Annotated in this window: 69 protein-coding genes and 1 tRNA gene (1 of these 70 running past the window's edge); 41 read left to right on the forward strand and 29 right to left on the reverse strand. The window is 58.7% G+C overall.

The window, feature by feature from the left end; all coding sequences use genetic code 11:
- The 4 genes from GCN74_RS03200 to map form a co-directional block, all read right to left on the reverse strand.
- Window positions 1-250, reverse strand: partial view of a flagellar brake protein gene (locus tag GCN74_RS03200; RefSeq protein WP_152255326.1) — the 5' portion only. 515 nt of this gene lie to the left of the window's left edge; only the first 250 of its 765 coding nucleotides appear in the window; it begins with the start codon at window positions 248-250; the stop codon falls past the left edge of the window.
- A gap of 152 nt (window positions 251-402) precedes the next feature.
- On the reverse strand, window positions 403-1,152 hold the full coding sequence (locus GCN74_RS03205; protein ID WP_152255327.1) for a pseudouridine synthase: 750 nt from the start codon (window positions 1,150-1,152) through the stop codon (window positions 403-405).
- 41 nt (window positions 1,153-1,193) lie between these two features.
- Complete coding sequence (locus GCN74_RS03210) at window positions 1,194-3,761, reverse strand: [protein-PII] uridylyltransferase (protein ID WP_152255328.1); 2,568 nt, start codon at window positions 3,759-3,761, stop codon at window positions 1,194-1,196.
- 34 nt (window positions 3,762-3,795) lie between these two features.
- Window positions 3,796-4,608, reverse strand: coding sequence for a type I methionyl aminopeptidase (gene map, locus GCN74_RS03215; protein ID WP_035826955.1), 813 nt, complete (start codon window positions 4,606-4,608; stop codon window positions 3,796-3,798).
- A 402-nt stretch (window positions 4,609-5,010) separates the two neighbouring features.
- On the opposite strand from map, the gene rpsB reads away from it, so the two are divergent.
- From rpsB to GCN74_RS03300, 17 genes are all read left to right on the forward strand, one after another.
- The gene (gene rpsB / locus GCN74_RS03220) at window positions 5,011-5,763 is read left to right on the forward strand and encodes a 30S ribosomal protein S2 (protein ID WP_086145236.1); all 753 of its coding nucleotides are present in this window, start codon (window positions 5,011-5,013) and stop codon (window positions 5,761-5,763) included.
- A 159-nt stretch (window positions 5,764-5,922) separates the two neighbouring features.
- Window positions 5,923-6,834 (forward strand): translation elongation factor Ts, encoded by a 912-nt coding sequence (gene tsf / locus GCN74_RS03225; RefSeq protein WP_086145235.1) that lies wholly within the window; start codon window positions 5,923-5,925, stop codon window positions 6,832-6,834.
- A 147-nt stretch (window positions 6,835-6,981) separates the two neighbouring features.
- Complete coding sequence (pyrH, locus tag GCN74_RS03230; protein ID WP_092715775.1) at window positions 6,982-7,698, forward strand: UMP kinase; 717 nt, start codon at window positions 6,982-6,984, stop codon at window positions 7,696-7,698.
- Window positions 7,699-7,883: 185 nt separating this feature from the next.
- A complete protein-coding gene (gene frr / locus GCN74_RS03235; RefSeq protein ID WP_092802600.1) occupies window positions 7,884-8,444 on the forward strand; it encodes a ribosome recycling factor in 561 nt (186 codons plus the stop codon).
- Window positions 8,445-8,543: 99 nt separating this feature from the next.
- Complete coding sequence (uppS, locus tag GCN74_RS03240; RefSeq protein ID WP_152255329.1) at window positions 8,544-9,311, forward strand: polyprenyl diphosphate synthase; 768 nt, start codon at window positions 8,544-8,546, stop codon at window positions 9,309-9,311.
- A complete protein-coding gene (locus GCN74_RS03245; protein ID WP_152255330.1) occupies window positions 9,311-10,144 on the forward strand; it encodes a phosphatidate cytidylyltransferase in 834 nt (277 codons plus the stop codon). Before uppS ends, GCN74_RS03245 begins: the two co-directional genes overlap by 1 nt.
- 8 nt (window positions 10,145-10,152) lie before the next feature.
- Window positions 10,153-11,337, forward strand: a complete 1,185-nt coding sequence (gene ispC, locus GCN74_RS03250) for a 1-deoxy-D-xylulose-5-phosphate reductoisomerase (RefSeq protein WP_152255331.1) — start codon at window positions 10,153-10,155, stop codon at window positions 11,335-11,337.
- Window positions 11,334-12,695 carry an RIP metalloprotease RseP gene (gene rseP, locus GCN74_RS03255; protein WP_152255332.1) on the forward strand — a complete coding sequence of 454 codons (1,362 nt, stop codon included), beginning with the start codon at window positions 11,334-11,336 and terminating at the stop codon, window positions 12,693-12,695. The genes ispC and rseP overlap by 4 nt, the downstream gene beginning before the upstream one ends.
- A gap of 83 nt (window positions 12,696-12,778) precedes the next feature.
- Entirely contained in the window at window positions 12,779-15,115 is a 2,337-nt protein-coding gene (bamA, locus tag GCN74_RS03260) for an outer membrane protein assembly factor BamA (RefSeq protein WP_152255333.1), read from the forward strand.
- A 51-nt stretch (window positions 15,116-15,166) separates the two neighbouring features.
- Window positions 15,167-15,685, forward strand: coding sequence for an OmpH family outer membrane protein (locus tag GCN74_RS03265; protein WP_071324020.1), 519 nt, complete (start codon window positions 15,167-15,169; stop codon window positions 15,683-15,685).
- 70 nt (window positions 15,686-15,755) lie between these two features.
- The gene (lpxD, locus tag GCN74_RS03270; protein ID WP_152255334.1) at window positions 15,756-16,811 is read left to right on the forward strand and encodes a UDP-3-O-(3-hydroxymyristoyl)glucosamine N-acyltransferase; all 1,056 of its coding nucleotides are present in this window, start codon (window positions 15,756-15,758) and stop codon (window positions 16,809-16,811) included.
- Window positions 16,808-17,302 carry a 3-hydroxyacyl-ACP dehydratase FabZ gene (gene fabZ / locus GCN74_RS03275; protein WP_152255335.1) on the forward strand — a complete coding sequence of 165 codons (495 nt, stop codon included), beginning with the start codon at window positions 16,808-16,810 and terminating at the stop codon, window positions 17,300-17,302. Before lpxD ends, fabZ begins: the two co-directional genes overlap by 4 nt.
- A complete protein-coding gene (gene lpxA / locus GCN74_RS03280) occupies window positions 17,302-18,093 on the forward strand; it encodes an acyl-ACP--UDP-N-acetylglucosamine O-acyltransferase (RefSeq protein WP_152255336.1) in 792 nt (263 codons plus the stop codon). Before fabZ ends, lpxA begins: the two co-directional genes overlap by 1 nt.
- Complete coding sequence (gene lpxB / locus GCN74_RS03285; RefSeq protein WP_152255337.1) at window positions 18,077-19,252, forward strand: lipid-A-disaccharide synthase; 1,176 nt, start codon at window positions 18,077-18,079, stop codon at window positions 19,250-19,252. The genes lpxA and lpxB overlap by 17 nt, the downstream gene beginning before the upstream one ends.
- Window positions 19,253-19,296: 44 nt before the next feature.
- Window positions 19,297-19,935 (forward strand): ribonuclease HII, encoded by a 639-nt coding sequence (gene rnhB, locus GCN74_RS03290; protein ID WP_152255338.1) that lies wholly within the window; start codon window positions 19,297-19,299, stop codon window positions 19,933-19,935.
- On the forward strand, window positions 19,932-20,717 hold the full coding sequence (locus tag GCN74_RS03295) for a TrmH family RNA methyltransferase (RefSeq protein ID WP_152255339.1): 786 nt from the start codon (window positions 19,932-19,934) through the stop codon (window positions 20,715-20,717). Before rnhB ends, GCN74_RS03295 begins: the two co-directional genes overlap by 4 nt.
- Before the next feature lie 22 nt (window positions 20,718-20,739).
- On the forward strand, window positions 20,740-21,954 hold the full coding sequence (locus GCN74_RS03300; RefSeq protein WP_152255340.1) for an aminotransferase class V-fold PLP-dependent enzyme: 1,215 nt from the start codon (window positions 20,740-20,742) through the stop codon (window positions 21,952-21,954).
- A gap of 112 nt (window positions 21,955-22,066) precedes the next feature.
- Here the strand turns inward: GCN74_RS03300 and GCN74_RS03305 are convergent, their stop codons facing one another.
- Window positions 22,067-22,915: a pyruvate, water dikinase regulatory protein gene (locus GCN74_RS03305; protein ID WP_152255341.1), complete on the reverse strand. Its 849-nt coding sequence runs from the start codon at window positions 22,913-22,915 to the stop codon at window positions 22,067-22,069.
- Between the two features lie 152 nt (window positions 22,916-23,067).
- Here GCN74_RS03305 and ppsA point away from each other — a divergent pair, with 152 nt between their 5' ends.
- From ppsA to GCN74_RS03330, 5 genes are all read left to right on the forward strand, one after another.
- The gene (ppsA, locus tag GCN74_RS03310) at window positions 23,068-25,500 is read left to right on the forward strand and encodes a phosphoenolpyruvate synthase (protein WP_152255342.1); all 2,433 of its coding nucleotides are present in this window, start codon (window positions 23,068-23,070) and stop codon (window positions 25,498-25,500) included.
- Between the two features lie 166 nt (window positions 25,501-25,666).
- Window positions 25,667-26,164, forward strand: coding sequence for a Dps family protein (locus tag GCN74_RS03315; protein WP_152255343.1), 498 nt, complete (start codon window positions 25,667-25,669; stop codon window positions 26,162-26,164).
- A 177-nt stretch (window positions 26,165-26,341) separates the two neighbouring features.
- Window positions 26,342-26,758, forward strand: coding sequence for an NfeD family protein (locus GCN74_RS03320; RefSeq protein ID WP_152255344.1), 417 nt, complete (start codon window positions 26,342-26,344; stop codon window positions 26,756-26,758).
- 15 nt (window positions 26,759-26,773) lie between these two features.
- A complete protein-coding gene (locus GCN74_RS03325) occupies window positions 26,774-27,718 on the forward strand; it encodes an SPFH domain-containing protein (RefSeq protein ID WP_034752220.1) in 945 nt (314 codons plus the stop codon).
- Window positions 27,719-28,365: 647 nt separating this feature from the next.
- Window positions 28,366-28,674: an H-NS family nucleoid-associated regulatory protein gene (locus tag GCN74_RS03330; protein WP_010397665.1), complete on the forward strand. Its 309-nt coding sequence runs from the start codon at window positions 28,366-28,368 to the stop codon at window positions 28,672-28,674.
- A 321-nt stretch (window positions 28,675-28,995) separates the two neighbouring features.
- Here the strand turns inward: GCN74_RS03330 and smpB are convergent, their stop codons facing one another.
- A complete protein-coding gene (gene smpB / locus GCN74_RS03335) occupies window positions 28,996-29,445 on the reverse strand; it encodes an SsrA-binding protein SmpB (RefSeq protein ID WP_034784131.1) in 450 nt (149 codons plus the stop codon).
- Between the two features lie 93 nt (window positions 29,446-29,538).
- On the opposite strand from smpB, the gene GCN74_RS03340 reads away from it, so the two are divergent.
- Together GCN74_RS03340 and GCN74_RS03345 are read left to right on the forward strand one after the other, a co-directional pair.
- The gene (locus GCN74_RS03340; RefSeq protein WP_034752216.1) at window positions 29,539-29,970 is read left to right on the forward strand and encodes a type II toxin-antitoxin system RatA family toxin; all 432 of its coding nucleotides are present in this window, start codon (window positions 29,539-29,541) and stop codon (window positions 29,968-29,970) included.
- Entirely contained in the window at window positions 29,963-30,259 is a 297-nt protein-coding gene (locus GCN74_RS03345; RefSeq protein ID WP_152255345.1) for an RnfH family protein, read from the forward strand. The genes GCN74_RS03340 and GCN74_RS03345 overlap by 8 nt, the downstream gene beginning before the upstream one ends.
- A 183-nt stretch (window positions 30,260-30,442) precedes the next feature.
- On the opposite strand, the gene GCN74_RS03350 is transcribed toward GCN74_RS03345, so the two are convergent.
- From GCN74_RS03350 to GCN74_RS03390, 9 genes are read right to left on the reverse strand one after another with little or no spacing between them, the layout of a single operon-like run.
- Entirely contained in the window at window positions 30,443-31,552 is a 1,110-nt protein-coding gene (locus GCN74_RS03350) for an Arm DNA-binding domain-containing protein (protein ID WP_264372869.1), read from the reverse strand.
- A 5-nt stretch (window positions 31,553-31,557) separates the two neighbouring features.
- Window positions 31,558-31,893: a hypothetical protein gene (locus GCN74_RS29155; protein ID WP_226938847.1), complete on the reverse strand. Its 336-nt coding sequence runs from the start codon at window positions 31,891-31,893 to the stop codon at window positions 31,558-31,560.
- Window positions 31,890-32,546, reverse strand: coding sequence for a hypothetical protein (locus GCN74_RS03360; protein ID WP_152255347.1), 657 nt, complete (start codon window positions 32,544-32,546; stop codon window positions 31,890-31,892). Before GCN74_RS03360 ends, GCN74_RS29155 begins: the two co-directional genes overlap by 4 nt.
- Window positions 32,543-33,157: a hypothetical protein gene (locus tag GCN74_RS03365; RefSeq protein WP_152255348.1), complete on the reverse strand. Its 615-nt coding sequence runs from the start codon at window positions 33,155-33,157 to the stop codon at window positions 32,543-32,545. Before GCN74_RS03365 ends, GCN74_RS03360 begins: the two co-directional genes overlap by 4 nt.
- The gene (locus GCN74_RS03370; RefSeq protein ID WP_152255349.1) at window positions 33,154-33,396 is read right to left on the reverse strand and encodes a hypothetical protein; all 243 of its coding nucleotides are present in this window, start codon (window positions 33,394-33,396) and stop codon (window positions 33,154-33,156) included. The genes GCN74_RS03365 and GCN74_RS03370 overlap by 4 nt, the downstream gene beginning before the upstream one ends.
- Window positions 33,393-33,719: a hypothetical protein gene (locus GCN74_RS03375; RefSeq protein WP_152255350.1), complete on the reverse strand. Its 327-nt coding sequence runs from the start codon at window positions 33,717-33,719 to the stop codon at window positions 33,393-33,395. Before GCN74_RS03375 ends, GCN74_RS03370 begins: the two co-directional genes overlap by 4 nt.
- Window positions 33,679-34,242, reverse strand: coding sequence for a hypothetical protein (locus GCN74_RS03380; RefSeq protein ID WP_152255351.1), 564 nt, complete (start codon window positions 34,240-34,242; stop codon window positions 33,679-33,681). Before GCN74_RS03380 ends, GCN74_RS03375 begins: the two co-directional genes overlap by 41 nt.
- Window positions 34,239-34,670 carry a hypothetical protein gene (locus tag GCN74_RS03385; protein ID WP_152255352.1) on the reverse strand — a complete coding sequence of 144 codons (432 nt, stop codon included), beginning with the start codon at window positions 34,668-34,670 and terminating at the stop codon, window positions 34,239-34,241. The genes GCN74_RS03380 and GCN74_RS03385 overlap by 4 nt, the downstream gene beginning before the upstream one ends.
- Window positions 34,667-35,302 (reverse strand): hypothetical protein, encoded by a 636-nt coding sequence (locus tag GCN74_RS03390; protein ID WP_152255353.1) that lies wholly within the window; start codon window positions 35,300-35,302, stop codon window positions 34,667-34,669. The genes GCN74_RS03385 and GCN74_RS03390 overlap by 4 nt, the downstream gene beginning before the upstream one ends.
- Before the next feature lie 42 nt (window positions 35,303-35,344).
- On the opposite strand from GCN74_RS03390, the gene GCN74_RS03395 reads away from it, so the two are divergent.
- Entirely contained in the window at window positions 35,345-35,659 is a 315-nt protein-coding gene (locus GCN74_RS03395) for a hypothetical protein (protein WP_152255354.1), read from the forward strand.
- Between the two features lie 10 nt (window positions 35,660-35,669).
- Here the strand turns inward: GCN74_RS03395 and GCN74_RS28640 are convergent, their stop codons facing one another.
- From GCN74_RS28640 to GCN74_RS03425, 7 genes are all read right to left on the reverse strand, one after another.
- Complete coding sequence (locus tag GCN74_RS28640) at window positions 35,670-35,831, reverse strand: hypothetical protein (protein ID WP_193316945.1); 162 nt, start codon at window positions 35,829-35,831, stop codon at window positions 35,670-35,672.
- Window positions 35,828-36,406, reverse strand: coding sequence for a DNA translocase FtsK (locus GCN74_RS29640; protein WP_319633445.1), 579 nt, complete (start codon window positions 36,404-36,406; stop codon window positions 35,828-35,830). Before GCN74_RS29640 ends, GCN74_RS28640 begins: the two co-directional genes overlap by 4 nt.
- 614 nt (window positions 36,407-37,020) lie before the next feature.
- Window positions 37,021-37,299 (reverse strand): hypothetical protein, encoded by a 279-nt coding sequence (locus GCN74_RS03405; protein WP_152255355.1) that lies wholly within the window; start codon window positions 37,297-37,299, stop codon window positions 37,021-37,023.
- 68 nt (window positions 37,300-37,367) lie between these two features.
- Window positions 37,368-38,930, reverse strand: a complete 1,563-nt coding sequence (locus tag GCN74_RS03410; protein ID WP_152255356.1) for an ATP-binding protein — start codon at window positions 38,928-38,930, stop codon at window positions 37,368-37,370.
- A 148-nt stretch (window positions 38,931-39,078) separates the two neighbouring features.
- Window positions 39,079-39,561, reverse strand: coding sequence for a hypothetical protein (locus GCN74_RS03415; RefSeq protein ID WP_152255357.1), 483 nt, complete (start codon window positions 39,559-39,561; stop codon window positions 39,079-39,081).
- Between the two features lie 4 nt (window positions 39,562-39,565).
- The gene (locus tag GCN74_RS03420) at window positions 39,566-39,868 is read right to left on the reverse strand and encodes a hypothetical protein (protein WP_152255358.1); all 303 of its coding nucleotides are present in this window, start codon (window positions 39,866-39,868) and stop codon (window positions 39,566-39,568) included.
- Complete coding sequence (locus GCN74_RS03425) at window positions 39,865-40,650, reverse strand: helix-turn-helix transcriptional regulator (RefSeq protein ID WP_152255359.1); 786 nt, start codon at window positions 40,648-40,650, stop codon at window positions 39,865-39,867. Before GCN74_RS03425 ends, GCN74_RS03420 begins: the two co-directional genes overlap by 4 nt.
- 83 nt (window positions 40,651-40,733) lie before the next feature.
- Here GCN74_RS03425 and GCN74_RS03430 point away from each other — a divergent pair, with 83 nt between their 5' ends.
- From GCN74_RS03430 to GCN74_RS29175, 5 genes are all read left to right on the forward strand, one after another.
- Window positions 40,734-41,057 carry a helix-turn-helix domain-containing protein gene (locus GCN74_RS03430; protein WP_152255360.1) on the forward strand — a complete coding sequence of 108 codons (324 nt, stop codon included), beginning with the start codon at window positions 40,734-40,736 and terminating at the stop codon, window positions 41,055-41,057.
- Window positions 41,054-41,188 carry a hypothetical protein gene (locus GCN74_RS29500; protein ID WP_264372870.1) on the forward strand — a complete coding sequence of 45 codons (135 nt, stop codon included), beginning with the start codon at window positions 41,054-41,056 and terminating at the stop codon, window positions 41,186-41,188. Before GCN74_RS03430 ends, GCN74_RS29500 begins: the two co-directional genes overlap by 4 nt.
- Entirely contained in the window at window positions 41,185-41,442 is a 258-nt protein-coding gene (locus tag GCN74_RS03435) for a hypothetical protein (protein ID WP_152255361.1), read from the forward strand. Before GCN74_RS29500 ends, GCN74_RS03435 begins: the two co-directional genes overlap by 4 nt.
- A gap of 434 nt (window positions 41,443-41,876) precedes the next feature.
- Complete coding sequence (locus GCN74_RS29705) at window positions 41,877-42,287, forward strand: hypothetical protein (protein ID WP_413541518.1); 411 nt, start codon at window positions 41,877-41,879, stop codon at window positions 42,285-42,287.
- On the forward strand, window positions 42,269-42,610 hold the full coding sequence (locus GCN74_RS29175) for a DNA cytosine methyltransferase (RefSeq protein WP_413541519.1): 342 nt from the start codon (window positions 42,269-42,271) through the stop codon (window positions 42,608-42,610). The genes GCN74_RS29705 and GCN74_RS29175 overlap by 19 nt, the downstream gene beginning before the upstream one ends.
- Before the next feature lie 2 nt (window positions 42,611-42,612).
- On the opposite strand, the gene GCN74_RS03450 is transcribed toward GCN74_RS29175, so the two are convergent.
- Window positions 42,613-43,284 (reverse strand): hypothetical protein, encoded by a 672-nt coding sequence (locus tag GCN74_RS03450; RefSeq protein WP_152255362.1) that lies wholly within the window; start codon window positions 43,282-43,284, stop codon window positions 42,613-42,615.
- Between the two features lie 14 nt (window positions 43,285-43,298).
- Here GCN74_RS03450 and GCN74_RS03455 point away from each other — a divergent pair, with 14 nt between their 5' ends.
- A complete protein-coding gene (locus GCN74_RS03455) occupies window positions 43,299-43,724 on the forward strand; it encodes a hypothetical protein (protein ID WP_152255363.1) in 426 nt (141 codons plus the stop codon).
- A gap of 147 nt (window positions 43,725-43,871) precedes the next feature.
- On the opposite strand, the gene GCN74_RS03460 is transcribed toward GCN74_RS03455, so the two are convergent.
- Window positions 43,872-44,555 carry a hypothetical protein gene (locus GCN74_RS03460; RefSeq protein WP_152255364.1) on the reverse strand — a complete coding sequence of 228 codons (684 nt, stop codon included), beginning with the start codon at window positions 44,553-44,555 and terminating at the stop codon, window positions 43,872-43,874.
- A gap of 62 nt (window positions 44,556-44,617) precedes the next feature.
- Here GCN74_RS03460 and GCN74_RS28645 point away from each other — a divergent pair, with 62 nt between their 5' ends.
- The 3 genes from GCN74_RS28645 (at window position 44,618) to GCN74_RS03470 (ending at window position 45,683) form a co-directional block, all read left to right on the forward strand.
- Complete coding sequence (locus GCN74_RS28645; RefSeq protein ID WP_193316946.1) at window positions 44,618-44,785, forward strand: hypothetical protein; 168 nt, start codon at window positions 44,618-44,620, stop codon at window positions 44,783-44,785.
- Window positions 44,775-45,032 carry a hypothetical protein gene (locus tag GCN74_RS03465; protein ID WP_152255365.1) on the forward strand — a complete coding sequence of 86 codons (258 nt, stop codon included), beginning with the start codon at window positions 44,775-44,777 and terminating at the stop codon, window positions 45,030-45,032. The genes GCN74_RS28645 and GCN74_RS03465 overlap by 11 nt, the downstream gene beginning before the upstream one ends.
- A gap of 303 nt (window positions 45,033-45,335) precedes the next feature.
- A complete protein-coding gene (locus tag GCN74_RS03470) occupies window positions 45,336-45,683 on the forward strand; it encodes a DUF1064 domain-containing protein (RefSeq protein WP_226938848.1) in 348 nt (115 codons plus the stop codon).
- A gap of 127 nt (window positions 45,684-45,810) precedes the next feature.
- Here the strand turns inward: GCN74_RS03470 and GCN74_RS03475 are convergent, their stop codons facing one another.
- The gene (locus GCN74_RS03475; RefSeq protein ID WP_152255366.1) at window positions 45,811-46,056 is read right to left on the reverse strand and encodes a hypothetical protein; all 246 of its coding nucleotides are present in this window, start codon (window positions 46,054-46,056) and stop codon (window positions 45,811-45,813) included.
- Window positions 46,057-46,068: 12 nt separating this feature from the next.
- Entirely contained in the window at window positions 46,069-46,542 is a 474-nt protein-coding gene (locus tag GCN74_RS03480; RefSeq protein WP_152255367.1) for a hypothetical protein, read from the reverse strand.
- A gap of 452 nt (window positions 46,543-46,994) precedes the next feature.
- Here GCN74_RS03480 and GCN74_RS03485 point away from each other — a divergent pair, with 452 nt between their 5' ends.
- Window positions 46,995-47,537, forward strand: a complete 543-nt coding sequence (locus GCN74_RS03485; RefSeq protein WP_152255368.1) for a hypothetical protein — start codon at window positions 46,995-46,997, stop codon at window positions 47,535-47,537.
- A 240-nt stretch (window positions 47,538-47,777) separates the two neighbouring features.
- Here GCN74_RS03485 and GCN74_RS03490 read toward each other — a convergent pair whose 3' ends face one another.
- A complete protein-coding gene (locus GCN74_RS03490) occupies window positions 47,778-48,113 on the reverse strand; it encodes a hypothetical protein (protein WP_152255369.1) in 336 nt (111 codons plus the stop codon).
- A gap of 168 nt (window positions 48,114-48,281) precedes the next feature.
- Between GCN74_RS03490 and GCN74_RS03495 the strand changes: the two genes are divergently transcribed.
- Window positions 48,282-48,354 (forward strand) — tRNA-Gly (locus tag GCN74_RS03495).
- A 9-nt stretch (window positions 48,355-48,363) separates the two neighbouring features.
- Here the strand turns inward: GCN74_RS03495 and GCN74_RS03500 are convergent.
- A complete protein-coding gene (locus tag GCN74_RS03500; protein ID WP_152255370.1) occupies window positions 48,364-48,639 on the reverse strand; it encodes a hypothetical protein in 276 nt (91 codons plus the stop codon).
- Window positions 48,640-48,831: 192 nt separating this feature from the next.
- Between GCN74_RS03500 and GCN74_RS28650 the strand changes: the two genes are divergently transcribed.
- The 5 genes from GCN74_RS28650 (at window position 48,832) to GCN74_RS03520 (ending at window position 50,902) form a co-directional block, all read left to right on the forward strand.
- Window positions 48,832-48,978 carry a hypothetical protein gene (locus tag GCN74_RS28650; protein ID WP_193316947.1) on the forward strand — a complete coding sequence of 49 codons (147 nt, stop codon included), beginning with the start codon at window positions 48,832-48,834 and terminating at the stop codon, window positions 48,976-48,978.
- Window positions 48,975-49,280, forward strand: a complete 306-nt coding sequence (locus tag GCN74_RS03505; RefSeq protein WP_152255371.1) for a hypothetical protein — start codon at window positions 48,975-48,977, stop codon at window positions 49,278-49,280. Before GCN74_RS28650 ends, GCN74_RS03505 begins: the two co-directional genes overlap by 4 nt.
- A 142-nt stretch (window positions 49,281-49,422) precedes the next feature.
- Window positions 49,423-49,671, forward strand: a complete 249-nt coding sequence (locus tag GCN74_RS03510) for a hypothetical protein (RefSeq protein WP_152255372.1) — start codon at window positions 49,423-49,425, stop codon at window positions 49,669-49,671.
- Window positions 49,672-50,029: 358 nt separating this feature from the next.
- On the forward strand, window positions 50,030-50,584 hold the full coding sequence (locus GCN74_RS03515) for a putative metallopeptidase (RefSeq protein WP_413541520.1): 555 nt from the start codon (window positions 50,030-50,032) through the stop codon (window positions 50,582-50,584).
- A gap of 30 nt (window positions 50,585-50,614) precedes the next feature.
- Window positions 50,615-50,902: a DUF2280 domain-containing protein gene (locus tag GCN74_RS03520; RefSeq protein WP_152255373.1), complete on the forward strand. Its 288-nt coding sequence runs from the start codon at window positions 50,615-50,617 to the stop codon at window positions 50,900-50,902.
- A gap of 6 nt (window positions 50,903-50,908) precedes the next feature.
- On the opposite strand, the gene GCN74_RS03525 is transcribed toward GCN74_RS03520, so the two are convergent.
- Window positions 50,909-51,405 (reverse strand): IS5 family transposase (locus tag GCN74_RS03525; RefSeq protein ID WP_152255374.1); only part of this gene is annotated, 497 nt, incomplete at its 5' end.

Genomic DNA, 51,405 nt, shown 5'->3' on the forward strand with positions numbered 1-51,405 from the left:
CTTCATTGAGTTCCAGCACGAATTGCGGCAAGTCGTCATCGACGGACAGGATGCGCGCCATGATGACGTCTTCGCCGCCCGTCGGGTAGATGGAAATGGCGTCGCCGTTATCAGCCAGGCTGCACAGGGTTTCGCCGATATCCCACGGGTCGCTCATGTGGTGCGGCTTGGTGCCGGGCGCCATCGGCTCGGCCACGTCGGCCAGGCTGGGCGCGCCCTTGCGCAGGGGATTGGGGATGGGATCGTTCACGACAGCGTATCTCTTTTGTTCTAATGGGGAATAGTGTATAGGTTTAAGGCAATATTTACTAAGTAAATCACAATAATTGATTTTATATCACTATATTCCTGTTGCTTATATAGCCTGGCATGCCATGCAGCATGCCGCCTTGATGCCGTCGCTTAAAACTGTTCGTCCGCGCTCAGGTAGCGCCACTGGCCCGTCGGCAAGTCGCCCAGCTTGACCTTGCCGATGCGCACGCGTTTCAGGCCCAGCACTTTCAGGCCCACGGCTTCGCACATGCGGCGGATCTGGCGTTTCTTGCCTTCGCGCAGGGTAAAGCTCAGCTGGTCCTCATTTTGCCAGCGCACCTTGGCCGGCAGCAGCGGCTTGCCGTCAAGCCACAGGCCGTGGTTGAGCTTTTTCAGATCGCTGTCGGGCAGGGTGCCGCCCTTGGTGTAGCTGACGCGCACCAGGTATTCCTTGTCGATATCGGTATCGTGGCCGATCAGCTGCTTGGCCACGCGCCCGTCCTGCGTCAGGACCAGCAAGCCCACGGAATCGATGTCCAGGCGGCCGGCGGCCACCAGGCTGCGCAGCTGCGTGGGGTGGAACTGTTCCGGGCTGCGGTCTTCCGCCCAGCGGTTTTCCGCCTTGATCAGGGCCACGGCGGGCGTGTAGCCGTCTTCGGCCTGGCCGCTGACATAGCCGACGGGTTTGTTGATCAGCACGGTGACGCGCTTCGATTGCTCGGCGGCCGCCTGGCGTTCCACGGTGACGCGCTGGCTCGGGTAGACTTTGCTGCCCAGCTCGGACACCACCTTGCCATCCACGCGGACCCAGCCGCGCGCGATCCATTCATCGGCTTCGCGGCGCGAGCACAGGCCCAGTTCGGACATGCGTTTGGACAAGCGTAATAATTCTTCGGTCATGTTGTTTCAGTTTCAGTAAGGGTAGGCGCTGCGCGGAAAGCTTACACTTTCAGCGCATCGAGTAAATCGGTTTCCAGCAATATCTGGTTGCGGGCATTGTTGAGCGCGGGACCGTCGACGAGGAACACGTCTTCGACCCGCTCGCCCAGGGTCATGATCTTGGCCGTGTGCAGGTTGACGCGGTACTTGGTCAGCACATTGGCGATCGCATACAGCAGGCCCGTGCGGTCGTTGGCGGCCACCGACAGCAGGTAGTACTGGCCTTTTTCGTCGGGCCGCAAGTCCACCGTCGGCTGGAAGGGGAAGGTGCGCGACAGGCGCGACAGCCGTCCCTTGCCCGGCGGCGGCAGCGGCGTTTGCGACTGCAGCAGCTCGCCCAGTTCATGCTCGATCAGGCTGATGATGTCGCGGTAGCTCTTGGCGAAGTTCTGCTCCGTGACGAGGAAGGTGTCGAGCGCATAGCCGTTCTTGGTCGTGTGGATCTTCGCGTCGAGGATGCTGAAGTTCTTGCGGTCGAAATAGCTGCAGATGCGCGCAAACAGGTCGGGCTGGTCGGGAATGTACACAGCCACCTGCAAGCCTTCGCCGATGGGCGCCAGCCGGCATTTTACCACCGGCAACTTGCTGTCGAGCTTGTCGTACAGCGAGCGCGTCTGCCAGGCGATGTCGGAGGCGTCGTGGCGCAGGAAATACGCCACGTCCAGCTGCTGCCACAGCTTCAGGTGCGCGTCCGGCGGCAAGCCGTACAGGCGCAGGGTGGCCAGCGCTTCCTGCTGGCGGTTCTTCAGTTCGCGGTCGGCCGTGTGCGGCTCGCCGCCCAGCACGCGCAGGGTAATCTTGTACAGGTCTTCCAGCAGCTTGCCCTTCCAGGCATTCCACACCTTCGGGCTGGTGCCGCGGATGTCGGCCACCGTCAGCAGGTACAAACCCGTCAGGTGGCGCTCGTCCTTGACCACCTTGGCAAAGGCGGCGATGACGTCGGGATCGGACAGGTCCTGCTTCTGTGCCACCTGCGACATGGTCAGGTGATTTTCCACCAGGAAAGCCACCAGTTCCGTGTCCTCGGCGCACAAGCCGTGGTCCTGGCAGAACTGGGTGGCGTCGGCCACGCCCAGCTTGGAATGGTCGCCGCCGCGGCCCTTGGCGATGTCGTGGAACAGGGCCGCCACGTACAGCAGCCACGACTGCGAGAAATCGGCCATCAGCTGGCTGCAGAACGGGTATTCGTGCGCATGTTCGCTCATGGTGAAGCGGCGCATGTTGCGCACCACCATCAAAATATGCTGGTCGACCGTGTACACGTGGAACAGGTCGTGCTGCATCTGGCCCACGATGCGGCGGAAATTCGGCAGGTAGCGCCCCAGGATGCTCATCTCGTTCATGCGCCGCAGTGCGTGGATGATGCCGACCGGGGCTTGCATGATGCGCAGGAAGAGGGCGCGGTTGACGGGATCCTGGCGGAAGGCGGCGTCGATCTTGAAGCGCGCGTGCCACAGGGCCCGCGTGGCGCGCGAGGTCATGCCTTTCAGGGCGGGGCGCTCCGTCATCAGCACGAAGACTTCCAGCATGGCCGATGGGTATTGCTCAAACGTATCATCGGCGCTGATGTCGATCAGGCTGTTGACTTCATTGAAGCGTTCATTGATGGGCAGGGCCACGTCGTCCTGCGGAAACAGGCGCGCTTCGATGTTTTGCAGCAGAATGGTGTTGAGCTGGGTCACCGTCTTGGCGGCCCAGTAGTAGCGCTGCATGAGGAATTCGCTGGCGCGGCGCATGTGCGGCCCGCTGCCCGTGGCCTGCAAGCCCAGCGATTCGGCGATGGCCGTCTGCACGTCGAACACGAGGCGGTCTTCGCGCCGGCCCGCATGCAGGTGCAGGCGCACGCGGATATCCTTGAAGGCGCGCTCCTTTTCCATCAGCTGGCGCGCTTCCGTCAGGGTGATCAGGCCGCCCGTGGCCAGGGTGCGCCAGGAATTGGCCAGGCCGGCCGCCTTGGCCACCCACAGGATCACCTGCAGGTCGCGCAGGCCGCCCGGGCTTTCCTTGCAATTCGGTTCCAGGCTGAAGGCCGTGTCTTCGTATTTGGCGTGGCGCTGGCGCATTTCCGCCGTTTTCGCCTGGAAGAATGCCTGCGGATCCATGGCCGCGTCATAGCGCTGTTGCAGTTGCGCGAACAGCTCGGCATTGCCGCACACGAGGCGCGCTTCGAGCAAGCTCGTTTGCACGGTGATGTCGGCCTTCGATTCGACCAGGCATTCGTCCACCGTGCGGATGCTGTGGCCGATTTCCAGGCCCAGGTCCCACAGCAGCTGCACCAGTTCCTCGAGTTTTTCCTGCGTCGCCGCATCGGGCGCCTGCTGCAGCAGGATCAGCAGGTCGACATCGGAATAGGGGAACAGTTCTCCGCGGCCATAGCCGCCCACGCCCACGAGGGCGGTGCCGGGCGGCAAACCCGCCTCCTGCCATGCGCGCGCCAGCACGCCGTCGACGCTGTGGCGCAGGCTGCGCAACAGTTTTTCAGGCTTGCCGTCGGCCTGGAAGGCCCCGATGACGACCTGGCGGTCGGCTTTCAGTTGCTGTTTCAGCTGTTCCCGAACTTGCTTTTTCATCTGGGCCCTGGGTGGCGGTGCGTGCGGTGGAGTATCAGGCTTTGTTCAGGATCAGGGCAGGCGGTGGCGGCATGCCGGGCGAGACGGTCAGCACTTCATAGCCCGTTTCCGTCACCAGCACCGTGTGTTCCCATTGCGCCGACAGGCTGCGGTCCTTGGTTTTGATGGTCCAGCCATCGTTCATTTCGCGGATTTCGCGGCGGCCCGAATTGATCATCGGTTCCACGGTGAAAATCATGCCCGCTTCCAGGCGTTCCAGGGTGCCAGGCTTGCCGTAATGCAACACTTGCGGTTCTTCATGGAAGACCTTGCCGATGCCGTGGCCGCAGAATTCGCGCACCACGCTGTAGCCGGCTTTTTCCGCATGCTGCTGGATGGCGTGGCCGATATCGCCCAGGTGGGCACCGGGCTTGATCTGGTCTATGCCCAGCCACATGCATTCATAGGTGATTTCCGACAGGCGCTTGGCCAGGATGGTCGGCGTGCCGACGAGGAACATGCGGCTGTTGTCGCCGTGGTAGCCATCCTTGATGACGGTGATGTCGAGGTTGACGGAGTCGCCGCTTTTCAAGACCTTGTCACCGGGAATGCCGTGGCAGATGACGTCGTTGACGGAAGTGCAGATGGCCTTCGGGTACGGCGTGTAGCCGGGCGGGCAATAGTTCAGCGGGGCAGGGATGGTGCCCTGCACGTTGACCATGTATTCGTGGCACAGGCGGTCCAGTTCGCCAGTCGTGACCCCCACCTTGACGAAGGGGGTGATGTAGTCGAGTACTTCGGCGCCGAGCTTGCCGGCAACGCGCATGCCTTCGATGTCGGCGGCGGTATTGATACGGATGGTGGACATGGTGTAATTCGCAATCTGCAAGAATTCGGGTGAAAAGCACAGACGATTCCTGCGCGAGGGAGGAAAAGTCTGCAAATATGTCGAAATTATAAACGAGGCGCCCTGAATCTGCCGCCTCCTTCCTATGGGCGGGCCGGGTTTTGTGGGGTAAATAGCGATCGGCAAGCCGCGCCGCCACGCCTTGCACCAAGCTGGTGCAAGGGCTGTTTCTGCAGGGCAGGCGATTTGTCGCGCGGACTTGATGCGGCGGTCATTTCGGTGTAGAATCCCGGGTTGCTTGAATTCTCTTTTGAGCAATGCAGTAAAACAGTGTCTTTAATTTTATATAAACACGCGAATCCGGTCGACAAGGGTGCCTGTATGGTGACTGATCGGATTCCAGACCCAACCCTGGAGTTAATAATGTCCGTAACAATGCGCGAAATGCTGGAAGCCGGTGTCCACTTTGGTCACCAAACCCGTTTTTGGAATCCAAAAATGGCACCGTTCATCTTCGGCCATCGCAACAAGATCCACATCATCAACCTGGAAAAAACCATGGCGATGTACCAGGACGCAATGAAGCACGTGCGTCAGCTGGCTGCAAACCGTGGCACCATCCTGATGGTTGGCACCAAGCGTCAAGCTCGCGAAATCATCGCTGCTGAAGCACAACGCGCTGGCGTGCCTTTCGTTGATCAACGTTGGTTGGGCGGTATGCTGACCAACTTCAAAACGATCAAAACCTCGATCAAGCGCCTGAAGGACATGGAAGCGATGGTCGAAGACGGTTCGATCGAGAAGCTGTCGAAAAAAGAAGCGCTGATGTTCTCCCGCGAAATGATCAAGCTGCAAAAATCGATCGGCGGCATCAAGGACATGGGCGGCGTTCCTGACGCAATCTTCGTTGTGGACGTCGGCTACCACAAAGGTGCGATCACCGAAGCAGCTAAACTGGGTATTCCGGTCATCGGCGTTGTCGATACCAACCACTCCCCGGAAGGCGTGAACTTCGTGATCCCAGGTAACGATGACTCCTCGAAAGCCATCATGTTGTACGCTCGCGGTGTTGCTGACGCAATCATCGAAGGCCGTGCAGCTGCCGGTAACGAAGTTGTTGAAATGGTTAAAGCAGCCGCTGGCGACGAATTCGTCGAAGTAAACGAACAGGCTTAATGGCCAGGCTGTCGCAAGATAGCCGTTTGTAAGCACAGCAGTAAGGGAAAAGGGGTGGCAGCAGCTCCCCCTTTTTTTTAACAAAAAAAACGATAGTGACCGCTGGCGAGGCATGCATGCCCGGCCGCGACTATCGACTCACCGAATCAGGAGAAACACATGGCAGCGATTACAGCAGCGATGGTAGGCGAATTGCGCGGCAAAACCGACGCACCAATGATGGAATGCAAAAAAGCACTGACCGAAGCCGATGGCGACATGGCTCGTGCGGAAGAGATCCTGCGCGTCAAGCTGGGCGGCAAGGCATCGAAAGCATCGGCACGCATCACCGCTGAAGGCGTCGTGGCAACCTACATCGCCAATGGCGTAGGCGCCCTGGTCGAAGTGAACTCGGAAACCGACTTTGTTGCGAAAAACGACGATTTCCTGGCACTGGCCAACAACGCTGCCCGTCTGGTAGCAGAACACAACCCGGCTGACGTGGCTGCCCTGCTGGCCCTGCCACTCGATGGCAAGACCCTGGAAGACGTGCGCGCTGCCCTGATCGGCAAAATCGGCGAAAACATGACCATCCGCCGCTTCCAGCGTTTCGAAACCAGCGCCAAGCTGGCTTCGTACCTGCACGGTTCGCGCATTGGCGTGATCGTCGAATTCGACGGCGCCGATGAGCAAGTGGGCAAAGACGTGGCCATGCACATCGCTGCAATGAAGCCGGTTTCGTTGTCGTCCGAGCAAGTTCCTGCGGAACTGATCGAAAAAGAGCGTTCGGTTGCACAACTGAAAGCCGAAGAAGACGCAGCCAAAGCGGCCGCCGAAGGCAAGCCAGCGCAATCGCCGGAAATCCTGGCCAAGCGCCTGGAAGGTTCCGTACAGAAGTACCTGAAAGAAGTGTCCCTGCTGAACCAGGCTTTCGTGAAAAACGACAAGCTGTCGGTTGAGCAAATGCTGAAGGCGGCTAACACCAGCGTCAAAGGTTTCGCCATGTACGTAGTGGGCGAGGGCATCGAGAAGAAGCAAGACGACTTCGCAGCAGAAGTCGCAGCACAGATGGCTGCCTCCCAGGGAGCGTAAGTAAAGCGGGCCGAGAGGCCCGTTTTTTTGGCCCGCCCGCACCTGTCGTGCCGGGCGGCGGCATGGGCAGCCCCGCGCGCCTATCCGGCGCTGCAAGGCGCTGCGCCATGTCATACTCGAATAACCTCATTTATGGAGCCCCAGCTCATGTCAAAACCAGCCTACAAGCGCGTCCTCCTCAAGTTGTCCGGCGAAGCCCTGATGGGCGATGATCCCTACGGCATCAACCGCGCCACGATCGAGCGCATGGTGGCCGATGTGGCCGAGGTGGCGAAGTTGGGTGTGGAACTGGCAATCGTGATTGGCGGCGGCAATATCTTCCGCGGCGTCGCGCCTGGCGCGCAAGGCATGGACCGTGCCACCGCCGACTACATGGGCATGCTTGCCACCGTGATGAACGCACTGGCCCTGGCCGATGCCATGCGCCACGTGGGCATCACCGCGCGCGTCATGTCGGCCATCGGCATCGAACAAGTCGTCGAGCCGTACGTCCGTCCGAAAGCCCTGCAATACCTGGAAGAAGGTAAGGTTGTGGTTTTCGCCGCCGGCACGGGCAACCCGTTCTTCACCACCGACACGGCAGCTGCCCTGCGCGGTTCCGAGATCAGCGCCGAGATCGTCCTGAAGGCCACCAAGGTCGACGGCGTCTACACGGCCGATCCGAAGAAGGATCCGAACGCCACCCTGTTCAACACGATTACGTTCGACGACGCCATCGCCAAGCACCTGCAAGTGATGGATGCCACCGCATTCGCCCTGTGCCGCGACCAGAAACTGCCGATCAAGGTGTTTTCGATCACCAAGCCGGGCGCGCTGATGCGCGTCATCATGGGCGAGGATGAAGGCACGCTGGTCCACGTATAGAAATAAGGAGCACCGAGAAACCATCCATGGCTGCGTTGCAGCGCCTGATCCACGTTATGTACTATTCGTAGCGTCTTCGGTTCTGCGCCTTGCCCTGAACGGTTTTCGGCACTCCCGACTGCGCGGGTTTGTTGGCTGAATCCGGCAAAGTAGAATATTCATTGTTATCAAGATTGGAGAGCAGCATGTCCTTAGCTGACGTTAAAAAGAACGCCCAGGAACGTATGACGAAATCGCTGGAAACACTGCGGGCCGACCTGGCCAAAGTGCGTACCGGCCGCGCCCATACGGGTATCCTGGACCACGTGATGGTCGACTACTACGGCTCGCCGACGGCGCTGACCCAGGTGGCCAACGTGACCCTGATCGATGCGCGCACCATCGGTGTGCAGCCATACGAAAAGAAAATGGCTTCGACCGTCGAAAAAGCCATCCGCGACGCCGACCTGGGCTTGAACCCATCGGCACAGGGCGACCTGATCCGCGTCCCGACGCCGCCGCTGACGGAAGAGCGCCGCAAGGAAATGGTCAAGCTGGTCAAGAGCGAAGCGGAAGACGCGAAGATTGCCGTGCGTAACATTCGCCGCGATGCAAACGAGTCGCTGAAGAAACTGGTCAAGGAAAAAGCCTGCTCCGAGGACGATGAGCGCCGCTCGTCGGAGGAAGTGCAGAAACTGACGGACAAGTTTATCGCCGACATAGACAAGATGGTGGTCGACAAAGAAAAAGAAGTGCTGACGGTCTAGTTTTCAGTTCTTTTGACGCTGCCCGGGAAAGCATGGCTTTTCCGGGCAGTGCTATTTGGCGCATAATAGTTATCTTTTATTTTTGGTATTCGTGTTTTCATGATCTATTCGAGTTCGACAACGGCAGTACCCGAGGTGGGCACGGTGCCGCGCCATGTGGCAATCATTATGGATGGCAATGGTCGCTGGGCAACCAAGCGCTTCCTGCCCCGCGTGGCTGGCCACGTCAAGGGCGCCGACGCCGTGCGCGGCGTCGTCGAGACCTGTCTCGAGCGGGGCGTCGAGTACCTGACCCTGTTTGCCTTCAGCTCGGAAAACTGGCGCCGCCCGGAAGAAGAGGTGTCGATGCTGATGCGCCTGTTCGTCACCATGCTGGAACGCGAAGTGGTCAAGATGCATGCCAACGACATCCGCCTGAAAGTCGTGGGCGACCTGTCGCGCTTCAATGAGCAGCTGCAAACGCTGATCGCCAATGCGGAGCGCAAGACGGCGCGCAACACGCGCCTGACGGTGACCATCTGCGCCAACTACGGCGGCCGCTGGGACATCATGCAGGCAGTTAACAAAATGACGGCCGAGGCTGCCGCCAATGGCCAGCCCGCCACGCACGCATACACGGAAGAGCAATTGGCGCCGCACCTGGCCATGGCCTATGCGCCTGAGCCCGACCTGTTCATCCGCACGGGCGGGGAGCAGCGCATCTCCAATTTCCTGCTGTGGCAACTGGCGTACACTGAGTTGTTTTTCACCGAAACCTTCTGGCCCGACTTCAATGACGAGTGCCTCGACGCGGCAATCGCGTCTTACCAGCAGCGCGAACGGCGCTTTGGCCGTACCAGCGCGCAACTAACTGAAAAGACAAACTGATGCTGAAAACACGGATAATCACCGCCCTGGTCTTGTTGGCGGTCTTGCTGCCGGTTCTGTATCTGAATTATTTCCCCGCCTTCGCCGTGATCGCCACGGCGTTCTTCGGCGCCGCCGTCTGGGAAAGCTTCCGCATTTTCAAAAATCGCCAGGCGCTGCTGATTGCCGCCGTCTGGACTGCCGCCTTCGCGTATACGTTTTTTGTGGGTAACGGCATGGCGCAGCTCAATTTCTGGTTCGCCCTGTGCGTGGCCATCTGGCTGATCCGCTTCGTGCCCTCGCTGGCGACGGGCTTGCCGCCCACCGAAGGCCTGGGCAATACCTTGCTCAGCCTGGTCTACCCGGTCACCATCGTCGGCTGCTTCGTCGCCATCGTCGCCTTGTTCCTGCATAGCCCGCTGTACCTGCTGTCCGTGATGGCGCTCGTCTGGATCGCCGATATCGGCGCGTATTTCTCGGGCAAGGCTTTCGGCAAGCGCAAGCTGGCGCCAAGCATTTCTCCAGGGAAATCCTGGGAAGGCGCCATCGGCGGCGGCATCGCCGTGCTCGTCATTGCCGCCATCACCATCGTTGCCGCGCCATCGCTGCCGGTCCTGCAAGACACCTTCGCCGTGCAGCTGCAATTACGCCGCGGATGGCTGCTGGCCTTGCTGGTGCTGCTGCTGATCGTCGCCGCCAGCATCGTCGGCGACCTGTTCGAATCCCAATTGAAGCGCCGCGCCGGCATCAAGGACAGCAGCAACCTGCTGCCTGGCCATGGCGGCGTACTCGACCGTATCGATGCACTGATCCCGGTCTTGCCATTTGCCGCCCTCGTGGCCAGCTGGCTTTAAGGAAACTCATGCAATACATCACCATCCTTGGCGCCACCGGTTCGATCGGCGTGTCTACCCTGGACGTGCTCGCGCGTCATCCCGAGCAATACAGCGTGTATGCGCTGAGCGCGCATACCCGTGTGGCCGAACTGGCCGCCCAATGCCTGCAGTTCCGTCCCCAGCGCGCCGTCGTCGCCACGGCTGACGCCGCCCTTGAACTGACGCGCTTGCTGCGCGGGCAGGGCGTCGATACGCAAGTCGAGTATGGCGAGGCGGCCCTGTGCGCCATCGCCAGCGCGCCGCAAGTGACGGGCGTGATGGCGGCCATCGTCGGCGCGGCCGGCCTGGCGCCCACCCTGGCGGCGGCACGTGCCGGAAAGAAAGTATTGCTGGCCAACAAGGAAGCACTGGTGATGTCCGGCCAGCTGTTCATCGATGCCGTGCACGACAACGGCGCCGTGCTGCTGCCCATCGACAGCGAGCACAATGCGATCTTCCAATGCCTGCCGCACGCCCACGGCCGCGCGCCAGGCGCCGCCGGCGTGGCAAAGATCGTGCTGACGGCCTCCGGCGGCCCCTTCCTCACGCGCGACGTCAAGACGCTGGACAGGGTCACGCCGGACCAGGCCTGCAAGCATCCGACCTGGGCCATGGGACGCAAGATTTCCGTCGATTCGGCCACCATGATGAACAAGGGCCTGGAAGTGATCGAGGCGCACTGGCTGTTCGGCGCTCCGGCCGAGCAGATCGAGGTGCTGATCCATCCGCAAAGCGTGATCCACTCGATGGTGTCGTACATCGACGGTTCCGTGCTGGCCCAGCTGGGCAATCCCGACATGCGCACGCCCATCGCCCATGCGCTTGCGTATCCGCAGCGTATCGCTTCCGGCGTGGCGCAGCTGGACCTGGCCCAGGTGGCCACCTTGCAGTTCGAACGCCCCGATTTCCGCCGTTTTCCCTGCCTGGCGCTGGCGTTCGACGCCTTGCGCGCGGGCGGCACGGCGCCGGCCCTGCTCAACGCGGCCAATGAAGTGGCCGTGCAAGCCTTCCTCGACGAACAGATCGGCTTCCGCCAGATCGACCGCGTCATCGCGCATGTGATCGAGACGGTGCCGCATGGCGCCGCCTCCAGCATCGAGGCCGTGATGGAGCAGGACCGCCTGGCGCGTGCTGCCGCCCACGCGTATATCGCCCACAGGCTGGCTGCATGACGCTCATCACTACCTTGCTGGCCTTTATCGTCGCGCTCGGTTCGCTGATCACCTTGCACGAACTGGGCCACTATCTGGTGGCGCGCTGGTGCGGCGTGAAGGTGCTGCGCTTTTCGATCGGCATGGGAAAAGTGGTGTATTCGCGCAAGTTTGGCAAGGACCAGACGGAATGGGCGATTTCCGCGCTGCCGCTGGGCGGCTATGTCAGCATGCTCGACAGCCGCGCGCAAGACCTCAGCGACTTGCCGGAAAGCGAATTGCGCCGCGAATTCACGCGCCAGAGCGTGTGGCGCCGCATCGCCATCGTGGCGGCCGGCCCGCTGGCCAATTTCCTCGTCGCCATCGTGCTGTACGCGGGCCTGTTCATGCATGGCATCGAAGAACCGTCGAGCAAGCTGGGTCCTGTGGCCGAGCAGACGGCCGCCTATACGGCCGGCTTGCGCAGCGGCGATACGGTGGAAGCGGTGAATGGCAAGGCCGTGGCCAGCTGGTCCGAGCTGCGCTGGGAACTGATCCAGGCCGCCCTCGACAAGCAGCCGGCGCGCATCGAAGTGCGCCGTCCTGACCGTGGCCAGCAGGAAGCCACCTTGCCGACGGCCAGCCTGACGGAAACGGACCTGGAAGGCGACGTGCTGGGCAAGCTGGGCCTGACCCTGGCCCGTTCGGCGCCCACCCTGATGGAAATCATGCCCGGCGGCGCCGCCGCGCGCGCCGGCCTGCAGAAGGGCGACGAGTTGCTGGCCATCGACGAGCAGCCCGTGCACGACGTGGCGGCCGTCATCGCCACCCTGAGCCAGGCGCCGGGCCGGACCTTGCAATTGCAACTCTTGCGCCAGGGCCAGGACCTGACCTTGGCCATCACGCCGGAAGCCGTGCCGGGCGCAGGAGCAGAGGGAGCTGTAACAGTTGGTAAGATCCAGGCAAAGCTGGGACAGGTGCCGGATATGATCACCGTGGCCTCCGGACCGTTTTCCGCCGTGGGCAAGGCGTCCGCCAAGGTCTGGGATACCAGTGTCATGAGCCTGAAAATGCTGGGTAAAATGATCACCGGCCAGGTCTCGCTGAAGAATGTGACGGGTCCCATCACCATCGCCGATTACGCGGGCCAGACGGCGCGCATCGGCCTGGTGAGCTACCTGAGCTTCATCGCCTTCATCAGTATCAGTCTGGGCGTGATGAATTTGCTACCCATTCCTGTTCTGGATGGCGGGCATTTGCTGTATTATTCGCTGGAAGTTTTGACCGGACGCCCCTTGCCGGAGCGCGTAGGCGAGATTGCCCAGCGCCTGGGGATCGGTTTGTTGCTGACCTTGATGGTGCTTGCCGTCTTTAATGACGTGTTGCGATTGCTGAATTAGGGCCGTGGTTGATGCCATTGCGTGAGTCGCACAAGCAATCTTTTGTGTATGTTGTCCATTGATTTACCCATTGAATAACCCCAATGAAATTACATTCTGCTCGTTTTGCCCTGCCTTCCTTTCGTCGCAGCCTGATCGGCGCTGCCGTCATGGCCTTCTGTGCCGGCCACGCGCTGGCCGTCCAGCCATTCACTGTCAAGGATATCCGGGTCGAAGGGATCCAGCGTACTGAAGCGGGCACTGTTTTCAGCTACCTGCCGGTGCGCGTGGGCGAGACGTTTTCCGACGAGAAGAGTGTCGCCGCCATCAAAGCCCTGTATGCGACGGGTTTTTTCAAGGATGTGCGCCTGGAAGTCGACGGCGACGTGCTGGTGGTGCTGGTCGAGGAACGCCCGGCCATCGCTTCCGTGGAATTTACCGGCACCAAGGAATTTGAAAAGGACGTGCTGGTCAAGGCCCTGAAGGAAATCGGCGTCGGTGAAGCCAAGATTTTCGACAAGGCTTCCGTCGACCGCGCGGAACAGGAGCTCAAGCGCCAGTACCTGTCGCATGGCCTGTACGGCGTGAAGATCACCACCACCGTCACGCCGATCGAGCGCAACCGCGTCAACGTGGTGTTTGCCGTCGACGAGGGCGACGTGGCCCGCATCAAGCAGATCAACATCGTCGGCAACAAGGCCTTCAGCGACAAGGAATTGCGCGAACAGCTGGCCCTGAACACGGGCGGCTGGTTCAGCTGGTACACCAAGGCCGATCAGTATTCGAAGACCAAGCTGACGGGCGACATCGAGTCGCTCAAGTCTTACTACCTGGACCGCGGCTATATCGAGATGCAGGTCGACTCGACGCAAGTGTCGATCACGCCCGATAAAAAAGATATCTACCTGACCATCAATATCACCGAAGGCGAAAAGTACAAGATCGCCGGCACCAAGTTCGAAGGCGAGATGTTCGGCCGCGAAGAGGAGCTGCAAGCCCTGAACCTGATGCGCGAAGGCGAGATCTATTCGGGCGCGCGCCTGACGGCCACGAACAAGCGCATCCAGGACCGCCTGGCCACGTTCGGCTATGCCTTTGCCAACGTCAATGCCAATCCGGAAATCAACCGCGAAAAGCATGAAGTGGGCTTCACCTTCTTCATCGATCCGGGCAAGCGCGTGTACGTGCGCCACATGAATATCGCCGGCAACACCACCACGCGCGATGAAGTCATCCGCCGCGAATTCCGCCAGTTCGAATCGTCCTGGTATGACAGCAACAAGATCAAGCTGTCGCGCGACCGCGTCGACCGCCTGGGCTACTTCAAGGACGTGACCATCGACACGCCGGAAGCGCAGGGCACGACCGACCAGGTCGACGTCAACGTGACGGTGGTGGAAAAACCGACGGGTAACTTCCTGATCGGCGGCGCGTTCTCGCAGTCCGAGAAGTTCACCTTGTCGGCATCGATTTCGCAGGCCAACTTTGCCGGTAGCGGCAACACGGTGGGCATCGAGCTCAATACCAGCCATTACAGCCGTACGATTGCGTTTTCGCAAACCAATCCGTACTATACGGATGATGGCATTTCGCGCAGTTTTGAAGTCTACCTGCGTACGACGGAACCGCCGGCGCTGAACATCGGCAGCTACAAGATCAAGCAAACGGGTGGCCGCGTCAGCTTCGGCGTGCCGTTCTCGGAAGTCGACACGGTCTTCTTCGGCATCGGCGCCGAGCGCTCGCGCATCGAAACGGACATCACCAGCCCGATCCGCTTCAAGCAGTATGTGGTCGACAATGGCGGCCCGTCGGACGGTATCGGTTCGGCTACCACGAATTCCATCCCGCTGACGGCGGCATGGCAGCGCGACAGCCGCGACAGCGCCCTGACGCCGTCGATCGGCCGCTACCAGCGCGTCAATCTGGAGGCTGACCTGATCGGCGACCAGAAATACTTCCGTGCCATCTATGAGCACCAGTATTTCCGTCCGCTGTTCAGCAAGGTCACCCTGGCGCTGAAGGGCGAGATCGATTACGGCCACGGTATCGGCAATCACGTGTACCCCGTCTTCAAGAACTTCTACGGCGGCGGTATCGGTTCGGTCCGCGGCTACCTGAGTTCCTCGCTGGGCGCGGTCGAACCGAGCACCAACGATGCACTGGGCGGCGCTTCGCGCCTGATCGGTAACGCGGAACTGCAGATGCCATTCCCCGGTTCGGGCAATGACCGCAGCCTGCGCTGGTTCGGTTTCCTTGACGGCGGCCAGGTCTACCAGGAAGGCGAAAAAATGCGGATCTCGCAATTGCGCTATTCTGCTGGCTTGGGCATCAGCTGGATTTCACCGGTCGGCCCGCTCAAGCTGAGCTATGCCAAGCCGTTGAACGCCAAGCCGACGGACCGCCTGGAGCGCTTCCAGTTCCAGATGGGTACCGGTTTCTAACCGGCCATCTGAACGGGGGCGACAGCTTTTACTTTTTGACCATGGAGTATCATGAACACCGCATCCGCTACCCTGCCCAAGTCCCTTGCCGTGATCGCATTGTGCTGGAGTTCGCTGTTGCCGGTGCAGGCGCAGGCTCAGGAGTCGAAGATCGCCTGGATCAGCAGCGAACGTATTTATAACGAATCAAGGCTGGCCAAGCTGGCCAGCGCCAAGCTGGCCGAAGAGTTCCGCTCGCGCGAAAAGGCCGTGCAGGAACTGGCGGCCCGCTTCAAGGTCGCCAACGAAGCGCTGGAAAAGGATATGCCGACCCTGAGCGAGGCGGAGCGCGCCAAGCGCCAGCGCGAGTTTTTCGAGCTGGACAAGGAGCTGCAACGCCGTCAGCGCGAGTTCCGCGAAGACCTGAGCCAGCGCACGAACGAAGAGCGCAGCGCCATCGCGGAAAAAGCCAACACCATCATCCAGCAGATGGCGCATATCGAAGGATATGACATCGTGCTGCAGGAAGCCCTGTGGGCCAGCCCGCGCATCGACATTACCGACAAGGTCTTGAAGGCGCTGGACAAGTAATCGACACGGTTTGAAGCCTGCCAGTGCATGCGCTGCGTGCACTGGCAGGCGTATTTATAAAGGTAATCAGATGGGCACTCGACTAGGAGACTTGGTCGAACGCTTCGGTGGGCAATTGGCGGGAGATCCCAACCTGGAAGTGACAGGGATCGCACCGCTGGCCGACGCCGGCGCTTCGCACATCAGCTTTCTCAGCAATAGTAAATTCCGCGCACAGGCCGCCCAGAGCGGCGCCGCCGCGCTGATCCTCACGCCGGCCGACGACGCGCTGATCGGCGCCGAGTACGCAGGCGCGCGCATCGTCACACCGAATCCCTATGTCTATTTCGCGCGCGCGGCGCAGTATTTTGCCGCCCTGCACGATATCAAGGCCCCGGCCGGCATCCATCCGAGCGCCTTTGTGGACGCCAGCGCGCAAGTTGACGCCAGCGCCTCCATCGGCGTGCACGCGGTGATCGAAGCGGGCGCCGTGATTGGCGCCGGCTGCGTCATCGGCCCTGGCTGCGTGGTCGGCCGCGATGCCGTCATCGGCGCGGGCACGCAACTGCTGGCCAACGTGACGTTCCATGCGCGCTGCGTGATCGGCCGGCGCGGCATCATCCATTCGGGCGCCGTGATCGGCACCGACGGCTTCGGCTTCGCCAACGAAGGCGGCGTGTACATCAAGATCCCGCAGACGGGCAGGGTGGTGATCGGTGACGATGTCGACATCGGCGCCAACACCACCATCGACCGCGGCGCACTGGCCGACACCATCATCGAAGACGGCGTCAAGCTCGATAACCAGATCCAGATTGGCCACAACTGCCATATCGGCGCGCATACGGCCATGGCCGGCTGCGTCGGCGTGGCCGGCAGCGCCATCATCGGCAAGTACTGCACCTTCGGCGGCGCCGCCATGGTGCTGGGCCATTTGACGATCGCCGACCGCGTCCACGTGGGCTCGGGCAGCATGGTCTCGCGCTCGATCGCGGAACCGGGCCAGTACACGGGTTTTTATCCGCTGGCCAAGAACGCCGACTGGGAAAAGAGCGCCGCCATCGTGCGCAACCTGTCAAGCATGCGCGAGAAGATCCGCACGCTTGAAAAAACAATTAAAACACTGACCACGCAAGACGAAAAATGACTACTGAAAAAAAGACCCTCGATATCCTGGCCATCAAATCGCTGCTGCCGCACCGCTATCCGCTGCTGCTGGTTGACCGCGTACTGGACTGGGAAGCGGACAAGACCATCACCGCCATCAAGAACGTGACGGTGAACGAAGAGTTCTTCCAGGGGCACTTCCCGCACAAGCCGGTCATGCCGGGCGTGCTGATGATCGAAGCGCTGGCACAGACGGCGGCCTTGCTGTCGTTCCTGTCGATGGGCGTGAAACCGGACGAGAATTCGGTGGTGTACTTCGTCGGCATCGACAATGCGCGCTTCAAGCGTCCTGTCGAACCGGGCGACCAGCTGAAGATGGACGTGGAAATCCTGCGCGTCTCGCGCGGTATCTGGAAATACAAGGCAGTCGGTTCCGTCGACGGCAAAGTGGCGCTGGAAGCGGAACTGATGTGCACCATCCGCAGCGCGCAGGATGCGAGCCAGTCTGCGAGCCAGCCAGCGGGGCAGTAATGGCGGCCATCCACTCCACGGCAGTCATCGATCCGAAGGCCGAGCTCGACAGCTCGGTCGAGGTGGGTCCGTACACCATCATCGGTCCGCACGTGCGCATCGGCGCCGGTACCAAGGTCGGCCCGCACGTGGTCATCGACGGCCATACGACGATCGGCAGCGACAACCACCTGTTCCAGTTTTCCTCCATCGGCGCGCAGCCGCAGGATAAGAAATGGGCGGGCGAGGCGACGCGCCTGGAAATCGGCGACCGCAACACCATCCGCGAATTCTGCACATTCAACACGGGAACCGTGCAGGGCGGCGGCGTGACGCGCCTGGGCAACGACAACTGGATTTCGGCGTATGTGCACCTGGCGCACGACTGCCTGGTGGGCAACAACACGATTTTCTCGAACAATGCCCAGCTGGCGGGCCACGTGGAAATCGGCGACTGGGTCATCATGAGCGGTTTCGCCAATGTGCACCAGTTCTGCAAGATCGGCGCGCACGCCTTTGTCGGCATGAGCACCAGCCTGACGCAGGACGTGCCGCCGTTCGTGCTGTTGAACGGCAATCCGGCGCAGGCGCATGGCGTGAATATCGAAGGCCTGAAGCGCCGCGGCTTTACGCGCGAGCAGATCAACGGCATCCGCGCCGCGTATAAAATCATCTACCGTTCGGGACTGACCCTGGAAGAATCCAAGGCAGCCCTGTTCGAAGAAGAAGCGGCGTCGTCGCCCGAAGTGGCGGAACACATTCGCGCCATGCGCGAATTCCTTGGCGTGGCGTCGCGTGGCATCGTCCGCTGACCAGTCCAGCGGCCTGTCGGTCGCCATCGTCGCCGGCGAGGTGTCGGGCGACCTGCTGGCCAGCCGGCTGCTGTCCGGCCTCGTGCCGCAGCTGCCCGGCGCGCGCTTCCACGGCATCGGCGGCGAGCACATGGCCAAACAGGGCTTTGTTTCCGACTGGCCGCTGGACAAGCTGACGGTACGGGGCCTGTTCGAGATCATTCCCCGCTACCGCGAAATCAAGGGCATCCAGAACGCGCTGCGCGACCAGCTGCTGGCCGAGCGGCCCGCCGTCTTCATCGGCGCCGACTATCCTGGCTTCAACCTGGGGCTGGAGCAGCAGCTGAAGGAAGGCGGCATCCCCACCGTGCACTATATCGGGCCGCAGATCTGGGCCTGGCGCGGCGGACGCATCAAGAAAATCATCAAGGCCGTCTCGCACATGCTGGTGATCTTCCCGTTCGAGCAAGAGATCTACCGCAAGGCGGGCGTGCCCGTCACCTATGTCGGCCATCCGCTGGCCGAAATGATCCCCCTGCAGCCCGACGAGGCGGCCGCGCGCCGCACCCTGGGCTTGCCGGAAAACGCCAATGTGGTGACCCTGATGCCGGGCAGCCGCATGGGCGAACTCAAATACAATGCGGTGGCGTTCGTGGCCGCCTGCAAGCTGCTGCTGGCGCGCGACCGTTCCCTGCGCTTCGTCGCGCCCATGGCCGGAGAAAAGCAGCGCCAGTACTTTTTGCAGCTGGTCCGCGAAGCGGGCCTGCAGGACGTCGAGATATTGCTGACCGATGGCGGCTCGCACACGGCCATCTGCGCCGCCGATGCGGTGCTGGTGGCGTCCGGTACGGCGTCGCTGGAAGTGGCGCTGTACAAGAAGCCCATGGTCATCGCCTACAAGATGATGCGTGCCTCGTGGGAAATCATGCGCCACATGGGTTACCAGCCGTGGATAGGCTTGCCGAACATCCTGGCGCGCGACTACCTGGTGCCCGAGCTGCTGCAGAACGCGGCCAGCCCCGAAGCGCTGGCCGAGGCCATGTGGCGGCAGCTGAGCGACGTGCCCGGGCGCCTGCGCCTGGTGCAGCGCTTCACGGACATGCATCACAGCCTGCTGCGCGACAGTGCGCGCGAGAGCGCCAACGCGGTCATGCAGGTCATTACCGCCAACCGCAAGTAGCTCCCGATCACCGCTGCAACCGCAGTACCAACCAAAGATTCAACGTGAAAAATATCTATCCCGGCCTGTTTGACGACTTGCCATTCTCGCCCGACGAAATCGTCTGCGGCGTCGACGAAGCAGGGCGCGGCCCGCTGGCCGGCCCCGTCTTCGCCGCCGCCGTGATCCTCGATCCGCGCCAGCCCATCGACGGCTTGCGCGATTCGAAAAAGCTCACCGAAGCCAAACGCGACCTGCTGGCGCCGCAGATCAAGGCCAAGGCCCTGGCCTGGGCCATTGCCGAAGCGTCGGAAGAGGAAATCGACCGCCTGAACATCCTGCAGGCATCGATGCTGGCCATGCGCCGCGCTGTCGAGGCCTTGGCGACCGTGCCGACCCTGGCCCTGATCGACGGCAACCGCTGTCCCGTGATGCCGATACGCGGCATGGCCATCGTCGGCGGCGACGACAAGGTCGATTCGATTTCCGCCGCCTCCATCCTGGCCAAGACGGCGCGCGACGCGGCCCTCGTGCACCTGCACGCGGCCTATCCCGAGTACTGCTTCGACCAGCACAAGGGCTATGGCACCAAGCTGCACCTGGAGCGGCTGCACCTGCACGGCGCCTCGCCCGTGCACCGCCGCTCGTTCGCGCCCGTGCGCAATGTCATTGCGCTGTTTGGCGCGCAGGAGGTGGCGGCATGAAGACCATCACTTCGCGCGACAATGCGCAATACAAGGATTTGCTGAAGCTGGCGGGCAGTTCGCAGGCGCGCCGCAAATCGGGCCGCACCCTGCTCGATGGCGTGCACCTGTGCCAGTCCTACCTGCAGCTGCGCGGCATGCCGGAACAATGCATCGTCAGCGAAAGCGCCTTGCAGAACCCGGAAGTGGCGGACATCGTCGGCCAGCTGGAAAGCCAGCGCGCGCACGTACTGGGCTTGCCCGACGCGCTGTACAAGGCGGTGAGCCAGGTGGAACACGGCGTGGGAGTGATGTTCCTCATCGAGACGCCGGAACGGGCCGTCACGCAGCCGCTGAGCGTGTCGGCCGTGCTGCTCGATAATCTGCAAGACCCGGGCAACGTGGGCTCCATCCTGCGCAGCGCGGCGGCCGCCGGCATCACGCAGGTGTACTGCAGCGCCGGGACGGCGTTCTGCTGGTCGCCGAAGGTGCTGCGCGCGGCGATGGGCGCGCACTTCGTGCTCGACATCTTTGAAAACGTCGACCTGGCCGCGCTGGTTGCCAGCGCGAAGGTGGCGACCCTGGCCACCAGCGGCTATGCCACGCAGCGCTTGTACGACGTCGACCTGCGCCAGCCCGTGGCCTGGCTGTTCGGCCATGAAGGGCAGGGCGTGGCGGACGACCTGCTGTCGATGGCCACGCACCAGGTGGTCATTCCCCACCTGGGCCAGATCGAATCGCTGAACGTGGCCGCCTGCGCCGCCGTGTGCTTCTTCGAACAGCTGCGCCAGGGCCAGTCCTGACACGTTGAAAGCCAAGCCCGCCATGCCTGACCATCAAGTTCTGCCTTTGCTCGCCGACGGTGCCACGCGTGACGAGGCCTGGTGGCGCCAGGCGGCGGCGTTTTATCCCGCGCCGCCGGACGCCATCGTCAATCTCGAACACGGCTATTTCGGCGCCATGGCCGCCCCCGTGCAAGCGGCCTTCGAGCAGGCCGTGCGCTACACGAATGAGCAGCTGAGTCCTTTCGTGCGCGGCGAATTCACGCGCACGCATGTGGATATTCTGCGCCAGCGTGTCGCTGAACTGATCCATGCCGAACCGCACGAGATCCTGCTGACGCGCAGCGGCACCGAGTCCATGCAGGTGCTGATCACGCAATACCATGGCTTGGCGCCCGGCGATACCGTGCTGTGGAGTAATCTCGACTATCCTGCCATGCGCACGGCGATGCGCTGGCTTACGCAGCGCCGCGGCGTCACCAGCACGCAAGTCGCATTGCCCTTGCCCATCAGCGATGACGAGATCGTCGCCAGCTACGCGCAAGCCATGCGCCAGGCCGTCCAGCCCAGATTGCTGCTGCTGTCGCAGGTGGCGCCGGCCAACGGCCAGCAACTGCCGGTGCGGGAAATCATGGTACTGGCGCGCGCACATGGCATCGACGTGCTGCTCGACAGCGCCCATGCGCTGGGGCAGGTCGACGTGGACGTGCAGGCCATGGGCGTCGATTTCGCCGGTTTCAATCTGCACAAATGGCTGGGCGCGCCGGCGGGACTGGGAGTCGTGTACATCCGCGCCTCGCAGCTGCACAAGATCGAGCCGCATTTTGGCGACGACGATTATGCGCCAACGGATATCCGCAGCCGCCTGCACATGGGCATGCCGCCGATCGGCGCCATCCTGGCCGCGCCTGCCGCACTGGACTTCCATGCGCGCCTGGGCGGCACGCCGGCCAAGACGGAACGCCTGGCCTGGCTGCGTACGTACTGGGTCAGCCGCACCGCGCAACTGCCCGGCGTGCGGCTGCTGTCGCCGCTCGATGCGAAGCGGGGCACGGCGCTGGTGGCCTTTGCCGTCGACGGCATGCGTGCGCGGGAACTGCAACAGGCTTTATTGCACCGCTTCGGCGTGTTTACCGTCGAACGCAATATCGGCGATGCCGATGTCGTGCGCGCCACGGTGGCCATCACGACGCAGACCAGCGAACTCGATCAGCTGGTCGCCGCGCTGACGGTGCTTTCGAGCGAAACGAACGCCTGACAAAACCGTAGCGAGCGGAAGGGAGAGGTGGCCGAGAAGCGCAACCGTACTTCTAGTACGGTGAGCATCGCAAGCCGCCCATACCGACGCGCAGCAGGTTTGGTCAAGCGTTCTAGTACTCGCGGCGGTTCGGCTTGATCTCTTGCAGGATCGTCGTGGAGATCTCTTCGATCGACTTGGTGGTCGAGGAGAGCCAGCGGATGCCCTCGCGTTTCATCATTTTTTCCGCCTCGTTGACCTCGTAACGGCAATTTTCGATGGCCGCATACTTGCTTCCAGCGCGTCTTTCGTTGCGTATTTCCGACAAACGTTCGGGCGTAATGCTCAATCCAAAAATTTTATTCTTAAATTCCAGCAGGGCCGAAGGCAGCTTCTCGCGCTCGAAATCGTCGGGAATCAGCGGATAATTGGCCGCCTTGATGCCGTATTGCATGGCGAGGTACAGGCTGGTCGGGGTCTTGCCAGAGCGGGAAACACCCACCAGAATGACATCGGCCGAGGACAGGTTCTTGTGCGACTGGCCGTCGTCGTGCGCCAGCGAATAGTTGATCGCCTCGATGCGGTTCTTGTACTCCTCGCTGTCGACGATATTGTGCGAACGCCCGATGGTATGGGTCGACATCACGCCCAGTTCCTGCTCCAGCGGGGCGACAAAGGTCTGGATCAGGTCCATGTGCATGCCGCTGGACTTGCGGATCACGGCCGACAGGTCGTTCTTCACCAGCGTTGAGAAAATGATCGGACGCTGGCCATCGGCGGCGAACGCTTCGTTGATCTTGCGCGCCGCCTCGTAGGCCTTGTCCATGGTATCGATGAAGGGCAGGCGGATCTGGCGGAAGCGCAGATCGAACTGCGTCAGCACCGAGTGGCCGAACGTCTCGGCGGTGATGCCGGTGCCGTCGGAAACGAAGAAGACGGTGCGGGCCGCGGAGGGCAGAGGGGGGCGTGGATCTTGTGTCATGGGTTTTCGGATCGAGATTGTGCGTCGTCAATTTGCGCCGCACAAGGTAAAATGGCTGCAACGGTATGATTGTGCTGCACGACGCCAAGAATAACAAGAAGACTGTCTGTGCGCCGCGCGTAAAGATTTCTATCATCAGTAAGGGTGTCATTATGACTAACGCAGTATCGCAACAGCAGGAAGACAAGGACGCGGTGTATGTTGCCTCGTTCGAGCATTTGCGCATGACGGATGTCGAATCCGTCGGCGGCAAGAACGCCTCCCTGGGCGAAATGATCAGCCAGCTGGCGGAAGCCGGCGTACGCGTGCCTGGCGGCTTTGCCACCACGGCGCAGGCATTCCGCGACTTCCTGTCGTATAGCGCCAACGGCGGCTTGCCGCTGGCCGAACGCATCGCCCAGCGCCTGGAAGGGCTGGACATCGATGACGTGCGTTCGCTGGCGCAAGCCGGTGCCGAGATCCGTCAATGGATCGTGGAAACGCCATTCCAGCCACGCCTGGCTGCCGAAATCGACCAGTTCTACGCCAAGCTGGTGGCCGATTCCGACACGGAAATGTCGTTTGCCGTGCGCTCGTCGGCCACGGCGGAAGACTTGCCGGACGCTTCTTTTGCCGGTCAGCAAGAAACCTTCCTGAACGTGGTCGGCATCGACAATGTGCTCGACGCCATGAAACAGGTGTTCGCGTCGCTGTACAACGACCGCGCCATCTCCTACCGCGTGCACAAGGGTTTCACGCATGCTGAAGTGGCCCTGTCGGCCGGCGTGCAGCGCATGGTGCGCTCCGACCTGGGTGCGGCCGGCGTGATGTTTACCATCGACACGGAATCGGGCTTCAAGGACGTGGTCTTCGTCACTTCCAGTTATGGCCTGGGCGAAACCGTGGTGCAGGGCGCCGTCAATCCCGACGAATTCTATGTGCACAAGCCGATGCTGGAAAAAGGCAAGTCGCCCGTGATCCGCCGCAATATCGGCTCGAAGCTGCTGAAGATGGAATTCACGAACGAAGCGAAAGCCGGCCGTTCCGTGAAAACCGTCGACGTGCCCGTCGAAATGCGCAACCGCTACTCGCTGAACGACAGCGAAGTGGTGGAGCTGGCAAAGTACGCCGTCATCATCGAGAGCCACTACGGCCGTCCGATGGACATCGAGTGGGGCAAGGATGGCCGCGACGGCAAGCTGTACATCCTGCAAGCGCGTCCGGAAACCGTCAAGTCGCAGCAAAAGGCAAGCGATGTGCAGGAGCGCTTCAAGCTGAAAAGCACGGGCACCGTGCTGACGTCCGGCCGTGCCATCGGCCAGAAGATCGGCGCCGGCCCCGTGCGCGTGATCCACGACCCGGCCGACATGGAGCGCGTGCAGCCTGGCGACGTCCTCGTTGCCGACATGACGGACCCGAACTGGGAGCCGGTCATGAAGCGCGCGTCGGCCATCGTCACCAACCGTGGCGGTCGCACTTGCCACGCGGCAATTATTGCGCGTGAGCTGGGCGTGCCGGCCGTCGTCGGCTGCGGCAACGCCACCGACGTGCTGAAAGACGGCACCTTCGTCACCGTCGTGTGCTCCGAAGGCGACGAGGGCAAGATCTACGATGGCTTGCTGGAAACGGAAGTGTCGGAAGTGTCGCGCGGCGAATTGCCGAAGCTCGACACCAAGATCATGCTCAACGTGGGCAATCCGCAACTGGCGTTCGACTTCCAGTCCGTGCCGAATGCGGGCGTGGGCCTGGCGCGCCTGGAATTCATCATCAATAACAATATTGGTGTGCATCCGCGCGCGATCCTCGAATACCCGAACATCGATGCCGACCTGAAAAAGGCCGTGGAATCGGTGGCGCGCGGCCACGCTTCGCCAAAGGCGTTCTATATCGATAAGCTGGCCGAAGGCATCGCCACCATCGCCGCCGCGTTCTGGCCGAAAAAAGTCATCGTGCGCCTGTCCGACTTCAAGTCGAACGAGTACAAGAAGCTGATCGGCGGTTCGCGCTACGAGCCGGACGAGGAAAACCCGATGCTGGGCTTCCGCGGCGCGGCGCGCTACCTGTCGGCCGACTTCTCCGAAGCGTTCAACATGGAATGCGAAGCGATGAAGCGCGTGCGCAACGACATGGGCCTGACCAACGTGGAAATCATGGTGCCCTTCGTGCGCACCCTGGGCCAGGCCGAGAAAGTCATCGACTTGCTGGCGAAGAATGGCTTGAAACGGGGCGAGAACGAGCTGCGCGTCATCATGATGTGCGAAGTGCCGTCGAACGCCATCCTGGCCGATCAGTTCCTCGACCATTTCGACGGCTTCTCGATCGGTTCGAACGACCTGACCCAGCTGACTCTGGGCCTGGACCGCGATTCCGGCATGGAGTTGCTGGCGGCCGATTTCGACGAGCGCGATCCCGCCGTGAAAGCCCTGCTGGCCCTGGCCATCAAGGCTTGCCTGGCACGCGGCAAGTACATCGGCATTTGCGGCCAGGGTCCTTCCGACCATCCGGACTTCGCCGTCTGGCTGATGGAGCAGGGCATTGAATCGATGTCGCTGAATCCGGACTCGGTGATCGACACCTGGCAGAAGCTCGCTGCGCTGAAAGCGTAAGCGTCTTGTCCGCCTTCTGAAAACCCGCTGCCATTGACCTGGCAGCGGGTTTTTTTATGCCAGCCATGCCGGCGAGGCGATCACCATGCGGCGCACGCCTGTATTCGATGGCTTTGCGCCAGATCAGCTAAAATGATTCCACCAATACATTGAAACGGGAGTTCTCATGGCAAGCAAGAAACCGAGCAAAGCTGCAAAGATCGACATCGGCATTTCCGAAGCGGACCGCGCGAAGATCGCGGAAGGCCTGTCCGGCCTGCTGGCCGACAGCTACACCTTGTACCTGATGACCCATAACTTTCACTGGAACGTCAAGGGGCCCATGTTCAACACCCTGCACCTGATGTTCATGACGCAATACACGGAGCAGTGGGGCGCGCTCGACCTGATCGCCGAACGCATCCGTGCCCTCGGTTATCCGGCGCCGGGCACGTACAAGGAATTCGTCAAGCTGGCGTCGATCAAGGAAATCGACGGCGTGCCGCCGGCGCTGGACATGGTCAGCCACCTGGTGGCGGCACAGGAAGCGACCGCGCGCACGGCGCGCCGCCTGTTCCCGCTGCTGGAAAAGGCCAATGACCAGCCGACGGCCGACCTGATCACGCAGCGCCTCGATCTGCATGAAAAGACGGCGTGGATGCTGCGCAGCCTGCTGGAAGAGTAATTGCCGGGCTGGCGGCGTTAATTCGCCCCCGGCTATTGACGCCATCAGGAATTGCGTTAGACTGCTTGTATATAGGTGTTTGGCAAGAATAATATCAGGCAGTACTGCGCATTAAACCCCGTCGCTTATATAGGCCGCGGGGTTTTTTATTTTCGGATTCATAAAGATGGAGGCATCATGGCTGAATGGGTGGGCTGGTTTGTGGCGGCTGGCGCGGTATTGATCCTGGAGCTGTTTACTGGCACGTTTTATCTGCTGATGATCGCCATCGGCATCGGTGCAGGAGGATTGGTGGCGCTGGCGGGCGGCAATGGCAGCTGGCAGGCCCTGACGGCCGCCATTGTCGGCGTGGCGGCCACGTTATTACTGCGGCGCAGCCGTTTTGGCAAGGCGGCGCGGCGCGATGCGGCGCAGGACCCGAATGTGAATCTCGATATCGGCCAGAGCGTGACGGTTGCGCATTGGGTCGATGGCGCCGCGCGCGTCATGTATCGCGGCGCCTTGTGGGACGTGGAACTGATTCCCGGCAGCGATACGCAGGCGGGTCATTACACCATCCGCGCCGTGCGTGGCAGCCGTTTGATTGTTGGATAACCTGGAGAGTAGATTATGGAAGTAAGCATCGGAAGCGTCTCGCTGATCTTGTTATTGCTGGCATTGGTGTTTGTCTTCAAGACCGTCAATGTGGTGCCGCAGCAGCATGCCTGGGTAGTGGAGCGCCTGGGCAAGTTCCATGCGGTATTGGGTCCCGGCCTGAATATCGTCGTGCCCTTTGTGGACCGCATCGCTTACAAGCATGTGCTCAAGGAAATCCCGCTCGACGTGCCGCCGCAGGTATGCATTACGCGCGACAATACGCAATTGCAGGTCGATGGCATTCTGTATTTCCAGATTACCGACGCCATGCGTGCTTCATATGGTTCGTCGAATTATATTGCCGCCATTACGCAACTGGCGCAAACGACCTTGCGTTCGGTGATCGGTAAAATGGAACTCGACAAGACATTTGAAGAGCGCGACCACATCAATACGGCCATCGTGAATGCCATCGATGAATCGGCGGCGAATTGGGGTGTCAAGGTATTGCGTTATGAAATCAAGGATTTGACGCCGCCCAAGGAAATACTGCATGCGATGCAGGCGCAGATTACGGCCGAGCGCGAGAAGCGTGCCCTGATTGCCGCCTCGGAAGGGCGCAAGCAGGAACAGATCAATATCGCCAGCGGCGAGCGCGAAGCGGCGATTGCCCGCTCGGAAGGTGAAAAGCAGGCATCGATCAATCGCGCCGAAGGCCAGGCCACGGCCATCGTTGCGCTGGCGCAGGCCAGTGCCGAAGCGCTGCGCCAGGTGGGCGCCGCCATCCGCGAACCGGGCGGCGAGGATGCCGTCAACCTGAAAGTGGCCGAGCAGTATGTGGGCGCATTCGCGCAATTGGCGAAAACGAATAACTCGATTATCGTGCCGGCCAATCTGGGCGACATGAGCGGTTTGATCGCCACGGCGATGCAGGTGGTAAAAACGCAGAAGCCGAAAGGCGGTGTGGCTATTCCCTGATTGCCTGCCGGCCTGGTGAGTGGCAAGTCCGTAGCAAGTTTGTCGCCAATACTGCCCGCCTTATGGCGGGCAGTTTGCATTTGCGCTGCCTGGAATATATGGCGATGCCGGGGCAGCGGTATCTGCGTCCGGAACAGTAACATTGAAAATCTTTTCTTCATGTTATGCTGTGCACATTTTCGGGGCTATATGCTCTGCCGTGCGGCGCTTGTTTTTTCGATTGGAATAGAATCTGCTGCTCAAGCATGGCGATGATTGTGCCGATATCTGCGAGGAATACCAAGACGGTGTTTTGATGGCGCGATGTGCAATTGGCGATAGTATTGCCTCCATATATATATTTTCAATTGCCATTTGTAATTACTATAAATTGCAATGAAACAAAAAGTGCTGCAGAATAAATACTGCCGATGGTGCCGTATTGAATCGCAGGCGCACAAAGCAGAGTCGCCTGCGCAGCTTGTGCATGCGCGGTGGCAGTTCCCGGGATTGAGGATTTTCAGTGCTTGAAAGCCGGGGAGAGTCGGGTTCTTGGTAAAAGAATTGTAAAAAACAATCAAATCTTAAGAAAAATCACCTCAGTCGCGTTACAATTGGATAGAATTTAACTGTTCAGTTATATTTTTCAACTCACACAAGGAAATATCATGGATCTGTCCAGCTTATCCCTGTCCGAACTGCGTACCTTGCAGGACGACATCAAGAAACAAATGAAGAAACGCGAACAAGACGATCTGTCCAAAGCGCGCGAGCAAATCCTGGCGATCGCCCAGAGCGTGGGCGTTTCCGTAAAAGATCTGGTCGGCACGGGTATTCGCGCTAAAACCGGCACCGTCGCAGTACGTTATCGCAATCCGGATGATGCGACGCAGCAGTGGACTGGCCGTGGCCGTCAACCGAAATGGGTCAAAGAGTGGACCGATTCGGGCAAGTCGCGTGATCTGCTGAAGGTTTGATCCTGAAGGGTTAAAAAACCGTTCATTCGGATGCTTGTCCTGTGGAGTAGTACAGGTGTAGTACAAGGCAGCATGCAAGCATCCGGAACTTCCTTTATTCGTCATTTTTGGCCAGCCAGGCCAGCCTGATTCACCTCTGCTTATCTCCATGGTATTTTTGTCTATACCAGTTCCCGCCTTATCTCCGTCTTATCTGTTTGCTCCCCTGTTTTAATTCCGTTGCGCTGTGCTTTCCGCTTGCCGCAGGCAATGGGCAAAATAAAACCCGGCATATAGCCGGGTTTGCTGTTACGGACGCAGCACGCTGCGCGCGGTGCCGGATCAGCGGCGGTGCGACTTCATTGCCGCCTGCACTTCGCGCGCGCCATCGCGGTCGCGTTCTGCTGCCCGCTTGTCATGCTGTTTCTTGCCCTTGGCCAGGCCGATTTCGCATTTCACGCGGCCGCCCTTGTAGTGCAGGTTGAGCGGCACCAGCGTATAGCCGGAACGTTCCACCTTGCCGATCAGTTTATCCATTTCCGCGCGGTGCAGCAGCAGCTTGCGCGTGCGTACGGCTTCCGGGTGGATATGGGTGGAGGCGGTCGGCAAGGCGCTGATATGCGCGCCGAACAGGAAGAGTTCGTCGCCGCGGACGACAACGTAGGCTTCCTTGATTTGTACGCGGGCGTCGCGGATGGCTTTGACTTCCCAGCCTTCCAGCACGATGCCCGCTTCGTAGCGATCCTCGATAAAGTAGTCGTGGAAGGCTTTTCTGTTGTCTGCTATGGTCATGAGATGGTAAATGTGCGCGGGTCGGTTAAACTACTGTCTCGCGCAAGCGCGATAAAATCAAATGTATCCAACATCATAGCAAATGGTTCTTCAATGGCAGTAGTACATAAATCAGTTTTTCTCGGCTATAGCGCCGAACAAATGTTTGCGCTGGTGGCGGCGGTGGAGGATTATCCCAAATTCCTGCCCTGGTGCGGTGCGGTCGAGATTCGCGAGCGGGGCGAGAACACGGTTGTCGCCAGCGTGGGCATACATTACCACGGCGTGCGCCAAAGCTTCACCACGTCCAACGAGAACGTGCCGCCGAGTTCCATCAAGATGAAGCTGGTGGACGGTCCTTTCAAGACCCTCGATGGCGTGTGGACCTTCAAGGCCTTGCGTGAAGACGCTTGCAAGATCGAACTGGATCTGCACTACGAGTTTTCCAGCCGCGTGCTCGAGCAGATCATCGGTCCCGTCTTCGGCATGATCGCCAACAGCATGGTCGATTCCTTCTGCAAGCGCGCGGAGACGGTGTATGGCTGAAGCGGACATTGCGGTGCAGGTGTGTTACGCGTTGCCGGAAAGCACGTTCTTGCGCTCCTTGCGCGTGCCTGCGGGCACGACCATTCAGCAGGCCGTGGCGCAGAGCGGCTTGCTGCAGGCCATCCCCGACATCGACCTGGCCACCAATATGGTCGGCATCTATGGCAAGAAGAAGACGCTCGATACCGTTTTGCACGAGCATGATAGGGTGGAAGTGTACCGGCCCCTGCAGGCGGACCCGAAAGAAGCGCGCCGGCGCCGCGCCAGCAGCAAGCCTGCCAAGGGTTGAACGGGCAGGGCAGCCTGGCCCTGCCTGGCGGCGACATTTTTTGCTATTTTCAAATATCTTTTCTATGCTGCAAGGACGGAGGGCGCTTTTTTCTGTATAACTTGCTTTTAGCCACCACAAGCAAGCATCCATGCGGGTTCCAGTCGTTTTGCCGTTTGCATGGGCGAAACGTGGGCGAAAATACTAAGCGACCCCTGCCTTTAGCCCATCATTCATTTTGCAATACTGATCCGGCAACACGCCACCCTCCTGCTCAACCCAGCGGCCATACGTTCGGGTGATCATGGTCGTATCGGTATGCCCCATTTGCTTTGCCACGTACATCGCGTTGGCGCCCGTCGATAGCAGCGTCGACGCGAAGGTGTGCCTTGTCTGATACGGATTTCGGTAGCGGACCTGGGCCTTCTTGATCATCGCCGCCCAGAAGAGGCTCAGGCGCTGCGTGTTGTCCCAGCCCTGGCCGGTGGCAGGATCAAAGAACACAAGGCCGCCAGCGAGGAAGCTATGTTGTTTCTGCGCAACTAGCGCCTCGACTGCGCCGCGCCGCAGGTCGACCAGGCGGCGGCCGGCGCGCGTCTTCAACTCCTCTCGGGATTCGCCCATCACGCGCGAACGCTCCACTTTCGCTTTGAACCCGGCCCAATCGATCGATTCCCAGCGAAGCGCGATGTACTCGCTCGGGCGCATGCCCGTGTAAAAGGCAAACTGAAAGACGTTCCTGGCTTGGCCCTGAGCCGCCCCGAGGATGGCCGCAATCTCCTGTGCGGAAAACGGATCCACCTCGTATTCCGCCTTATACGCGTCGCGGTCTAATGTTTTTTGCAATTTCACCCGGTCCAGCGGATTGCTGTCGATCAAATCGTCGTTTATCGCAAGCTCCAGCGCGCCGCGCAGAGGGATGAGAATTTGACGGACCGAGGTGGCCTTCAGCGACAGATCGACAATCCAGGTGCGCAGCGCGGCCGGAGTCAGGTTGGTGAGCAGGGTGTCGCCCCATTGCTCCAACAGAATTTTGTTGAGCACGCGCTTGTAGCTTTTCAGCGTGCTGGGCGCGAGGATGCGCTCATAGATTTCGAACTGCTGTTTAAGCAGGTCGCCAACGGTTACATCCTTGCCCCGAGGTTGCAAGCCGAACTTCTTCAACTGCGTCGAATCAGGGAAGTACTTGGCATAGCTAAAATTTCCCAGCGCAATGGCGTTCAGGATCTCGCCGCGCAGCCGCTCGGCGTATTTGATGTTTGCCTTGCTGTGCGCGAACTTCAGCGTTTCCCGGCACTCGGTGCCCCGGTACATGAATTTTATGCGGATCGATTCGCTTTGGACGCCCGACCGGAGTTCGACGCCTGGCGGGCTGGACTTGCTTGTTCCCATTTTGCTACCCATTCTTCTACTGCCGGCAGGTTGATCCACAGCCGGCCATCCACAATTTTGCATTGATTGCCATCGAGCCATTTGCCAGCCTTGCGGCGGGCCTGCACGGAATCGACGGAATCGCCTGATATTTCGACGTAGCGCTCCAGCTTTACCCAGGCCAGAGGCTGGCGCTCCGCCTCTGCCTTGGCGGCTGCCGCGCGCGCATTGCGCTCGATGGTCTCGACCAGCTTGGCCACCATGTCGTGCTCGTTCATGTTCATGGTGCACTCCCGGCCGCCACATCACCGGCATGCCCGCTGCCACCGCATGCAGGGCAGTCCAGCTCGCCGCGGCCCAGTTCGGCGCCGTCGTTCATGAAGACCAGGCCGGCCGGCGTCGCCGCGATGGTCTGGCCAGCGGCGCGCGCAGCAGCGATGGCCTGCTGCGTTTCGGGCGAGAGTGGTGTGCGACGGCGCACGAGCTGGGCCGCCAGCTGCGCAATGCGCGTATCGCGCTCTCGCACCAAGCTTTGGAACGCCGGCGCTTCACAGCTGCGCGCGCACGGCGCCGGGTGTTCGCCTCCGGCTTGAAGTGCCTGGCGACTTGCTTCCAGCTCCTTCACGTGGGCTTCGGCTTTCTCGGCACGCTGCTGCCATGCGTGGACGCAAGTGCATTGCCCGCGCCATTCGCCGTCTATGCTATGAACGTCGCCAGTTCCACCGCAGGCGCTGCACAGTGCGCGCATTTCGGCGCAGGTGTCCACGCTTCCAGCAGCTCTTGGCGGGGCGATGGCTGGCGCTTCAAATTCATCCATAAGTGCCTTGCGCAGATTGGTGCGGGTGGCGGTGGTTTGCTTTTCCACGTAGGTATCGACCAGTGCCAGAATGCGCTTGCACCGGTTGATCTGGATCGAGGCTTTATCGTAGGCGCTCATGATGCCGCCTTGGCAGCGATAGCGGCGTCGATGGCAGAGTCAAGCCGCTCACCTTGGTTGATGAAAGTTTTATCAAGAGGCAAACCCGCGCCATATACGCCCCACACATCAGTGGCGAAGTTTGTAGGGAACTGGCGCAGCCAACGATACCGTTCCGCGTCTTTAGTATCACCCTTCAACGTTTCCAGTTCATCCTTGACGGTCTTCAAATTCACCATCAGTGCCAGGCCTGCGCGTACAAGCTCGGTTTTTTCTTCCTTGATATTGCCCTGCGCGGCTACCAGCACTTCTGCTGGAGGAGCTGGCGCGGCCGCCAGCATGGCGCGATATGCCGGCGCCATCGTAGCCAGCATGCCAGCCAACGCATCGACGGTCGTGCCCGGCGCCGTGTCCATCTGCATCAAGACGAGCGGCGCCGCCTGGCGTGCCAGGTCAATATCGGCAAGCGTTGCTGTTGGCCAGGATGCGATTGCGGCGCCAGCGATGATCTCAGGCGTCGGTTCAACCGGTACCAGCTTCCAGCCATCCGGCACGGCCAGGTGCTGCGGCGTTACGGCGACCGAAAGGGGAGCACCTTGCTCCAGCGCGGCAATACTAGCGTTGTTGTTCATTCTGCATGCTCCAAAAAGGTTATCTCGCTGGGCTGGCGCGGTGTCGCGTCGCCCATCAGGTAAATCACGGAAGACACGCCGCCGCCCAGGACCTGGGCGCCCATAGCGCGCAGGTGGTGCTGCTTGCCGTCGAATAGCACGGGCTGGCAGGTGTGGATCGTGCGCAGCACGGCGCGGTCCAGCTTACAGGCGGCCTCGGCCGGGGTTTCCGGCTGCTGCGCCGGGCTGCGGCTACTCACGTTGCCGCCGGCGCTGGGCGGACGAAGTACGCCACGGGACCATCGTCCTCGGTGTCGAAGATGGCCAGCAGGAACCAGTCTTGGCCGGCTGGCGTGGTGGGCTGCCACTCCTTCAGTGCGTCGGTATCGTCGTCCATGTAGCGCCCGCAAAGCGGTGCGGCATCGACCTCCATCCAGACGCGGGTGACTTCGACGCCGCATTCCGCCAACCAGGTGCTGAAAGCTACGGCACTGTCGTCGTCCGGCGAGTTGACCAGGGCAGGGTGGAAGTAGCTGCCATCCTCACGGCGCTCGACATGCACGGCTTCGATTAGTGTTTTCATATTTACCTTTCAGGTTGTCGCGGCCAGGACGCCCGCGAGGGTAGCCGCCACGTAAATCAGGATCAGAGCCGCCGCCAGGCGCGCGGTACCGGGGCTGCGCTCGCTGTTCGGCACTTCGTCGTTGTCGTTCACACTGCCCCCGTGATTGCAGGTTCGCTGGCTGGTGGCGCATACAGGGCTTGGAAGGCAGGTAGGTCATCGCCATGTACGCGGAAGCCTTCTTCGCCGAACACAAACCGCCCTGGCCAGCGGCCGCCTGGAAAACTGAAGTCGACATAAGCCCGCATACCGCCGCCATACGTCGGTATTCGAACTGCCACCCGGCCTCGATCAGCGCCCGGGCCGGCACAGGGCCAGGCGCATTTTGGTCGTATTCCTGTTTGCGCTCGCACGAATCGACGCCATCCCACTCGCAGCCGATTTCATTGCCACCTTCGCGGCGGGCCGCTGCGCTGCTGGTGGCGTAGCGAATCACGGTTATGTCCTCGCCGTCGCTGACCTGGTAGGCCCTCAGGCGCTTCATGGCGTCACCTGCACAGCACGGCCACCGCGCCACCGCCAGCCCGGCGCGATTTGGCTGTAGCGCCACATGCCCATGCGTTGGCTGGTGGAGATGGGCGGCCACGGCTTCCCGCCGCATTCCCATTCCGGGCCTTCCCAGTAATCATCAGGCAAGCGGGCATGGTCGTAATGCCTTACCCAGGCGCCGCGCGCCTCTTGACCTTCCCATTCATCAAAACTCATGTAGTGATGTTCAGGGATGCCGGTGATGCGCTGCCACATTCCATATTCGGCAGGACGGTGCTGACGCAGCCATTTGGCGCGCTTCCATGAAAATGGTTCGTCGATAACACCCGACTCGTTCGACGGTGTGTATTTCGTGGTGTCGCCGTGGCTGCGCAGCAACTGGACCGCGCGCTTCGCCTGCTTCTTGTAGATGCGCGGGTTCATGACGTCACCCGCTTGAACTCGATCACCCAAACCCATGGGTTGGCTGCCCAACTGCCGACGCCGTTGATGGATTCCCACAGATGCATGAAGTGCTCGCTCGGCGTTGCGTTGTAGTTGTAACTCGGGATTATGCCGTGTCCACCAGGTGTGCCTTCGGCACGAGCGTCGGCGTCGCTGCAGTCCTCCAGCCGCTCGACGCGCACGGATACGATCTCCAACAGGATCCTGCTGGCCCATCGCGGCATGTGGATGGAAGGCCGCCATGCAGGCTGTTCGGCTTCGTATGGGCGCTCATTGTCTGCTCGGTATACCAGCAGTTCGCGTGCCTTCGGCACTTCTAGGTATGGGCCTTTCTGCACCTCGAAGTGGTCGCAGTACCAAGTCTCGCGCCCCCACAGCTGGGAACCAGGCCCGCCGTGTGGGCACGCATCATCGAAAATACTGGGATATTTCTGGAAGCTATCTTCGATGCGTATCATTGACTGCGCCGCATTCGACGGCCACCAGTGCTTGCCCGGCTCACTTGGGATTGCCACCGGCTGCGGCTTCATGATTCGCCGCGTCTGCGTCTTGCTGCCGTCGAGTAGGGCGCGCACCATCGGCGCGCTGAAGAGGATTGGCTTTTCTGTCATGATAGGATTTGTCTCCTTTTCTCTAAATTTTTTAAGGCTAAGATGCTTGATTCCGCCAGTGATGACGTACATACTTTCCATTTCGATGCGCCTAGTTATGGCGGGTGCCGAGTTCTTGCAAGCCGCGACGGTGATGAGGTGCAGACGGAAATCCAGTACATAAAATATGAGACAGTAGCGGTTCAAATTCGCATAATAAAAATCGGACCAAAGGCAGGTCGTTCCGGCACTTGGCACATGGAATACGCGGTCCGAGTGGCAATCGCTCTGTTTTTAAAACCCGGTCTTGAGGTCAGTATTAAGGACGACAAAGTCATTGCTAAGAGCGTCGCACCTTGGCAAGGCGATATCACTTAATATCCTGGATTCATGTTGGCGCTTCAGCTACTACGCTAAAGTCCGCCTCCGCTTCCACCGGACGTAGACGTGGAGTGTTGCGCCAGGTGGCGCAGATGACAGTTTCGGGTGCGCCGTCACTTTCGAAAGTTTGGTTGTCCATCACCAGCAAGAAAAAGAGGGGGGCGCTCATGTTGCTGCTCCCGGCGCAGCCAGCACCGTTCGATTGCCGTTTGATGCCATGCCGCTCACCACGCCCATCGCCTCCATGGTTTCCAGGAGGTTGCCTGCTCGGTTGTAGCCAATACCCAAATACCGCTGCACCAGCGATATCGATGCGCGCTGCCGGCTGCGCACCAACTCGACGGCCTGGCCATACATCGGGTCGCTCGCGCTGCCGTCGCTTGGCGGCACGGTGTCGGGCGCCTGGCCGTTTAATTCGAGCACCACGCGTTGTTCGCGCACTGGTTCGTGGCCTTTGGCCGGCGCGGCGTCAACGGCCGGGCCCGGCGGCCGCGCATCTACCTCGGCTTCGCCACCCAGTGCCTCGACCAGATCGGCTAGCATCTTGGCCAGCTCGCCCGTCATCAGCGCAAAATCGCTGTCGAAGCGCTCGTCGTCGTTGCGCGTGGCGCTTTCCTTGATGATCTCCAGCGGCTTGACGGACTTGATGGTCAGGCTCTCGTCCAGTACGAAACCTTGCCAGCTCTGCAGTCCAGCCCAGCTCGCGGCCATAAAACGTGCCGCTGCAAGACGCCATACGCGCATCTACTCGCGCCAGCTCATGGGCTAGATTCGGGCTTCCTGCCCAGGCTGTCGCCACAAAATTCCCATCCTCAAACTTGATCGACACGTTGTACTTGCGCAGCGTTGCGCGCGCTGGTGGGGCGGTGAACAGGCCGGGCAGGGAGTCTCGGGCGCTCATGGCGCCACCATCCACCAGGGGGCCGGTGTAGTTGCGGTACGCCTCGGCGCGCATCGCTTCGGCAGCGCTGCATTCCAAATACTTCAACTGACCAGGCGGCATGGTGGCGCCGAACGAGTTGCAGATCTCCAGGTGGCGAGGGCAGTCGATGCTTGCAACCAGGCCGGCGCAATGGCCGTCATTAGTAGTTTTCGCGGCGCTGATGTTCGGGATGATCTTCATGGCGATTAGCCGCGCGCTGGAATTGTGATTGCTGGGATCACTTCGCCGTGGGCGACGAGGACCGCTTCGAGTGCTGCGAGCTCTGCTGGGGACATGTCGTACTTCTGTGTTTGCTTGTTTGATGACGAATATTAGTCTGACTGATATCATAATATAAACAGTCGGACTAATAAGATATGGAATATTTATCGACGGGCGAAAAAAAGCCTCGAATCGTCGAGGCTGGTATGGAAGCTTAGAAGGGTAGTTCGGGCGGCGGTGGGCGCCGGTAGGCCTGCCATTTGATTTTGTTTGCGTTGATCTGGCTGATCAGTGGCGCGATTTCGAACGTGGCGTAGCTACGGGAGAAGCCGCCGACGCGCGGTGCTAGGAGCAGGATGGGGAGGGTCGGGAAGAACAGTTGCGCATGCACCAATGCGGCCGGGCCTGTGGACGGCCAAGTGTGCTCTGGCTCGACCTGGACCACGACCAATTGGATCTGTTTAATCTTGATGATGGTGGCACATAGTTGCATTTAAGGTAAAGCTTATATTTCAAAAAAATAATAATATAATTTTAAATTAAATAATTTTTACATTAACTCTAGATGTCACTAGTCACCTCGTTGCCGGGATTGGTAAGCCGGTAATGTGCTTTTGGATCCCTAGTATAAGTTCCAGGTTCAAAAACTAATACGCCCTTGACCACAAGTTTTTCTAAATCTTTTTTGCTAGTTGCCCATGTTCGTCCGGTTACTCTCTGTGCTTCAGAGACCTGAATTGTGGAGTTTCTAAAAGCGTAAGCTGCTATCTTAATTTCATGCTCTTCCAGCATTCGCCATAAATCTACCCCGAAATGATGTGCGACATCTCTGTCAGATGCTCTTCGATGTGTTTCTTGATCATTTCGCAATGTAACTTTAACTACGACTCCGTGGAAAGTTTCTTGCCTGAAAAGTGGAGCTGGAAGTTGGTACTCCATCATGCTATCCCTAATTCGGCGGGTGCCTTCACGCGCCATGCGAACGTAGCCCAGATATCTCAAAGCGTCCATCAAGTGATGATTTCTTGAAGAGCGCGTAACATAAATGGTTTTCTCGTTCACCGGTGGAACGAATCCACCAGGGCTCTCTATCTCCATTCGATCAATGAATAATTTAACAGTTATTTCTGTTCCGCTGAAACTATATGAACGGTGCACACAAGCGTTCACAACGGCTTCAAACCATGCCCACTGCGGATATTCCGGGGTTGTTACAAACTTTCCATCCTTATTAAGCCAAGTTACGTCATAGATCTGCGAAGATATTACCTCCTGCGCCTCTCTAATCAACTTTACAAGATTTCCTTCAATTACGCGATCTCTCAGAGGATTATAGTTTTCGCCAGATCCTTCAGATGTGCTGTTAAATCTCAATACACGAATTCGACATCCGGGAATCGTCAAGGCTGGGTCATTTGCAGCAAGTAATACCAAGCTATTTAGTGGCTTAAGAATGCCGTTAATATTTTTAATCAAATGACGATCGATTAATATTTCATCATTTTTCCAATCGGGGCGTTGCTCGCGCTCACGGAATACATCGCAAAAATCCTGGATAATTCGTAGGTTAAAATCTCTCGGGTACTGATAAAGATCTGCAACTGTCAGCTCAAATGATAGCTCTTGGCGAGTGGCACGGAAATCGCGCTTTTCCTCCTCGCTCATTTCGTGCTTACTATCGCCGTATCTTATCCAAGCGGAACCTTTATTAGTTTCAACGAGACGGCCTACATAAGGAATGTATATAGCCAAACAAAATTCTTGCTTGCCGTCGACTATGACCGGAATCTTTTTAAACTCTGGTTTTGCCATCGGGCAATGACTAATGTGGCACCGTTCAACCTTATTAATCTGCTCAGCACTGAAATGGCAACCTTTTATTTCCCCATTGTCCGCAATTCCATAGACCAATAAGCCACCATCAGGTGTATTTGAAAATGTACTGTAATAGATTGCGAGATCATCGAGATTGGGAGCCTTATGATTCTTGCGTTCAAACCTTCGATCTTCCTTGAAATATTCAAGGATGCGCTGGGTCATGTGAACCCATATATCGCGAGGAATCCATAAGTTGCGATCCTCAGTAGGCTCATCCTCGTCAAAATTAAAAGAAGTTTGTTGCATTTTGAAAATCCTATAGTCAAACCTGTGGCTGACACATTTTACCAATTTTTTTATAGTTTTTTTAATAATAATTCAGGGGTGTCGAGGTCAAGCTCGACACCCCTGATTGAGCGGCCGTTTGTGCAAACGAATGTTGGTGGGAGCGCACCTATTGAATCAATCTCACGCCTGAAGTCGGAGAAGCCATCCCCATCAACTTACCCTTGCGATAGAACATGATCCCGCGCGTAGCACCACCTAGACACGCATCCATATCAGCATAGGTCGTGATCATCTGCAGGCGCTTCGCCTCAGGCTGCTTCTCGATCGCGTAGACCCAATGCACAGCAAGGTGATCGCCTTCGATTTGCCACTTGGCAAATTCACGGATGCCGAATTGAACCTCCTGAGCTGCCATCTTGCTGCAGGGATGCGGCCTACGCATAGATACAGGAACTGGCTGCTCACTGACAGCTGGGCCTGTGAAGTGCGGATTTTTCGTACTGCTGAGCAGCTTACAGGCGTCTGCCGGCACGGCCTGGCTGACGGTGTAGGCGCGGCCAGTTGCTGCGTCGGTGCATTGCCAGGTCTCGGCATGAGCAGCGGGCGCGGCCAGCACGGCTGAGAAGAGCAAAAATAATCTGGGAATCATGTGATTACCTACGAATTTGTTCGTACTCATTTTGCAGAAGCTGACAGGCGCCTTGGGCAATCTGCGCCTCACGAGATCCGACAGGTAAATTTTCGGTCTGCTCCCGGCAATACTTCACCGCATACCAAGCCTTGAACTCTTTTTCAGAGGCTTCTTTTTGTTCGCTCGATTGGGCGCTGGCCGGTTGGCGGTGCATAGCCCAATAGCCAAAACTGACCATCGTCGCTACTGTAATTGTCAGCAGCCAGAATAACCCTTCTCGCAGACCTTGCCTTTTTGCGCGATCTGGCGCAGAAATATCACTCATAGCCGATCCTTGAAGTTGCGCGGCTCGAATCGCACGACGCGGCCAATCACATCGTACTCACCGGTACGGCAGGGCTCTTGTCGGAAGTCGGGATTCTCGGAAGCCAAGTACCATTCCCGACGGTCATATTTCAAGCGCTTAACAACCGACTCGCCCTTGTAATTTAAGGCAAATACGCCACCATTGACGCGGCTCTTATCCTTAATATTCACAACCGCCACATCCCCTGGATACATTATCGGCACCATGCTGTCACCTTTGATCTTGACGGCGCGCAGCTGGTCAGGTGACAAATCGTTTTCTTCGAGCCACTGGCGTGGCACATGCAAATGGCCTCCGTCCTCGAAAAGATGATCAATCTCAAAGCCGGTAATGCCCGCCCGTACGTGCTCAGGGACCATCCTGATGGCCACCATCACGGGCGCCTGGTTGTGGTCACCAGTCACCCGGCGCAGCCCAGGGAAATGTGTGGTTACCTCTTCGTCTGAACTTGGCGCCACGGCATGCGCAACCATTTCGGCTTCGCTCGCCAGTGATGGGCTGAACTCAGTAAGTGCGACACCCAATAGCTGCGCGAATTTTATGCCGGCTGCGACGTTTAACGGAATTCGACCATTTAGATACTGCGCGAGCGCACTCTGACCGAAGCCCAGCGCGCCAGCTGCTGCTTCCTGCGAGCTAGGGAGTTTCTTTTCTTTCTGCGAGTGTTGCCACTCCTTGAAAAGGTCTTTAAGTCTCGCCGCATCGGCAAGTTGTTCTTCTGATAGTGGGAGGGCTGGCATCGTGCCAGATTATAAGGAAAGCTAATAAATTTCAAACAGTCCGACTGTTGATATAATTTATCACTCGGACTAATATTTATTTCATGAACCCAATCCAAACGATTCGTGGACGACTGCGCGTGACCCAAGTCGCATTAGCAAAGGCCCTTGGCGTTACTCAAAGCAACGTTTCTCACTATGAGCAAGGCCAAGAAATGCCGCCGACGGTGGCCAAACTGTTGATTGCATACGCTGCGGCGCTGGGCGAAACCGTGACTTACACCGACATTTACGGTGAGCCGATTTCCGCCTCACGTCGTGATCAGCTGCCGGGCCACTCCGGTCGCCAGCCGCCGACAACCAATGCCATCTTCGACACCGTGCCTGCGCGCGCCGCCGTCGGAGTCGACATGGGCGCGAAGCCATGATCCGCCTGATCCCAATTTCCCCATCGCGCCCGGCGGCCGGCATCGTGCGCATCCCGCTGCTCGAACCGCACCAGCTGCTGCCTGGCGTTCCGTTCGATGAATCCCTGAAACAACTGAAGGAGTCAGCATGAACAAAACCGAGATCCACGCGAATTGGCGTGTCCTGCCAGTCCATCTGGTCGCCAAGCTGTTTGGCGTCCTGGTCAAGGTTGAGGGAATGCCACTCGGTTCGGCTCGCATTTACCGGGCCAGCCCGCAGGTATCCGCAAAAAACGGCTGCGGCGGCTCACCAGCACCTACTGGCGGTCCCCTCTCGAAATCCATTCTTGAAGATGAGATGAGAAGGCGCGGAGTTCTTCGAGATACCCCTCCGGGTACTGCGTGAGCAGAGATAGGTCGACGACACGTTCCGTGTTGCTTTCCAGCGCGGATAGCCTCCTCCAGCAATTCCGCCAGCGCTGACCGCGCCGCCGATATCCTGGCCACGGTCAAGCGCTGCAGCGCCGCCACCATCATCGATATCGCTGACGATTTGGCACTACATCGTGAAACGGTTCGCAAGCGCCTGGCCGCTTTGGTTGCCACCGGCAAGTTGATCCTCATCGAGGCCGCCGCGACTCACTCGCGTGCCCTGTATGGTGTGCCCGACCTGGACGACCAGGCCGAATTCGATCTGTACCGTACCCGCACCAACAACTGGCCACGTGGCCAGCACGGCCGGGATTGCTTGGTTGTCGCGTTATTCGGCGCGCCAGTAGCAATGATCACTACCAGCCCACCATGTGCTCATTTTGCGCCACAGCCTGCAGGGGCGCATTCATGAGGCGCGATGCCTTCACCCTTTCTCTTGACCTCGGCAGCGAGCTCATCATCGATAACTTCGCCGGCGGCGGTACCAGCACCGGCCTGGAGCAGGCGTTCGGCCGCCCGGTCGATATCGCCATCAACCACGATCCCGAGGCGCTGGCCATGCACGCGGCCACCCTGCCATGCCCGTCGATCTTCGAACGCGACAAGCCGCTGGCGCCTGCCACGCTGCGCCGCATCGCCAAGGGAATCATGCGCTACGTGGTCGACGCGGCAGATCCGTTCATTGTTGGTGCCGGCAGTCCGGCGCGCGCCGGCGAGCCGCGCCCGACTGCGCGGCCGTTCGGCACGCTGCTGGCGCGCAACGACAGCTATTTTTGCGCACCTAGTACCACGCCGCCGAGGTGCGCGCGTTCCTGCTGAGCTACTACGGCACGGACCAGGCGCCGGAGATTGACGGGCCGCTGGCCACCGTCACGAGCCGCGACCGCTTCGGTCTAGTGACGATCCACGGTCAGGACTATCAGATCGTGGATATTGGTTTGCGCATGCTGCAGCCGCGCGAGCTGTTCCGGGCGCAAGGGTTCCCTGACGATTACATCATTGGTGACGATCCGGCGCAGGGCCTGAAGTTGACGAAGAGCGCCCAAGTGCGCATGTGCGGCAATTCGGTTTGCCCGCCCATGGCCAAGGCGCTGATCCTCGCTAACTTCGCGCATGAGCGCGAGATTACGAGGGTGGCGTAATGCTATTCATCGTTTTCACCGTAAAGATCGAGTTGAGACGGCGCGACAGCGTGGGGCTGCGCAGCATCGTTCATCTGCCGCGTTATCTCATTAATTCGATCGCCCAGGTCAGCTACCCACTCAAGCCAGATTCGCCCGATAGCAGGCGGAAGCGGGCGGTCCGGATTTCCCATTCCTTGCACGTAGGCCTCAATGTCGCTCTTTACCATCGAAAATTGCGATTGGGCGTATGCAAGTTTAGTGGCGCAGTTATCGGACATGCTTTCGAGGGCGAGCAGTTCTTTAGTGCTTGCAGGTTCATACCCAATGCTTACAAAGTTTGCAGCAATTTCATGCGGCCTCCCATGAAGCATGTCATCCCAGTCTGTAAAAGTCAGGGTTGCCTGGAAGCAACCGATCTGAAAGGCGAGCATCTTCAACCGAGGCGCCAATGCAGCGGCGACTATAAACCCCCGCGCCGCCTCTTGACGCTCGCGCCGTCGAGTCTCCGAAGTGGCCAGCCACGTCGTTCCCAGCAAGGTCCCTACGGTGCCAACTGCGGCGATCCAGTAAGCCCATTCTGCCGTATTGAGACCCGCGTGCAGGCCAGTGGTGATAAGGGTGCAAGCGAGTCCCAACGCAAACAACGGGTACCTGACAATCCTCGTTTTGAAATGATTGATTGTTATTGTCATAAGGAAATTCTAGCATGATCCCGGATCTCTCAAAGACTACCCGCCAGCATTTGGCGAATCAAAAGGCGCCGGTGTTCTCGCTGATCCGCCAGCGCTGCATCTGCGGCAAGGTCAGCACCGCCAAGCAACTTACCCAGCACGGCAAATGCGCCGCCTGCGCGCTGACTGCTGTCCGTGACGCGATCATGCCTGGCGACTTCGCCAAGCTGCATCACATGCTTGGCGCAGTTTCTCAATACCCGAAAAGCAAGTGGGGCTGGCACAACTACTTTGCTGCCGGCAGCGGCCAGCAGCACGAGGCCATGCGGCGCTTGGTGGCCGCCGGCCTAGCCACGACTGGCCGTGCCGCCAACGAAATGATCTATTCCCATGCGAACCGCCTGGGTTGTAAGGCCGCTGGCCTCGACGCCGCTAGTATCATGTGCGCGATGGAGGATTAATTATGAATTTAATCACTTTTCCATTCTCTAGAGCAGGTATGTTTTTAATAAACGATCAAACCGATTTTGGCATCATTATTTCGCTGATTTTCGGTTTATTTAATAAAAATATCAAAAAGATAATTTTTCAATGAGATTGTTTTAATTTTAATTTAATATTATGAATTCACTATTTCGTTTGGCGCTCATACCTATCACTTTAAAGACGCGCTTAAGATGATTGACTTGTTTTTCTATATTTTTTTGAGCTACAGCAGGATCCGAGTTTGCGAGCATCAATTGCAGTTTACTCGATTGCACTGAAGGATTTTCCGTTTTCACTCTCCATTCAGACAAAGCTACATCAAATTCCCTGATAAGTTCGATAAGCTTGTTCATATCCTTCTCCAACTTCAAAAACCGGTTTACTGCCCTGTAGTTACCGAGCTCAACTGGTCGAATTTCTTTGAGAAGAATTTGCGCCGTCACTATCATATCGAATTCAAAGGCTTTGCGTTCATACTGAAGATTCACAAAAACGCGTTCCACAAGCTTTATTCTACCCATGCATACATTGCAGATTCCGAGAATGGCATCCCTTCTGTCGTTCAGTGTGGTTTGATGAAGATCCAATGCTACATTCCGCGCATGGCGAGCCTGGCGTTCACCGATAATATATGCGCCAAAAATAGCCCCGATGGAACCAATAGCCCCGACCCAATAGGCCCATTCGGAAGCGCCCATTTTGCATCCATTCTGTCCGACTGTGCACCAAGGGATCCAGAGAGCAAGAGCACAGCCAACCAACGTAATTGCAATAAAGGCAATAGAAACACTCAGAAATACGCGCATAAAAATTATTTCTCCAATCAAAGTTGGCGGAATCGTAACACGCAAATTATTGGCAGTGGGAAATGAAACGTTCACCCATGAAGCCTGGCAAGCCCTTGGTGCGCACGCCATTCAAGCGAACCGCGCCCATGCTGGCGCCGGCCGTAGCGGGCCTGCTGCAGGGCAAGCAGGACCAGACACCGGACGATGCCGCGCGCGCGCAACTTGCCGCGATAAAAAATGATTGCTGACGGTGCTGCGGCGAAGGAGGCGGCGCGCTTGGAGGGCGTCGAGCAGCAACGCCTGGCGGACGAGGAATTCAAGCGGTCGACTGCCGAGCGTGTCCAGCTTTACCTGGCCGGCGGCAGAAATGCAGCTGGCCCGGCAAGCGCGAATGCCGCTCAGGATTTGCCAGAGGCACCGCCGCACTGCGCAAGGACCATGGCCGCTATGAACGACGTACCTACTAGAAAAAACGGCTTAGAAGGCTTTAAATGAAAAATCAAGAAAACGAAATCGCTGCAAACAAACACCTGGCCCAGCTACTGGGCTGGTCCAACTTGATCGAAGTGGGCGGTGCCCTGGTCGGTACGCCGCCGGCGGGCGCTGCCCAAAGCCGAGGTCAAGCCATGGTGCCGGACCGGATGGGCGACTGGGCGGCGGCCGGGCCGCTACTCGCGAAGTTCGAGATCCGGTTGATGCCGCCGGCTTTCTGGAGTGGTACCGGCTCTATCCGGACAAGGATGCCGCGGCGCGCGCCGCAATCGTCAAGGCGGCCACACATCGCCTGGAGAAAGCGCTATGATGGCGCGTGGCTTGCAGGCGCTAGGTCGCCTCAAGGTCGGCGCCATGAATCAGACCGAGGCGGCCTACGCCAAGACCCTGGAGCTGCGCAAGGCCGCTGGCGAGGTGGCCTGGTACAAGTTCGAGGGCCTGAAATTCCGACTTGCCGACAACACTTTTTACACACCAGATTTTGCCGTGCAGCTGACCGACGGAGCGCTGGAGGCGCACGAAGTGAAAGGGCACTGGCAAGACGACGCGCGCGCGAAGATCAAGATCGCGGCCGATATGTACCCGCTGCGTTTCGTCGCAGTCCAGGCGCTGCCGAAAAAGGCGGGCGGCGGATGGAAAGTTGAGGAATTCTAATAATGAAATGTAGACCTGCAAGCAGTTATCCTGCCGTCGACGAAGAGTTACCCATGCTGATATAGCACAGATACTCTTCTTGCATTGAACGAAAAATATCAATGTTCTAAATCAGCGACAAGAGAATTTATGCTGATCCGGATCCTCCACAGCAGCCACATCGTTCCCCTGAAGGGAGTGCTGAGATGGTATTGGCCTTCGCCAAAACCCTGAAGGATTCTGAAATATGTTGCAACCGTTTTCGCTGAAACCTAATTGTTACCATTTCCACATTGCCATCTTCATCGGTCAACAGTACCTCTTGCTCGGAAGTGATGGTTCTCTCTTTCAAAAATTCGGCAGCGACGGCATTTATTACCTGCTTTTTTATCATGATGATATCCTATTATGGAGTTAGTCGTCTTGCATTAACTCGTATATTATCGAGTTTTCGGTAAAATTGTACTGCTGATAGATTCTCTAGTAGTAATTTTTCTCCATTTATATTCAATCCGGGAATCGCAGGACAGCTTTTTATACTCTCATAATGATTTATAAATTGATCGGTAAAAGTTCTCAAAATAACCTTCTCATCAATCATTTCTCCTTCGCAGCAAATGGCAACCAATTCTAATGTATTGACTATTTTTATCGCATCTCCTGTGATTGGCAATAAAGGGTCAAATTTCCGGAGACTTGACATGTAGTCCCAAAGAGGGATTATTAGTTGTCTTTGGGCTAATAGTTTTTGATTTTTGTGAACGGTATAGGCAACCCATAGTCCGGCGCATGTTGCACTTCCGGCTAGTAACGATCCGATTGCAGAAATTATTTCAAGCACTGGCTTGCTCCATAAGGACGGTTGAAAATTCGCTATCATACAATATGTTTCCATAATGAAATCTATCGAATTGTATCAAAAATAAATATTGCATGTTTTGTTTTTGGAGAATTAATATTAAATTCTGCAATTAATATCCGCTAGTGCTAATTATTGAATAAAATTTATATTTTTCTGTCTGGGCATGTATTTTATTTGGTAAGTGTAAATTTCCGCATTTTATGTGAGTCATAAAGTGAAATTGGTATATGGGGAAAGGATTGGCCTTCGACGTGTGTGGGGGGTGTTTTTGAAATTTCATATAATTTCGTTTTTAAAATATGCATCATGTGAATCAATGATTAATACGTTTTATGGTAAGAGGTATGGAAGTTTCTTGCCCCATCCTGCGTGGGTCATTTTCATTTTAGTTTTCTTTTGAAAATTTTTCAGGTGAAGGAGGCGCCGAATTAATCAGTGTGTTAACATTTACAGATGAAAAGGAGGAGCGTATGGGCTTTACAGACCGCTACATCGCAGCGATAGGATCGAACAACCTGATGGACGACGCGCAGCACCACCAGACGGATCCGCTGGCGGCTGCGGCGCTGGCTGGCGATATCGGCGCGCTGCTGTGCCGCGTGAAGTACGCCGACGGCACGCTCAACCGCATATTCGAGGGCAATCAGCAGAACTTGGCGCAGCTGCTGCGTATTTGGACAGTCGAAGTTATCAAGCGCGCCTGCGCGCGCCGCTGGGTGCCGGAAAACACGGCCTGGGATGCGCAGTCGGCGCAGGCGCTGTATCGGCGTGTGGCCGAGAAGTCGCTGGCGCACTGGCTCGACGGCAAGTGCAAGGGGTGTAGCGGTACCGGCGTCAAGGTGTTGCTGGGGAACGGGCAGTGCACGTCCTGCAAAGGAACCGGCGTGGCGCCAGTGTACGGCGTGGCCGGCCTGGAGTTGGAGCGCGTCAAGGATATGGTGAGCGAACTCAGCGCCATTTACGATAGCCATTCTGGCCGGGCAGGCGGCCTGTTACGCTGCGGAGACATGTAGCGCAGGTTTTCTTTAAGCCTGTGTTTACAAACAGCATTTCTGCGGTATACTTCAGGCCTCAGTTCAAGAAAATTCTTTCGGAAATCGTAATGTGCGCATCGCGCCACCGATAGCTGGAACTCGCGACAGTACCCGGCCCAGCGCCGCACCTGCACGCCTAGAATTTGCCGCTCACCACGCACCGCAGTCGTGGTTACAAGAAACAAAGCCTGCCACCTAACGGTCGCAGGCTTTGTTCATTTAGTTAGGCAAAATTCCAACAGCCACTTCGCCGCGGAGCAATTTGAGTGTCTGTCCGCTTACATCCACGCATCCGCGCATTCCGAATTTTGTGTCAGGGATGTTCTGCTCGATTCCGTCAACACTAATAACTGCAGAAAAGCCATTGGCTGTGCAGACGCGGAATGATTTGATTGCCGCGCCGAGGTAGAAATTGCTGCCCTCGGTATTAAAAACTGCGCACCCAGCGCGACACGCTTCTGCTGCATATGTCGCACCTTGTTGAGGAGTTGCACTCTGAGCTGATGTGGCAACTGCTGACGCGACAAAAAGTATTGCGGCAAAAAATTTCTTCATAGACACCCTAGTTGTTTTGTGGAACTAATAGGATATTGTATCTTTAGCAAATAAGCAAGAGTTTAGAGGTGGTGGCTTCGCTGAGACCGGACATTTTTGTGGCCGTGTTCGTGTTGGATTATCTCTGCTGTAATGGACAAAACCGCAGGGCAGTAATGCCGGCACTTCGCGGGCGTAGCTCAATGGCAGAGCGGAAGCACTCCAAGCGTTCCGCATGGGTTCGATTCCCGCCGCCGCTCCAGTTCCCCCCTCAGCGACCAGTTAGCGCTCGTTCCGACGCTGCTTGGGTTTCGGCGCAAAAGGAGAAGACAGAGGCCAAAAGTAGGCACGTGTTTCTTTCATTCATTGGGATCGCGGATTTCGAGCGCGCAATGAGCTCTTCGCTGATTTTTCTTAGCACGGTGCTCGTTGATGGGCTGTTGAGAATATCAATGATCTTAGAAATTTTATGCTCCACTGAGCCGGGTTTTGGCTCAGGATCACCAAAAGCCTTAATGAGTGCTACCACCGCCTCTAATTCGTTCATGGTTTGCGCCTTTAAATGTTGTTTTTGATAAGAGTTATCTTATCCCGAAGTTCGTGGGACAAAACTATATATTTTGATATTTTTGTGTTCGACGTTGCCAACTTCGTCCCAAATTCTTCTGCACTCGGCATTCGCCGGGTTTCGCCGCTAGCCGCATCGCTGCGCTGACGGCATTTCTATTTGAGGTGTCGCATGTTCAACTTCGATATCGGCCGCATGATCGTGGGCATCGCCCTGCTGGGCGCCGTGGTTGGTGGCGCCATCGTCGCGCTCGCGCTGCTGGCCTGGCCCTGGCTGTGGGCGCTGGCCAAGCCGACGCTGCATGCGGTGACAGCATGAGCAGCCTGATGACCGTCCACACGCTTGGCCCGCAACTGATCGCGCTGCTTGGCCTACCGAAGCACTGCATTTCGTTCGAGCTGCGCTGCGCAGTCGACGAGATTGTCACGGTGAAGTGCGAGTTCTATCCGGAAGAGGTGGAAGGAATTGACCTGGCGCTGGCCGACTATGAGCTGGTGCCGCGTACGAGTGGACACCAGGCCGCCGCGATCGGCTTCGACGCCTGGATGCGCGAGCGCACCGAGGCCGCACACCAGGCCATGATGAAGCACGCCCGGCGCGGCGGCATCCCATACACCTGACAATTGCGACTGCCAGCGCGCTCCAGTGGCAGGGCTTGAAGAAACGGGCGCAGCTCACCGACGTAGCAATGATCCAGAGGACTCCAGCCGCGATGAACCGCGGCGCCTGCTGGAGGCGGGCGGTGACATTTCGAAAGCCAGTATGCAGAAAATCCAACACCCATCGAACAACGGCGTGCTCGGCGCACCTGCAGGCTGGGATCAGGCCGAACTGCCATGCAACGCGCTGCCCATCACGTGCACGCACGTTGGCGACCTGCCTGCCGTGCTGTCGTACTGGCGGCTGGATGCCGGCGAACTGGCCGCGCTGAACGCCGGCGGCGCCGTGCGGCTGTGGGGGGCGCAACAATGGCGCCCGTTATGGTTGATGTGGACGAGGATTTGGAGCTAACCGGAAAGGCGGCGTCACGCTATCTGCGTAGCCAACCGCCTTCCCGGTTGCTTACCCGTCATTAGCCGAACACTTTGATTGCGAGTTCAATAAGAACAGCGACCCAAGCCGGCGCGCTCTCGATGAGGGCAACAACGTAGTGATTCGGCTTGTGTTTTTTAGGCATCTTCTTTTTCATGCGTTTTCTTTCGGAGGACAAGGTTGCGCTCGTCACGGCGTGACGGAGTGCGCTTCCCATTTCCGGTATAGAGCGAAGGTTTATGCTCCCACCCTCAAAAGGCATAAAATCATTGAAAAAAAATTCAACGAGCGCCCGGCGCCACCATCGGGATTCGCCGACCCGCTGAACAACCGCTACTTGCCCGCACCCGAGGTGCTGAAGTGGGCGCGCGCAACCATCCTCTCCGAAGGCGGTGCGCTCTACAACGACGACCACGCCAGCCTGGAATATGCCGATGTGCAGTTCTTGTGGGCGCCGCACGGCTTCAACAAGGCCGGCCGCACCGTGCTGGGCCAGTGCGAAGAGGTTACGTTCCGCTGTGGGCCGTGGCAGAAGGGCCGCCAGCAACAGCAGATGGCCGACTGGTTCGGCATGGTGCCGGACTTCCTGATTACCTTGGACGCATCGTATTGCCTGACCTGCAGCGATGCCGAGTTCTGCGCTCTGCTTGAGCACGAGCTTTTCCGTATAGGGCAGAAACACGACGAGTTCGGTGCGCCGGCGTTCAACAAGTACGGGCTGCCGAAGTTGTGTATGCGCGCGCATGACGTCGAGGAGTTTATTGGCGTGGTCCGGCGCTACGGCGCCAGCGAGGACGTGCAGCGCATCATCGACGCGGCAAAGACGGCGCCAGAAGTGGCAAAAATCAACATAGCGAGGGCGTGCGGAACGTGTCTTCTAAAGGCTGCGTAGCCTTTACGTTACTTTACAGGAAACTAAAACATGGCCGCACTCAAGGACGAGGTGAAGCTGTTCATCGTCAATGCGCTGGCCTGTTTCGACGCGCCGACGCAGGTGTCGATAGCGGTAAAAGAGGAATTCGGGCTCGATGTGAGCCGCCAACAGGTCTCCTGCTACGACCCGAATACCTACGTCGGCAGGAACCTGAGCCAGAAATGGCGGACGATCTTCGAAAAGACCCGGACCAAGTTCCGCGCCACGGCTGAGGAAATCCCGATTGCCAGCAAGGCGTTTCGCCTGCGTGGCCTGGGCCGCCTAGGGTCTATCTGACTGATTTCAGAGGAGCCATAGAATCATTGTTGCGATAATCACGACTGCCAGATAATTGTGTCCGCGTTTATCGTAGCGAGTTGCGACGGCGCGGAAATCTTTCAGGCGGTTGATTGCGCGCTCGACGACATTGCGGCCTTTGTAAGCTTGTGCGTCAAAGCGCGGCGGCGCTCCACCTCGACGTCCCTTGCGCAGACGGCTCTGCCGCGCATCTTGACGTTCAGGGCAAATGCATCGAATGCCTCTGGCCTGGATCTGTTGCCGATAATGCCGAGCACCATAAGCGCGGTCGACGCGCACGCTCGACGGCCTTTTCCGGGGGCGACCACGGCCCGGACGAGGCACATCAATCGCATCGAGCAGCTGTCCGACGTGCGCCGCGTCGCTACACTGGCCGGCCGTGACAAGAACGGACAGCGGCAAACCGTGCCCATCGACACAGACATGGATTTTGCTGGTGATGCCCCCGCGTGAACGCCCCAGCCACTCGTCAGTTATGGCCC

The organism is Janthinobacterium sp. FT14W, from assembly GCF_009208755.1.
Classification (GTDB): Bacteria; Pseudomonadota; Gammaproteobacteria; order Burkholderiales; family Burkholderiaceae_D; genus Janthinobacterium; species Janthinobacterium violaceinigrum.

Coding starts and splice junctions, on each gene's coding strand:
- GCN74_RS03205 (WP_152255327.1), bottom strand. CDS start 1,152: ATGACCGAAGAATTATTACGCTTGTCCAAACGCATGTCCGAACTGGGC.
- GCN74_RS03210 (WP_152255328.1), bottom strand. CDS start 3,761: ATGAAAAAGCAAGTTCGGGAACAGCTGAAACAGCAACTGAAAGCCGAC.
- map (WP_035826955.1), bottom strand. CDS start 4,608: ATGTCCACCATCCGTATCAATACCGCCGCCGACATCGAAGGCATGCGC.
- rpsB (WP_086145236.1), top strand. CDS start 5,011: ATGTCCGTAACAATGCGCGAAATGCTGGAAGCCGGTGTCCACTTTGGT.
- tsf (WP_086145235.1), top strand. CDS start 5,923: ATGGCAGCGATTACAGCAGCGATGGTAGGCGAATTGCGCGGCAAAACC.
- pyrH (WP_092715775.1), top strand. CDS start 6,982: ATGTCAAAACCAGCCTACAAGCGCGTCCTCCTCAAGTTGTCCGGCGAA.
- frr (WP_092802600.1), top strand. CDS start 7,884: ATGTCCTTAGCTGACGTTAAAAAGAACGCCCAGGAACGTATGACGAAA.
- uppS (WP_152255329.1), top strand. CDS start 8,544: ATGATCTATTCGAGTTCGACAACGGCAGTACCCGAGGTGGGCACGGTG.
- GCN74_RS03245 (WP_152255330.1), top strand. CDS start 9,311: ATGCTGAAAACACGGATAATCACCGCCCTGGTCTTGTTGGCGGTCTTG.
- ispC (WP_152255331.1), top strand. CDS start 10,153: ATGCAATACATCACCATCCTTGGCGCCACCGGTTCGATCGGCGTGTCT.
- rseP (WP_152255332.1), top strand. CDS start 11,334: ATGACGCTCATCACTACCTTGCTGGCCTTTATCGTCGCGCTCGGTTCG.
- bamA (WP_152255333.1), top strand. CDS start 12,779: ATGAAATTACATTCTGCTCGTTTTGCCCTGCCTTCCTTTCGTCGCAGC.
- GCN74_RS03265 (WP_071324020.1), top strand. CDS start 15,167: ATGAACACCGCATCCGCTACCCTGCCCAAGTCCCTTGCCGTGATCGCA.
- lpxD (WP_152255334.1), top strand. CDS start 15,756: ATGGGCACTCGACTAGGAGACTTGGTCGAACGCTTCGGTGGGCAATTG.
- fabZ (WP_152255335.1), top strand. CDS start 16,808: ATGACTACTGAAAAAAAGACCCTCGATATCCTGGCCATCAAATCGCTG.
- lpxA (WP_152255336.1), top strand. CDS start 17,302: ATGGCGGCCATCCACTCCACGGCAGTCATCGATCCGAAGGCCGAGCTC.
- GCN74_RS03295 (WP_152255339.1), top strand. CDS start 19,932: ATGAAGACCATCACTTCGCGCGACAATGCGCAATACAAGGATTTGCTG.
- GCN74_RS03300 (WP_152255340.1), top strand. CDS start 20,740: ATGCCTGACCATCAAGTTCTGCCTTTGCTCGCCGACGGTGCCACGCGT.
- GCN74_RS03305 (WP_152255341.1), bottom strand. CDS start 22,915: ATGACACAAGATCCACGCCCCCCTCTGCCCTCCGCGGCCCGCACCGTC.
- ppsA (WP_152255342.1), top strand. CDS start 23,068: ATGACTAACGCAGTATCGCAACAGCAGGAAGACAAGGACGCGGTGTAT.
- GCN74_RS03315 (WP_152255343.1), top strand. CDS start 25,667: ATGGCAAGCAAGAAACCGAGCAAAGCTGCAAAGATCGACATCGGCATT.
- GCN74_RS03320 (WP_152255344.1), top strand. CDS start 26,342: ATGGCTGAATGGGTGGGCTGGTTTGTGGCGGCTGGCGCGGTATTGATC.
- GCN74_RS03325 (WP_034752220.1), top strand. CDS start 26,774: ATGGAAGTAAGCATCGGAAGCGTCTCGCTGATCTTGTTATTGCTGGCA.
- GCN74_RS03330 (WP_010397665.1), top strand. CDS start 28,366: ATGGATCTGTCCAGCTTATCCCTGTCCGAACTGCGTACCTTGCAGGAC.
- smpB (WP_034784131.1), bottom strand. CDS start 29,445: ATGACCATAGCAGACAACAGAAAAGCCTTCCACGACTACTTTATCGAG.
- GCN74_RS03340 (WP_034752216.1), top strand. CDS start 29,539: ATGGCAGTAGTACATAAATCAGTTTTTCTCGGCTATAGCGCCGAACAA.
- GCN74_RS03345 (WP_152255345.1), top strand. CDS start 29,963: ATGGCTGAAGCGGACATTGCGGTGCAGGTGTGTTACGCGTTGCCGGAA.
- GCN74_RS03350 (WP_264372869.1), bottom strand. CDS start 31,552: ATGTACCGGGGCACCGAGTGCCGGGAAACGCTGAAGTTCGCGCACAGC.
- GCN74_RS29155 (WP_226938847.1), bottom strand. CDS start 31,893: ATGAACATGAACGAGCACGACATGGTGGCCAAGCTGGTCGAGACCATC.
- GCN74_RS03360 (WP_152255347.1), bottom strand. CDS start 32,546: ATGAGCGCCTACGATAAAGCCTCGATCCAGATCAACCGGTGCAAGCGC.
- GCN74_RS03365 (WP_152255348.1), bottom strand. CDS start 33,157: ATGAACAACAACGCTAGTATTGCCGCGCTGGAGCAAGGTGCTCCCCTT.
- GCN74_RS03375 (WP_152255350.1), bottom strand. CDS start 33,719: ATGAAAACACTAATCGAAGCCGTGCATGTCGAGCGCCGTGAGGATGGC.
- GCN74_RS03380 (WP_152255351.1), bottom strand. CDS start 34,242: ATGAAGCGCCTGAGGGCCTACCAGGTCAGCGACGGCGAGGACATAACC.
- GCN74_RS03385 (WP_152255352.1), bottom strand. CDS start 34,670: ATGAACCCGCGCATCTACAAGAAGCAGGCGAAGCGCGCGGTCCAGTTG.
- GCN74_RS03390 (WP_152255353.1), bottom strand. CDS start 35,302: ATGACAGAAAAGCCAATCCTCTTCAGCGCGCCGATGGTGCGCGCCCTA.
- GCN74_RS03395 (WP_152255354.1), top strand. CDS start 35,345: ATGCTTGATTCCGCCAGTGATGACGTACATACTTTCCATTTCGATGCG.
- GCN74_RS28640 (WP_193316945.1), bottom strand. CDS start 35,831: ATGAGCGCCCCCCTCTTTTTCTTGCTGGTGATGGACAACCAAACTTTC.
- GCN74_RS29640 (WP_319633445.1), bottom strand. CDS start 36,406: ATGCGCGTATGGCGTCTTGCAGCGGCACGTTTTATGGCCGCGAGCTGG.
- GCN74_RS03405 (WP_152255355.1), bottom strand. CDS start 37,299: ATGCAACTATGTGCCACCATCATCAAGATTAAACAGATCCAATTGGTC.
- GCN74_RS03410 (WP_152255356.1), bottom strand. CDS start 38,930: ATGCAACAAACTTCTTTTAATTTTGACGAGGATGAGCCTACTGAGGAT.
- GCN74_RS03415 (WP_152255357.1), bottom strand. CDS start 39,561: ATGATTCCCAGATTATTTTTGCTCTTCTCAGCCGTGCTGGCCGCGCCC.
- GCN74_RS03420 (WP_152255358.1), bottom strand. CDS start 39,868: ATGAGTGATATTTCTGCGCCAGATCGCGCAAAAAGGCAAGGTCTGCGA.
- GCN74_RS03425 (WP_152255359.1), bottom strand. CDS start 40,650: ATGCCAGCCCTCCCACTATCAGAAGAACAACTTGCCGATGCGGCGAGA.
- GCN74_RS03430 (WP_152255360.1), top strand. CDS start 40,734: ATGAACCCAATCCAAACGATTCGTGGACGACTGCGCGTGACCCAAGTC.
- GCN74_RS29500 (WP_264372870.1), top strand. CDS start 41,054: ATGATCCGCCTGATCCCAATTTCCCCATCGCGCCCGGCGGCCGGCATC.
- GCN74_RS03435 (WP_152255361.1), top strand. CDS start 41,185: ATGAACAAAACCGAGATCCACGCGAATTGGCGTGTCCTGCCAGTCCAT.
- GCN74_RS29705 (WP_413541518.1), top strand. CDS start 41,877: ATGAGGCGCGATGCCTTCACCCTTTCTCTTGACCTCGGCAGCGAGCTC.
- GCN74_RS03450 (WP_152255362.1), bottom strand. CDS start 43,284: ATGACAATAACAATCAATCATTTCAAAACGAGGATTGTCAGGTACCCG.
- GCN74_RS03455 (WP_152255363.1), top strand. CDS start 43,299: ATGATCCCGGATCTCTCAAAGACTACCCGCCAGCATTTGGCGAATCAA.
- GCN74_RS03460 (WP_152255364.1), bottom strand. CDS start 44,555: ATGCGCGTATTTCTGAGTGTTTCTATTGCCTTTATTGCAATTACGTTG.
- GCN74_RS28645 (WP_193316946.1), top strand. CDS start 44,618: ATGAAACGTTCACCCATGAAGCCTGGCAAGCCCTTGGTGCGCACGCCA.
- GCN74_RS03465 (WP_152255365.1), top strand. CDS start 44,775: ATGATTGCTGACGGTGCTGCGGCGAAGGAGGCGGCGCGCTTGGAGGGC.
- GCN74_RS03470 (WP_226938848.1), top strand. CDS start 45,336: ATGATGGCGCGTGGCTTGCAGGCGCTAGGTCGCCTCAAGGTCGGCGCC.
- GCN74_RS03475 (WP_152255366.1), bottom strand. CDS start 46,056: ATGATAAAAAAGCAGGTAATAAATGCCGTCGCTGCCGAATTTTTGAAA.
- GCN74_RS03480 (WP_152255367.1), bottom strand. CDS start 46,542: ATGATAGCGAATTTTCAACCGTCCTTATGGAGCAAGCCAGTGCTTGAA.
- GCN74_RS03485 (WP_152255368.1), top strand. CDS start 46,995: ATGGGCTTTACAGACCGCTACATCGCAGCGATAGGATCGAACAACCTG.
- GCN74_RS03490 (WP_152255369.1), bottom strand. CDS start 48,113: ATGAAGAAATTTTTTGCCGCAATACTTTTTGTCGCGTCAGCAGTTGCC.
- GCN74_RS03500 (WP_152255370.1), bottom strand. CDS start 48,639: ATGAACGAATTAGAGGCGGTGGTAGCACTCATTAAGGCTTTTGGTGAT.
- GCN74_RS28650 (WP_193316947.1), top strand. CDS start 48,832: ATGTTCAACTTCGATATCGGCCGCATGATCGTGGGCATCGCCCTGCTG.
- GCN74_RS03505 (WP_152255371.1), top strand. CDS start 48,975: ATGAGCAGCCTGATGACCGTCCACACGCTTGGCCCGCAACTGATCGCG.
- GCN74_RS03510 (WP_152255372.1), top strand. CDS start 49,423: ATGCAGAAAATCCAACACCCATCGAACAACGGCGTGCTCGGCGCACCT.
- GCN74_RS03520 (WP_152255373.1), top strand. CDS start 50,615: ATGGCCGCACTCAAGGACGAGGTGAAGCTGTTCATCGTCAATGCGCTG.